Source organism: Shewanella sp. SM101 (assembly GCF_025654465.1).
Classification (GTDB): domain Bacteria; phylum Pseudomonadota; class Gammaproteobacteria; order Enterobacterales; family Shewanellaceae; genus Shewanella; species Shewanella oncorhynchi.
The window spans coordinates 1-57671 of sequence record NZ_JAKKRH010000018.1 but is presented as its reverse complement, the minus strand read 5'-3'; the positions used below and the strand labels follow the sequence as shown (position 1 = coordinate 57671).

The following is a 57671-nucleotide window of genomic DNA, read 5'->3' as shown; positions in this document are numbered from 1 at the left end:
ACCAATAATTTGCGTCAAGATGCAGCTTATTGGGCTAAAGATACTGAAGGTAAATACCAATACCATTGGATCCCTATGGTCGATTCGATTTCTAGCTCTATTGCCTATGACATCAACGATAGTGGTATTCTTGTCGGTAGTTATCGCAGCTATATTCAAGGTTATTTGCGCGACAAGTTTTTCTATTTTGATACGAATCAAGCTGATGCAACAATAGTAACCCCGAATGATTTCGCCGCTTCTACAACGGATCTTTCGAGTAAACCAAAGGATATTAATAATAAAGGTCAAGTCGTAGGCTATATAGAAACCACCTATGATAAGGAAAAACCACGTCCTAAGGCGGGCTTCCTGTATGAGAAATCTACCGGTGAATTTAGTAATCTTAACAACTTGTTGACCTGTGAATCTAAGGGCTATGAAAAGGGCTCTGATGGCAATTGGACCCGTCATAAGGTTGAATTTACGGATGGTACTGGAAAAGTACTGACTTATAACAGTGATATTCTCGTTGTTGAAGCGACCAGCATTAATGAAGATGGCACCATTGTGGGAACTGCCTTTATTCGTAAGCCTTCTTTCCAGTTAGACTCTAATGGTAATATTATTGTTGGTGAGAATGGTGAACCACTATTTGAACTGAATGGTAATGGTGATCCAGTGACTGCTTATGTTCTACGTATGGTTGTGCTTAAACCTACAAGCAGTGGCGCAGCCTGTACTATGGATGATAGTCAAGATACCGGTAATTTTGAGCGTTCTGGTGCGGCAACGTTAGCTTGGTTATTTGCCTTGCCATTGGTGTGGTTCCGTCGTCGAATTCGTTAAGTTTTAAGCTTCAATTCAGATTAAAAAAATCGAGGCGAAATGCCTCGATTTTTTTTCGCTAGGATCTCAATAGTTTAATAAATAGTCAGTATAATAGCCGATTTTTTGATTGATCTTGGCGTCAAAAAGCACTATTTCTATGGGTGAAGCTTTTGCTTCTATTTTATGTAGAACAGAGGACGCTTGCATGAAAAGACAAAAACGAGATCGTTTAGACAGAGCTTTTTCAAAAGGATTCCAAGCTGGGGTTGGTGGACGCTCTAAGGAGCTCTGTCCATATGCAAATCTTGATTCGCGATCGCAGTGGTTAGGCGGTTGGCGTGAAGGTGTGGATGGCCGAGTTAATGGGCTATTTAATAAATAATTGAGTTTTACTCATTAATTAAATAGCCCAGAACAAGCAAAGTAATGCAGCATATTGCCCTCAGATGAGGGCATTTTTATATCAGTACTACAGATATCTTCAGTGTATTGGAGTAAGACTGATCAGAATGTAGACGTATCGCTAAAGACACCGACTTTAAGATCGGTTGCACTGTAGATTTGACGGCCATCAACTTCAAGGATTGCATCGGCAATACCCATCACCAGTTTACGGTGAATAGTACGTTTGATATTGAGCTTATAAGTGACTTTCTTAGCGCCTGGTAATACTTGACCCGTAAACTTCACTTCACCTACACCCAGAGCACGTCCTTTGCCTTCTGCGCCTTCCCAGCCTAAATAGAAGCCAACGAGTTGCCACATGGCATCTAGCCCTAAACAACCAGGCATTACCGGGTCGGTAATAAAGTGGCAGTCAAAAAACCATAAGTCTGGATTAATATCGAGTTCAGCGACAATTTCACCTTTGCCAAACTCACCGCCATTATCATTGATAGTAACGATTCTATCTATCATCAGCATGTTATCGACAGGCAGACGAGGTGAGTTTGGACCAAATAATTTCCCATGGCCACAGGCGATGAGTTCTTCTTTATTGAAACTGTTTGCTTTGTTCATTGTTTTACTACTCCAGCAATAAGAGCCGCCAAGATTAGCGAACACGTGTAAGCTAAACAACTCCGATCAGCTAATTAGCGGCGAAAAAATCCCAATTTTGCGAGTAATCTCGTGATTATGCCGATTTCCTCCTCGCCATTTCCTGCGAGCTTGTCTAATCGTTCCTGTACAAGGCCGTATAACGAATCATGTGGAAAATCATTATCTTCATCGGCTACACCCGCAGGCATTTGCATTAATAGCTCAACAGCTTGGTCCATATGCTCGATTGCATAGAGGTGAAATAAGCCTTTGCCTACAGCTGTAATCACTTTGGGATTGAGGTTAAGTTGTAACACGTTCGACTTGGGCATGATGACGCCTTGTTCTCCCGTGAGACCACGACGTTCACACAGATTAAAAAAGCCTTCAATTTTCTCGTTGATGCCACCAATCGCTTGCACATTACCAAATTGATCCAATGCACCAGTTATTGCCAGTGACTGAATAATGGGTTGTTCAGCAATCGCTGACATCAAACAGCAGTATTCGGCGAGTGATGCGCTATCACCATCAATTTCTTGATAGGATTGCTCGAAAACGATATTGGCATTTAGGTGTAATGGTGCATCTCGCCCAAAGATACGGTACAAGCAGGCAGAAAGGATCATCATTCCTTTGGCATGTATATTGCCACCAAGTTCAGATTTTCTTTCGATATCGGCGACTTCACCATCACCATAGTGAACAGATGCCGTGATCCGCGCAGGCTCACCATAACTGTAATCGATGGCATCAATGACAGTTAAACCATTGATCTGACCAACCATAGCACCCGAAGTTGGCAGATTTATGAAGTTGTCATCGAAGCTTTGACCTGAATACTCTTCCGAGCTGTTATGACGATAGTTGGCTTGGGCTAACGCGAGCTCAATACTGCTCGCATTGATACTCGGTTTACCACAATAGGCTTTAGCTTGTACCATCAGTTGGGCAAACTCGAGCATAGACAAACTGAGGCGGCGCTGATGTTCGGTTAACCGTGCACTATAACGAAAAAGTGGCGCTAGGCTTGATTGTTCTAGAGTGACCTCGACACTTTGTGCAACCGCTTGCAACCATGCGACGTATTGTGATTCTGTATAACGGACCAAGTCGATTTCGCTAGCGAGTTCTGCTAGTAGGGTAAAGTGACGTTGAAATTGCCAATCCTCAGTTCTGACTTGGCTATAAATCATTCCTGCACCTATAAGGACAATTTTACAATTGAGCGGGATAGGACTTAAGTTATTGCTAATCTGATACGCTTTATGGGTTAGGATTTGCATCACTAATTCCCATAAACCTTCACGTTTCCAAAGTGACTCGGCGCAAATAAATACATAATGACATTCGGCCAGAGCACCAGCTTGATACTGGCTTGTTGTTCCTGTTTGTGCCATACGGCCAATGAGGTCTACACGGCGAATATTACCACTGAGGTAGCGATAGCGAGTCGTTTTTTCGGCAATACTGACCTGATTTTCCTGTGGTTTCTCTGATTGCCACTGAAATGTTGCCGCTTTGTCAGTCGGGCGTGTTGCCACTAAATAAGCTGGAGATAACGGCGCTAGGCTATCAATACAGGCTTGGATCATTAATTGGCGGTCAATGCTCGGGAAATCAGCTAGATACAAGTGCTGATCGACAATAGCTTGGTGGAGTTTAAACGCATCCACAGCACGCTCTTGTCCTAAGAGTAATGCGCTTAGATTGTCAGCCGTTTCGGGAAGGGTTGGCAGGCTAAATTCAGGTGCGAGTGAAGACGTGGGTATCAAGAGTGAATTCATATAAGCATTTACCGTGAAAAGTTGCAGTGATTTTACCATACCAAGACGACAAGTCTCTCACTGTATAGGTGTTTTTACCTCTGTTTACTCGATTATTCGTTGAAACTGGGCATGTATTTGTTGTAAAAAACATCGGGGTGAACATAAGTTGAGCATTTGACTCGATATTTAAAAATTGAGGTTTACAAGTTAGCGGTATACTTATATTATTTTCGGCGTTCGGAGGGGTGGCAGAGTGGTTTAATGCACCGGTCTTGAAAACCGGCGTGGGTTTATAGCCCACCCAGGGTTCAAATCCCTGCTCCTCCGCCATATTTAGTCAAAAAGCCGCTAAGCAATTAGCGGCTTTTTGCATTCATATCGTTTGAACCCTTGGGTTCCTGATTTGAAGCGCAGCTACTGCGCTTATTCAAGAGAAAGGCCATCAGTAATGATGGCCTTTTTTGTTTGTGCTATTTCCGCTCTTGGGTTTTGACCTTAAACGTGGCGTCAGTGCCATGCTTTAGGGAAAGGCTATCTGTCATGATTGTTCATTGTGTTAACCCTAGATTCTTCATTCTGATATCAGTAACTGCTACTGATTAATGGGCTTTTTTATCCGCGCTTCTCATTTATGGTCTACACTAAGTTTGTGGCCAAGTTAATGGTTTTTATGGCCTTTAAAATTTGCACTAGGATGGTGCGACGTATGATTCTCGACAGTCTTGGACCATACGGCCGAACAATTCTCCCATCTGGGTGACTTATTTTAAGTAGAGAAAGCTATGTTGTTACCTACACGTATTTCGCAGCGGCTCACAATGGGCAGTGTAGTGCTGCTTCTACTGACCGGGCTCGCGGTTTTTGGTGTGATGTCACTTCGAGGGCAGCCTCGAGTGGTGGCGGCGAGTCAAGAGTTAATTGAGCAAACCGGTAGCAGTATCGTAAGGCAACTCGCCCTTAAGTTGGCAAGCATTGAGGGGATTACTTTAAGCCTTGCACACCTCGCCGAAGTGTTGCCCCACGAGCAAGCTCTTTATCTTAACTCCTTACCTAATTTGATTGATAACAATGGCGATCTCACTATTGCTGGCGGTGGGATCTGGCCTGAGCCAGATAAATTTGTCGCAGGGAGTATTCGCCACAGTTTTTTCTGGGCGCGTGGTAGCGATAATCTACTGGCTTATTCGGATGACTATAATGCGCCATCTGGCCCTGGGTATCATAATGATCCTTGGTATACGGGCGCGCGGACTAGCTCAGTATCTCAATGTTTATGGTCAGAGGCTTATCAAGATCCAGTCACAAAGGTGGCTATGGTGACATGTAGTGTGCCATATCGTCTCACGGGGACATTTGCAGGGGTCGCAACGATAGATTTAAAACTTGATGATTTAGCCAAATTTTTAACAGAACATGGCAATGTAACTGACTGTTATGCTTTCGCTTTAGACCAAGCGGGTAATATCTTACATTTTCCTGAAACGCATAAGTCCGACACTATGTTGCGTTTTACGGATCTCGTCGGGCAGTTACCTTGGCTTGCCCCCGTTGAAACTGCACTTAAGCAAACCTCAATCAACAAAGTGGTGTCTGTAAGCTTAAATAAGGATGGAAGACTTAATCAGGCGAGTGAGGTGAGCCTTTTTGTAATGCCTGATACTGGATGGGTGATTGGCCTTGTGACGCCTAAAACGCGAGTCACAGGGCTTGCCCGTGAGCTAACATTTGATATTTTATTGTTTTTATTACCATTACTCGCCATTTTACTTTCTCTGGCTTGGTTATCGGGTAAAAAACTGTTGGCGCAACTTGAGGAAACCACAGATCAAATTGCTTCCCTTGGGAGCGGTAGTTTGGGGGCGAATGTTGAGCTGCAAATTCAGCAAGATGATGAGATTGGCGCTTTGCGCCGAGCCGTAAACACCTATGCAGGGACGTTAAGGGCAATGTTAGATCTGATCACTCAAGAAGCGAAGAAAATTCAATTTGAGGCAACGCAATTAAGCGGACTTAGCCGTAAGTTAGCTCAGCGCGCAGAGCAACAGCGGCTGGAGAGTGCACAATTAGCCGCTGCGATAACGCAAATGTCTTCAAGCGCCATGGAAGTTGCGAATAATACCAATGATTGTGCTGCAACTGCGCAATCGTCTTTGATTGTAGTGCGAGAAGGGCAAACTCGTGTTGCAGCCAGCAATACTTCCATCGAGGCATTATCAGGAGAAATTGCCAACGCAACTAAGGTGATATCCCAATTGGCCCAAGACAGTCAAAAGGTGGGCGCTGTATTAGATGTGATTAAGGCGATTTCTGAGCAGACTAATTTGCTCGCTCTCAATGCGGCAATTGAGGCGGCTAGAGCGGGCGATCAGGGTCGTGGTTTTGCAGTCGTTGCTGATGAAGTTCGAACCCTTGCGGGGCGAACTCAAGATTCGGCCAATGAAATTAGTACCATGATTAACGCTTTGCAATCGGCTTCGCGGCTCGCTGTGCAAGCAATGCAAGCTGGGGAGTCCCGCACTGTCCATGCGGTTGCGGAGGCTGAGGGCGCTGCCGATTCTCTATCGAGTACCGTACAAAGTTTCGATGATATTTCACAGCGTGCCCAACAAATCGCGTTAGCTGCTCAGCAGCAAAGCCAAGTCACTCAAGAAATTAATGAGTTGGCGGTGCGAATAAATAGCATCAGTGAAGATAACTCTCTCGATGCAACGGCGCTTGATGTGTTAAGCCTTGAGATGCAGAAACTATCTGACCGTTTAATCAATATCAATCGAGCTTAGTCTTAATATAGTGTGAAGTGTGCCACCTTAAAATGGCGCTTCAACTGACAAGGGTGTCAAAGATAAGTTGAATAACGCGATATTTTTAAGCGGATTGGATGTAGATTGACCATGTAGATTGCTTCTTTAAATTAAGGGTTTACAGCAGAGTAGTAGATAGCTATTATCTCGCTCGTTCGGAGGGGTGGCAGAGTGGTTTAATGCACCGGTCTTGAAAACCGGCGTGGGTTTATAGCCCACCCAGGGTTCAAATCCCTGCTCCTCCGCCATATTTACGAGAAAGGCCATCATTACTGATGGCCTTTTTTGTTTGTGCAATTTGAACCAAGGTTCCTCATTCTAAGTTCAGCTCCTCCGCCATATTTAGTCAAAATGCCGCTAAGCAATTAGCGGCTTTTTGCATTTATACAGTTTGAACCCTTGGGTTCCTGATTTGAAGCGCAGCTCCTGCGCCATATTCACAAGAAAGGCCATCAGCATTGATGGCCTTTCTTGTTTGTGCAATTTTCATTTCAGTTTTCTCATCCTAAGCCCTTTGTTGTTCACGGCTTTCGATTTAAGTGAATATGAAATAGTCAATCAACGCTATTAACCATAAATTTAAGTTTACAGTGGCGACAGAGATAGCTATTATCTCGCTCGTTCGGAGGGGTGGCAGAGTGGTTTAATGCACCGGTCTTGAAAACCGGCGTGGGTTTATAGCCCACCCAGGGTTCAAATCCCTGCTCCTCCGCCATATTTTACAAAAAAGGCCATGTTTATTCATGGCCTTTTTTGTGTGTGAAATTTGAACTAGGGTTCTTCATTCTAAGCGTAGCTCCTACGCTTTTTTGCATTTAAGCTATTTAAAAACCTTAGGTTCCTGATTCTAAGCGTAGCTCTTCTGCTATTTTCACGTGAAAGGCTATCAGTAATGATGGCCTTTTGTTTTTCTTGAACTGAAAAATTGCCTATATTTGCTGGATATTTTGATATCGATTTAACAGGGATTTTAGGCTGGTCATTCTGGGGTTATTGCTTCGTTTTTAAACGCTTTTTATTGGTATGCTATTCTGGAATCGTTCCTTTAAATATCATCTAGTTAACAATGTTGAATTTATGCTTTGCGAAATGGGGTTGTTGGGCTAAATTAGCCCTATGAACTCGTTATCCGTTTGCCATGTTGCTTTTTCTAACACACGGATCGAGCTGTAAATTGTAAAAGGTGGGTTAAGTTGATTTCGATATATTTGGTTGACGATCATGAGCTTGTGAGAACTGGGATCCGCCGCATCTTGGAAGATGAACGTGGGATCAAAGTCGTGGGCGAAGCCCCTGATGGTGAGACTGCGGTGCAGTGGGCTCGCCAGAATGAAGCGGATGTGATCTTAATGGATATGAATATGCCTGGGATGGGCGGATTGGAAGCCACTCGAAAAATTTTACGATATCAACCCCATGCAAAAATTATTGTATTAACTGTACACACGGAAGATCCGTTCCCAAGTAAGGTGATGCAGGCTGGCGCTTCGGGCTATTTAACAAAAGGAGCGACGCCGCCGGAAGTACTGCAAGCGATTCGTCAGGTCTCTCGCGGACAACGTTATTTGTCCCCAGAAATTGCCCAACAGATGGCGCTGAGTCAGTTTAATCCCGCCGATGAAAACCCGTTTAAGTCTTTGTCTGAACGTGAGTTACAGATCATGTTGATGATCACTAATGGCGAGAAGGTTAACGATATTTCTGAGCAACTGAACTTAAGTCCTAAAACCGTTAACAGTTACCGTTATCGTTTATTTGCTAAGCTGGGGATCAGTGGTGATGTCGAACTAACGCGGTTAGCTATTCGCTATAAGATGTTGGATGCTGGCCATTTTTAATGGAAAGTGGATTGCGTTGGTCGATGACTTTAATCTAGCGAGTTCTTGGGTTACATGTTCCTATGTTGTTTGTGTTAAGTCTTCAAAACTGTGGGTGTGAATGATGTCTAATGAATTTAACGCCCAAAGTTTCTTACGTACTGTTTCATCCTCTGCTGGGGTTTATCGCATGTATGACGTCAAGAATGACGTCATTTATGTGGGTAAAGCAAAAGATCTTAAAAAACGGCTCAGCTCGTATTTTCGTAAAAACCTCGGTAATGTTAAGACCCAAGCCTTAGTCTCACATATTCACCATATTGATGTGACGCTGACCCACAGTGAAACAGATGCTCTGTTGCTTGAGAATGATTACATCAAGCAATACATGCCAAAATACAATGTGTTGTTGCGTGATGACAAATCTTACCCTTACATCTTATTAAGCCAGCATGAGCACCCAAGGCTTGCCTATCATCGCGGTCCGCAGCGGGAAAAAGGCCACTATTTTGGTCCTTATCCCAATGGCGGTGCTGTGCGTGAAAGCCTGCATTTGATGCAGAAGCTGTTTCCAATTCGTCAATGTGACGACCTTTACTACAAATCGCGCTCACGGCCCTGTTTACAATATCAACTTTCCCGTTGTAGCGCGCCCTGTGTGGGTAAAGTCAGTAACGCTGATTATGATGAGCAAGTGAAATTAGCCAGCCTGTTTTTAAAGGGGAAAGATCAGCAAGTGATCAGCGCCTTGGTTGATAAAATGGAACTTGCGGCTGAGCAGCAAGCCTATGAACAGGCAGCACGATTTCGCGATCAGATCATGGCGCTGCGTAAAGTTGCCGAGCAACAGGAAGTCTCTAATAATAAAGGCGATATGGATGTTATTGGGGGGCATTATGCGTCAGGCATCGCCTGTTTCCACCTGCTATTTATCCGCGAAGGTAAAATTTTTGGCAGTCGTAGTTATTATCCTTCAGTGCCAGCCCAAACTGATATGGATGAAGTGCTGCGCTCCTTTATCCTACAGTTTTATTTAAATGCAGATATTCAACGCACTATTCCAAAAGAAGTGGTGATTAGCCATAATTTTGAAGAATTACATGAACTTGAAGCGGCAATTTCAGAGGCGCTAGATAAAAAGTTTTCGATTAAGACCAATGTTCGCGCCGACAGGGCGAGCTTCTTACGTTTAGCCGTGACCAATGCGACGAATGCAGTGGTTACGCGCTTGTCCCATAAAAATACGGTCGAGCAGCGTTTTGTGTTACTCGAAGAAATCTTAGAGTTGAGTGGGCCTATCCAGCGGATGGAATGTTTCGATATCAGTCATACCATGGGAGAGAGCACCGTTGCCTCCTGTGTGGTATTTAATCGAGAAGGGCCGCATAAAGGCGAGTATCGTCGTTATAACATCGAGGGTATTACGCCGGGCGATGATTACGCGGCAATGAAGCAAGCGGTAAGCCGCCGTTTCGATAAGATTGAGGCAGGCGGTAAAATCCCTGACATTCTGTTTATCGATGGCGGACTAGGGCAGTTGCGTATTGCCCAAAAGATAGTGGATGAAAAGTTTGTTCATTTGGATAAAGCACCGCAGCTTATTGGGGTGGCGAAAGGTGAGGGCCGTAAACCTGGGCTTGAAACCTTGATCTTAGGGGATACCGAAACCAGCTTTTCCCTCGAAGGGGATTCGCCAGCACTGCACCTTATCCAACATATTCGTGATGAATCCCATCGATTTGCAATCACTGGCCACCGTAACCGTCGCCAGAAAACCCGTAATACTTCAACATTGGAATCGATTCCTGGTATTGGCCCTAAACGTCGTAAAGCTTTGTTACAGCATTTAGGAGGATTGCAGGAAGTGAAAGGGGCAAGTGTGGCGGAATTAGTCAAAGTACCAGGGATCAGCATAGAAATGGCACAAACCATTCATGATGCATTGCGAGGGTGATAAAATTAAGGCAAGATTGGCGCTGCTTTTGACTAACTGGTTTGATCATGCCGTTTAACTTACCTATAGCATTAACTCTTTTCAGGCTTTTTTTACTGCCCATTTTTGTGGTGCTGTTTTATTTACCCTATGACTGGACCCCTTTTGTTGCCGCATTTACCTTTTGGCTCGCGGCGTTAACGGATGCATTAGATGGTTATGCTGCCCGTAAATTGAAACAATTAACTCGTTTTGGCGCTTTTCTTGACCCAGTCGCTGATAAGTTGATGGTGATTACAGCTTTAGTTTTGTTGGTCGATCAATACGCGAATATCTGGCTGACATTGCCCGCCCTGTTTATGATTGGTCGCGAGATTGTCATTTCAGCGTTGAGGGAATGGATGGCTGAAATTGGTAAACGTGGTACTGTCGCCGTGTCTTGGATTGGTAAATATAAGACGGCTGCGCAAATGGTGGCAATTATTGGGCTGATTTGGCAATACAATCCTTTAATGACTAATGCCGCATTTGTACTGTTATATATCGCCGCTGTATTAACGTTTTGGTCAATGATGAGTTACATTTTAGCCGCTTGGAAAGATCTTACCGCTGAATAGTGCAATAAAAAATCAAAGAGATTATTTAGTGTGCAAGCAGTAAGTTATCGATAAAACAGCGGTTGACACTGGGTGGTAAATCGGTAGAATGCCACCCCGTAGACAAGAGGCAATGTGCAAACAAAGTCTTAACGTTACCAAATATTGATGTTTGATATTAGCTAGGTAATAAAGTGAAATGCTTTGTTTATCTGAGTGACTAGTAAAACAAGATGCGACATTAGCTCAGTTGGTAGAGCGATACCTTGCCAAGGTATAGGTCATCGGTTCGAACCCGATATGTCGCTCCAATATTTTTAAAGTCTAATTCTACTCAACATGAGTTAGCAACTATGGCGCGATGGCAGAATGGCTATGCTGCGGATTGCAAATCCGTCGATCTCGGTTCGACTCCGGGTCGCGCCTCCATAGATTAAAATATTAATGACACGATTCCCGTCGTTAATATCAAGAGTTTGCCCGAGTGGTGGAATCGGTAGACACAAGGGATTTAAAATCCCTCGCTGGTAACAGCGTGCCAGTTCAAGTCTGGCCTCGGGTACCATTATTTTGATAGTGATGGTAAAAATAAAGTCCGAATCTTCAATAGGCTTTATTAAATAGATTTATTAGTGTTAAGCGTTAATGATTTAGAGTTAATAATATTTTTGACATGATTCCCGTCATTAATATTCAGCGTTTGCCCGAGTGGTGGAATCGGTAGACACAAGGGATTTAAAATCCCTCGCTGGTAACAGCGTGCCAGTTCAAGTCTGGCCTCGGGTACCAAAAAAGAAAAAGCCTCGATATTCATATCGAGGCTTTTTTGCATTCAGATTTCTACTTTTAGTCGGCATTCTTCGTGAGGGGTTTAAGGTCAAACTTGACTGACACACTTAACGTACTGCTTACTTTAGTTCGCAGAGGTCCTTGCTGCGACGCACATCAGGAAAGGCTAATAACCCTAAAATCACACAATAGTGCTATGTTTTAAGCTGATAGTGTCATTTTGAAGTAAGCCTGTAGTTATGCTGGCAGAGAAGTCGAGTGATAAGGTATGGGATTATGTTTGCTGAAAAGCAGGTCGTGAGTTTTTAGCCTTGGCTTGTTCTATTTATGTTAGAGATAAAACCTATAAATAGTAAGCCTATAAATAAAACCCTAGGCATAAAAAAGCGCCAGTAAATACTAGCGCTTTTTATTCACTTACTCGGTCAGTTTATGCTTGTTAGACAGTGATACTAGTGAATATCAGCTTATTGCCAATCATCGCTATTCCAGCGGTACAGCCAAGTCGCTGCAAGTGGTTTATCGTCTTTCTTAAGCTGTATTCTCAGTTCGGCTACATTGGTACTTTCTGGTTCGAAGCTGATAAATACTCGAGCGCCATTGATGTCTGGGTGGGCGACAATCCGAGACGACAGGATTTTACCTTTGCTGATGCTGGCATCGATGATAATTTTATCAATATCTTGCGGCTTGATGTTACTGAAATCGATAAGTAATTCTTTGCCTTTTGCTAAGACTTGCCCCTTAGTACTGCGGACAACACGTGCTTTTGACGCCGTAGAAGGGCTGTCGTTTGAGGCTGTTATGCGATAGGAGTATTTATAGGGCTGATCCTTTTTCAGTCCGCCTTGCGGCTCCCAATAGGCAACTATGTTGTCGTTGGTTTCAGCATTAGAGGGAATTTCAAGCAACACCAGTTGGCCTTTGCCCCAATCATTGAGGGGTTCAATCCATGCAGAAGGTCGAAGTTGATAGTTTGCACTCAGATCTTGATAGTCTTCAAATTTACGATGGCGCTGGATAAGACCAAACCCCTTTATATCTTCATCGCCAAAAGCACTGATCTGCAGTTTGTTAGGATTATTTAATGGGCGCCATAGGCGTTCGCCATTACCACGATCGATTTGTAGGCCGTCGGAGTTATGTACTTGTGGGCGGTAATCGGGTTTATCTGAGTTATCGAGTCCGCCAAAGAGGAACATAGAGGTCAGCGGTGCAAGACCCACATGCTGGATATCTTTGCGTGGGAATAAGGTTACATCCACTTCGACACGTGATGGTGAACCGGGATAAATACCAAAACGATAGGCGCCAGTGACACTTTGGCTATCTAGCAGAGCATGAACCACAATTGCTGTCTGATATTTAGATGGACGCTCGACCCAGAAACGCTTAAACAGGGGATATTCTTCACCTTTTGGCTGAGCGACATCAATCGCTAAACCACGATTAGACAAGCCATAGGTTTGCCCTTTAGAGAGCACGCGAAAATAGCTCGCACCTTGAAACATGATGAATTCATCTTTTATTTCATCATCATTGATAGGGTAATGTAAACGCACACCCGCGTATTGGCCCACTTGAGTGATGAGTTTTTCAATGGTGTCGTTAGGGACATCGAACGAAGCTTCTGTTAGCTCAATTGGAATAGCTTTGCTGTTTTCGACCACGTCGATATCGACAAGGTTTTTATAGAGAAAGCCTGGAGCAAAAAGTTGTACCGAAAATTTGGTCGGTGTTCCGCCCCAAATCGCGGCATTTTCTTGGTAATTGATTTTGCCATAGGTCGCGAAATCGAGATCAACCAGTTCTTTAGGTGCTTTTTTCGCTTCTTTAAATGGCTTTTGCGACAGTTGTTGAGCGAGTTCAATGACTGTGTCTTGGGAGAATTTTTTGGATTTCTTCTCTGGTGCAGGCGTTGGTGTTGTCTCTGCCGCTGCGGCATTGACGTTGTTTATGCCGACGACATAGACGATGGCGGTCAAGATGACAAAAGATAGTTTTTTGAGTAATGCCGGATAACCGGTAGGGTAATTCATCATAAGATTCATTCGCAAAATGGAAACTCCTTACTAAAATGACGCTGATTCATAGGCACAATGTATGCTTCAGTCTATCTAATCCCTAAATATTAATAACTTGTCTGCTATAAAATCCTCAGTCGTGGGATTCGAGTAGCTGAGGTGAGGGATAATTTTACCTGCGTAGCTAGATATTTGTAACATAAATTATGCTTGGCGCTATTTTAGGTGCCGTTCTCAATACTTTGCGGTGTGATTTTACGATAAGTAATCGCAATTGGTACTGCAGTAAAAACTGTCTTGGCTGAGCTAACACTGTTCTCATTGAATTTAGTGGCGTTTTTACACAAAATTGGCGCAGTTGAATCGAGAGTGTTAATTAAAAACTTACAATATCAAATGGTTAATCTTAATTGTTGCTAATGAGTGATTCAGGCTCACGGTGTTAACTGTGAGCCCATTTAGATATGCTAACGTGGATATTAGGACTTGAGTAAGTGCGATAGGTCACTGCCCACAGGAATTAGGATCTCTTGCTGCTCACCACTGAATAAATACGCAGGTTTGTTACCTAAGAGTGATAGTGTGTCTCCTTGTCGCCACAAAGCTGAGCCTTCAACTATACCGATCACTGGGGTTAATGGGTCGACTTTAGTGAATTCTAATAATCGCTGGGCACGGGTTTCACCATTGTGGCCCGGTGCTTGGTAATTGGAATAGTGTGGATTGAGCTGGAACGGCACTAAGTTTAATGCGTTGAACGAAGGCGGTTCGATGATCGGCATATCATTAGTGGTGCGAATACTCAGTCCCGATACGTTTGAACCCGCACTCCAGCCGATATAAGGTTTACCAAGGGCGACTTGCTCACGAATAAGCGTGACCAGATCATAATGATATAGTTGGTGTAACAGGTGAAAGGTGTTACCCCCACCGATTAAAATTCCATCGGCATCTTTTATTGCTTGTTTAGGGTCTGGATGCTGATGAATACCACTGATATCGAGTTCAAGCTCAGCTAGCCCAGTCACGACAGACGCTAAATAAGTGTCATAACTCATGCTAACCCCTGCATAGGGGATAAAAATCCATTTTTGTGCGTTGGCGGTGAGCGGTTTAATAAAAGGGAGCGCGTGGGCAAGATAAGGCGTATCACCGACACGAGAGCTGCTCAGTAGTAGGGCGTTGATTGTCATTTTGTATCCTGAAATCTCGGAGTGTATTGGCATGTTAACAAAGATTAATTCCGATAAACATAGAGAGTTAAAGCAGAATTGCGCTCTAGCACGGCTAGCGGCGGTGTTTTTCAAGATAGTGATCCCCACCAAGATGGAGCGTTCGGGGCATTCTACTTCTGTGTGGCATCAATGCAAAAGTCAGTGATTGATGCGCCTTGAATTAAAGCTCTCAGAACGCGATGAAACTCGTCTCTTGAGGTTGCTTGGGCATAAGTTTAAGTTTCGATTAATATACTGTCCCTAGACTCTCGGCCATGAAAGGCAGTGTCTATATACGAGAAAGATACCTATTTTAAAAACTCTTTTCTTTTACCACTTGAATTTCGATGATTTGGACATATTATGTCTTTGAACAAAGTTAAATGGCCTATTCTTGCCCTAAAGGAGCTGAAATGAAGCGTATATTTCTATTGATTGCGACTAACCTAGCTGTGTTGCTAGTAGCCTCAATTGTGATGTCTATTCTAGGCGTGAACACGTCTACTATGGGTGGACTGCTGGTGTTCGCTGCCATTTTTGGATTCGGTGGGGCCTTTATCAGCTTAGCCATTTCAAAATGGATGGCGAAAAAGACCATGGGTTGTGAAGTCATCACCACCCCACGTGACAGTACCGAACGTTGGTTAGTGGAGACGGTTGCCCGTCAAGCTAAGCAAGCAGGGATTAAAATGCCAGAAGTGGCGATTTATCAATCGCCTGACATGAATGCGTTCGCTACTGGTCCAAGTAAAGACAATTCATTAGTGGCTGTCAGTACGGGTCTGTTATATGGCATGAGCCAAGATGAAATTGAAGGCGTATTAGCCCACGAAGTGAGCCACGTTGCTAACGGTGACATGGTGACCTTGACACTGATCCAAGGTGTGGTTAACACGTTCGTGATCTTCGCGGCCCGTGTGGTTGCTGGTATTATCAACAACTTCGTGTCGAGTAATGATGAAGAAGGCGAAGGTTTAGGTATGTTCGCTTACATGGCCGTTGTTTTCGTACTGGATATGCTATTCGGTATCTTGGCTTCAATTATCGTCGCTTACTTCTCACGTATTCGTGAGTATAAAGCCGATGAAGGTGCAGCACGTTTAGCGGGTAAAGGTAAGATGATTGCTGCGCTTGAGCGTTTACGCCAAGGCCCTGAAAGTACGGCTATGCCTGCACAAATGTCAGCCTTCGGTATTAACGGCAAACGTTCAATGGCAGAAATGATGATGAGTCATCCTCCATTAGAGAAACGTATTGCTGCGTTAAGAGCGAGCTAATATAGAGTGAGTTAACTCTTAAATGTTAAATGTGAGTGCTTAAGATTCACTTGATATTAGATTGAAGGCTTTTAACATCGGGCTCAAACTTTGGTTTGAGCCCGATTTTTTATGCCTGCAGCAAATTATGCTGCGCGGTTGCCGCAAGGGCACGGTAAACCAGTGTCGTTTGTTTTGCTTTGATATTCCAATGCTGCCAAAACAGCGGCACGCGCATGCGCCGTTCAGGGGTGATCTCAATCAGTATCCCTTTATCGATTAATGGTTTAGCTTGTAAATGCCCAACGAGCCCATAACCTAAACTCAAGTTAATCGCTTCTAAAAAGCTCTCGGAAGAGGGGATAGTATGTTGCCACCATTGCCCTGGCGTCATATTGAAATACTGGGCGAGAAACTTCTCGTGCAACTTATCTTTGGTGGAGAACACTACCGCTGGCGCCTTTGCTAACTGAGCTTGGTTGATGGTGTTGAATGACGAGGTGTCACTAAATGATGGAGTGTCGCTCAGATCGCTAAAATAGCGCGCGGCAAATTCGGGCGTGGCCACACAAAGGTATTCCATGGTGCCTAAAAACTCACTGCTGCAACCCGCCATCGGCACTTCGGTTGTGGTGACACATCCGACCGCTTCACCATTTTTCAATAGATGATGGGTGTAAGACTCATCATCGACAATTAATTCCAATAACCAAGCGTGGCGACTGAACATGCCTGCTAGCGCAGGTAAAAACCACGTGGCCAAACTGTCGGCATTCACAGCGATGCGCACTGTGGTTGGATGGTTGGGATCGTCGGCGTCCATCTCGGCTCTTAATTCACTCTCGAGCAATTGTACCTGTGAATAGTGACGCAGCAGGCGCTTACCTGTGGGCGTTGCGACCACAGGATTGGAGCGAATAAGCAGTGACTGACCGACTTTTTCTTCAAGTTGTCGAATACGCTGTGATACAGCCGACTGAGTAATGTGCAGCACTTTAGCGGCGCGGTCGAAGCCGCCTTCCGAGACTACAACGGCGAGCGCTTTGAGATTGGCGTATTCCAGCATAGTCATCCTTAATCGATCTGTGTTTGATGGTTATTAATCTTACTTATGATACATAAAAAACATTAGTTATATTAATTTTGTTGTTTTGACTATGCTAGCGCCTTCTTTGAACATGAGAGGTGGTTATGCAAGCGGCATTTATACAGGGTATGGGGATTGGTGGGAGTTTGATTATTGCTGTGGGCGCACAAAATGCCTTTGTGCTCAAGCAAGGCATCAAGCGCTCATACCCGTTACCGATTGCCTTGCTCTGCTCTATCATTGATGCGCTGATGATCACTGCGGGTGTCGCGGGGCTAGGACATATTATTGAGTCGTTTCCCACTATTAAGCATGTGGCGAGTTTCGGTGGCGCCGCGTTTCTACTTTGGTATGGTGCGAATGCGCTAAAGGCGTCGTTTGTGGCTAAGGGCATTGAGATGGATCAGGCCAATAATGCGGACACATTTAAGAAAGCCGTACTGACGACGCTTGGGATCAGTTTACTTAATCCGCATTTGTATCTTGATACTGTGGTGTTGCTCGGCAGCATTAGCACTCAATTTGATGATTTCGATCGGCCTTGGTTTGGCGCGGGTGCCGTACTGGCATCATTTATTTGGTTTTTTGGCTTAAGTTTTGGTGCGCGTTTGTTAGCGCCCATTTTTACTCGCCCAGCGGCATGGCGTTACCTTGACCGTTTTATTTGGTTAACCATGTGGAGCATTGCCGCTGTGATTATTTGGCCCTATGTGGCAGGATAAACCGACGTTGTGATGCTATAGAATACGGGCATAGCTGAATGCTTTTGCGGTTTTTTGCTTGGTTAGACCGTATCTTGTGGTATGAAAGTGAAAATTTTTCATGAAAAAGGTCCTGATTTCAGGACCTTTTCGTTATCGATTGCCGATTATTTATTCAGGCTACCAAGTTCAACTGACAACGTTTACACTTTTGTGCCGATTAAAGCAGCAGCTTGAAGCCTTGTATTCATCGTCATATCTGTTATTAACCCGCGATTTGCGCGAGTACGACTTCATGGTGATCTTTGGTTTTAAACTTATCGAATACGTGGGCGATGGTGCCGTCGGTATTGATAAGGAAGCTTAATCTGTGGATGCCATCATAGGTTTTTCCCATGAATTTCTTTTCACCCCAGACCCCAAAAGCGTCGGCGACACTGTGGTCTTCATCGCTCAGCAAAGTGAAGTTGAGTGCTTGTTTCTCTGCAAATTTAGCCAGTTTAGCCACAGGATCTGGGCTAATGCCAAATACAGTGACATTATGACTATCAAGCTCGGCTTTACTGTCACGTAGACCGCAGGCTTGAACTGTGCAACCCGGCGTTGATGCTTTCGGGTAAAAATACACTAAAACAGGGCCTTGCTTAAGGCTGTCTGCCAGCGATACTGAGTTACCATGTTGATCTTGCAGTGTAAAGTGAGGCGCTTTTGCCCCAGCCGTTAAGGTATTCATCTATTATCCTCTGTCCTCTAAGATGGCAGTGCCTTCCATACGACGAATAGTACAATCTAAGGTCATATCTTGGGCGAGCTGATAGATACTCTGTTCGAGCTTTTCTAGTTCAACTTTTTCAGGAATATTAATGGTTAGCGACACATTTTGCGTTTGTTCACCACCGGGGAGTTCCTCAGAAAATGAACGTACTGCGGCAAGATCTAATGACCTGTCAGCAAGGAACTGGGTAATGCGTTTAATGGTGCCGCGTTGGTCCTTACCCGTGAAGCGTACTTCGAGGCGAGAAAGGTAGTTTTGTGGTGTGTGTTTAGAGGTGCGTTTCATCACCGTCAGCAGTTCTAACTCAACGCTGAGACTGGGGAACATACTTTCAATTTTCGTTATTGATGCCCACGAGCCAGACAACATCATGATCAGGGTAAATTCGTTACCAAATAATGCCATACGGCTATCGACGATATCGCAGTCACAGTCACTGGCAAGTCGAGCTAGTTTACTTACAAGTCCAGGACGGTCGAGACCCATCGCTGTTACGACCAGGAAATTGATCATGAATTTTCCTCACTTTTTCGATATCATAGAGCGAAAACTCAGGGTTAAAGCTGAGTTTTTGTGCGGGATGTAATGCTACCATAACTAATTCAATTTGAGAGCCCCGTTAATGCTTGTCATTAGTGGTTGGCATCAGTACCATAGCGAATCCTGAAATCTTGGGGAAAGTCAGATGATAAACGGAAGCATCGTAGCCTTAATCACGCCAATGAACAGTGATGGCTCAGTAGATTTTGCAAGTCTTGAAAGGTTAGTCGAATTCCATATTGACCAAGGCACAGATGCCATTGTTGCCGTTGGTACTACTGGCGAGTCAGCGACTCTGCCTATGCCTGAGCATGTAGCGGTCGTTTCACAAACCGTTAAATTTGCTGCGGGACGTGTTCCTGTCATTGGTGGCAATGGCGCCAATGCCACATCTGAAGCCGTTGAGCTCACCAAGTCCTTATCTAAGGTGGGTGTTGCCGCTATGCTTGGTGTAACGCCATATTATAATAAGCCAACGCCTAAGGGATTGATTGCGCATTATAAAGCCGTGGCCGCTAGCACAGATATTCCACAAATTCTTTATAATGTTCCAGGTCGTACTGCCGTTGATATGCTGCCAGAAACTGTTGCCGAGCTTGTTAGCGTAAGCAACATTATTGGTGTAAAAGAGGCGACCGGTGACATATCCCGTGTAAAACGTCTGCGCGAACTGTGCGGCGATGATTTCCTCTTGTATAGCGGTGATGATGCCACTGCCAGAGAGTTTTTACTCTTAGGTGGAAATGGCGTAATTTCTGTGGCTAACAACATAGTACCAAAGGCTTTTAAAGCTATGTGTGATGCGGCGCTCGCTGGCAATGCCGAGCTTGCTCAGAGCATAGATACCCCGCTGCGCGGTTTGTATAGCACACTGTTTTGTGAAGCCAACCCTATCCCAGTAAAATGGGCTGCCCATCGTATGGGTTTGATTAAATGTGGCCATATTCGTTTACCTTTGACTGAACTTTCTGAGCAATGTCATGGTCTGTTGATAGAAGCAATGACTCGTGCCCAGATAGAGGTTAAATAATTAATGTTAAAGAAAGTCACTCCACTGATCTTAGTTGCTGCTGTTGCAGCCTGTAGTTCGCCACTTGATCGCCGCCAAGCGAACGGTAACGACGACTATGTTCAGGCCGAGCAAGCGCCTTTGCTTAAGATCCCCGCGGGATTAAAAACGCCACCCTACAATAAAGAATTCGATGTACCAGCACTGGGTTCTAAAGTGAATGCTTCGCTGTATGGCAAAAACTTAGATATCCGTCCGCCACTGCAAGTACTGCCAATGGCGGAGGGTACTCATGTAGAAGAGGGCAGTGACAACATTAAAATCGTGGTTGAATCCATCGACAATGCTGTGGATTTGAAACAAGAAATCTTCACAAACTTAGATGGTTTCTTTGCTCAAAAAGGTATTGCTGTTCGTAGCCGTGATTTTGACAAAGGCAACGTAGAAACCGATTGGATTGAAAGCCGTGAAGTGATTGAATCGAGCATGTGGGGTGCGGATAAAGTTTATCTGTTGCGCCAACGCTATCGTTTTGATGTGGAAACACGTCCACATGGTCGCACTGCTAATATCGTTATTCACTTAGTTGAACACGAAGAGTTCTACGACGATAAAGCGCAACAAGTTTTATTAAGCGGTGAAGATAAGCAAAGATACACTATTGATATGCTGAACAGCGCCATTGCGTATATCAGCGTTAAGCGCGACCAAGCGATCCAATCGAATCGTTTGAAGCAAACCTTAGGTATTAATGTTGATCTCGTAACGCCTGAAGAAGGTAAAGCTTACTGGTCTGCTAAAGCCTCTTACAAGCAAGTGTGGGATCGTCTACGCATAGTGCTACCAGAAATGGGCTTTGAAATTGCCGATATGGATAGTGCTAAAGGATTGTACTTTATCAAGTTTGACGATAACTCTGGTTTCTGGAGTTCATTGTGGGGCGAAGATAAGTTAGCACTGAAAGAAGGTAGCTACCGTTTACTGCTTGAAGATGGTGATACTCCAGAAGAAACGAAAATCTTCCTTCGCGATAACGAAGATCAGCCATTAAGCGATGAAGTAGTTAGCAATGTGTACCAGTCACTGTCAAACCTGATGAAAGAAGAACGTCAAATACGTTAATTTCAGCAGTTGACTAGAAAAGGGCGAATTATCGCCCTTTTTTATTGGCTGCGATTTGAGTTTTAAGTAGGGGATTGTCGATTATCTAGGCGATCTGTGTTTCAGAATTAAATTTTCTATATACCAATCTTTTTCAAATGGTTTTAGTGATAAATGTTGAGTTACTGGTGATAAGTAAAATTAATCACTTAACAACCTTGTTATCGTACTGCATTCTGGCAACTCAACCATTGATATCGCCAAAGACACTTAATCATACATATTTTGCGCTATCAGCGTAATTTGTAAGAAAAAGTAAAACGTATTGATGCGATGATGTGAGTGAGTAAACTAGCCGTCATTAATGCGAGTCATTCCTTGGAAGCCCGATGAAAAAAATTATTCTAATAATCGCCATATTGGCCGCGGCATGGTTTGGATACCAAGCCATGCAACCGCAAGAGATTGCTGCAGCCCAGATTAAACTCATACCTAATGTGGTGATTGCCACTGCCGCTATGGCGCCCATTCGCGATGAAGTTGAAGCTATTGGTAGCAATAAAGCCGCAGAATCTGTAACGATAACGCCTAAAGTCACCGACATGGTGATAGCGCTTAAATTTGACGACGGCGATATCGTTAAAAAGGGCGAGTTATTAGTCCAACTGCAAAATGCTGAGCAGATCGCTAAGGTTAAAGCCGCGCAAGTCAAAGTCAGTGATAATCAACGTGAATTAGCTCGGATCAGTTCGTTGGTGACTAGCCGCACTGTGGCCGAGTTAGAACGCGACAGATTACAAACTCTTATTGATACCACCCGTGCCGAGCTCGAACAGGCGCAATCATCACTCAATGATCGCAGTATTCTGGCGCCTTTTAATGGCCGTTTAGGCTTACGTCAAATCAGTGTGGGCAGCTTAGTGTCACCCGGCACTGTGATTACGACATTGGATGATATTTCTACCATTAAGCTCGATTTTTCAGTGCCAGAGCGCTTTATTCAAGATTTAGAGCCAGGTAAAAAGGTTGAAGCCAAAGCGGTCGCTTTCCCTGATGTGACTTTCAAAGGTGTGGTGACATCGATTGATAGCCGTGTGAATCCAATCACACGCACAGTGATTATTCGCGCCGAAATCCCCAATCCTGAGCTGCGTTTATTACCGGGCATGTTGATGAAGGTCAAACTCATCAAGCGTAGCCGCGAGGCCTTGATGTTGCCTGAATCTGCCATTATCCCGATCCAAAACAGCCATTATGTTTATAGCGTCAATGCCGACAAGGTGATTGAACGTAAACAAGTCACTATTGGTATTCGCACCCGTGGCTGGGTGGAGATCTTAGACGGTTTAGCCTTGGGCGAAAACGTGGTGATCCGCGGCTTACTGAAAGTTCATCCTGGGGATAAAGTGCAAACTGAGTTCGCGGAAAAGTTTAGTTATCTTGCCGATACGAACGCGGAGCCAAGTGTATGATCCTTACTGATCTCTCGGTCAAACGTCCCGTATTTGCCTCAGTGATCAGCTTGCTGCTGGTCGCTTTCGGGCTTGTCTCCTTTGATAAATTGCCCCTGCGCGAATACCCAAACATAGATCCGCCAGTGGTATCTATCGACACGAATTACCGCGGTGCCAGTGCTGCCGTGGTGGAAAGCCGCATTACCCAGTTGATTGAAGACAGGATCAGTGGCGTCGAAGGCATTCGTCACGTGAGTTCATCGAGCAGTGATGGCCGCTCATCGGTTACCTTAGAGTTTGATATTAGTCGTAATATTGAAGATGCAGCTAACGATGTGCGCGACAGGATCTCAGGTTTACTCGACAATTTACCCGATGAAGCTGATCCCCCTGAAGTACAAAAGGCCAATGGCAGTGATGAAGTGATCATGTGGCTCAATCTCGTGTCGGATCAAATGACGACCCTAGAATTGACCGATTACACCAACCGTTATTTGTCGGACCGCTTTTCGGTGGTCGATGGTGTGGCGCGGATGCGTATTGGTGGTGGTAAGGTTTACGCCATGCGCGTTTGGCTTGACAGACAAGCCTTGGCTTCTCGCAGTTTAACGGTTGCCGATGTTGAGGCCGCGCTCAGAGCTGAGAACGTCGAGTTACCTGCAGGTTCGATAGAGTCGAAGGAGCGGCACTTTACAGTGAGACTGGAGCGGGGTTATCGCACTGCCGAAGATTTCGCAAACTTAGTGATCACCCAAGGGGAAGACGGTTATTTAGTCAAACTGAGCGATGTCGCACGGGTGGAAATTGGCTCTGATGAAGAGCGGATTATGTTCCGTGGCAACAAAGAGGCAATGATAGGTTTAGGCGTGTCTAAACAGTCAACCGCCAATACGTTAGAAGTGGCGCGCGCAGTGAATGCGCTGGTTGACAAAATCAACCCGACCTTGCCAGCGGGGATGTCGATTAAACGCAGCTACGATAGCTCAGTGTTTATCGAAGCCTCGATTAAAGAAGTGTATCAAACCCTGTTCACAGCGATGATTTTAGTGATTATCGTGATTTATTTGTTCCTTGGCAGTGTGCGCGCTATGTTAATCCCCGCGATCACTGTGCCAGTATCTTTGCTCGGCACCTTTATTGTGCTGTATGCGCTAGGTTATACCATTAACCTCTTGACCTTATTGGCGATGATCCTCGCCATCGGTATGGTGGTGGATGATGCGATTGTGATGCTGGAAAACATCCATAGACGTATCGAAGAAGGAGATTCCCCACTCAAAGCTGCTTTCCTCGGTGCGCGTGAAGTGGCTTTTGCTGTTATCGCGACCACACTCGTGTTGGTCGCGGTCTTTATGCCAATCACTTTCCTTGAGGGTGATTTAGGTAAATTATTTAAAGAGTTTGCCGTGACCATGAGTGCGGCGGTCCTGTTCTCTAGCCTAGTGGCGCTCACACTCACGCCTATGATGTGCTCTAAGTTGCTTAAGCCGAGCTCGCAGGATTCTTGGTTGGTGCGTAAGGTCGACGGCATCATGACAAAAGTGTCAAACCGGTATCAATTGTCCTTAAAATCCGCCATGGCTCACCCGATATTGGTGTCGATTCTGGTGTTAGTCGCATTAGGCTCTAGTGTCTATTTAGTCCAAAAAGTACCGCAAGAATTTGCGCCACAGGAAGACCGTGGTTCGTTATTCTTGATGGTCAACGGGCCACAGGGCGCGAGTTACGAATACATAGAATCCTATATGAATGAAGTGGAAAACCGCTTGATGCCATTGGTCGAAACGGGTGATATCAAACGTCTGCTCATTCGTGCCCCCCGTGGCTTTGGCCGCGCGGCGGATTTCTCTAACGGTATGGCAATCATAGTACTGGAAGACTGGGGCAAACGTCGTCCAGTAAAGGAAGTTATCGTCGACATTAATAAACGTCTTGCCAATCTCGCCGGAGTGCAAGCGTTTCCTGTAATGCGCCAAGCCTTTGGTCGCGGTGTAGGTAAACCTGTGCAATTTGTGATTGGTGGACCTAGCTACGAAGAGCTTGCCCGCTGGCGCGATATCATGATGCAAAAGGCGGCACAGAATCCCAAATTATTGGGATTAGATCATGATTATAAAGAGACTAAGCCTCAACTTCGTGTCGTCATCGACAGAGACAGAGCGGCGAGCCTTGGAGTGTCGATTTCAAATATAGGCCGTACGTTGGAATCCATGCTGGGCTCACGCTTAGTGACGACGTTTATGCGTGACGGTGAAGAATACGATGTGATCGTTGAAGGCGAGCGCGATAATCAAAATACTGCGGCGGATCTGCAAAATATCTATGTTCGTTCCGAGCGCAGTCAGGAGCTTATTCCGCTGTCTAACTTAGTGACTGTGGAGGAGTTTGCCGACGCTAGTTCGCTGAACCGTTACAACCGTATGCGCGCGATCACCATAGAAGCCAGTTTAGAAGATGGCTATAGTCTGGGTGAAGCCCTTGATTATATGAATCAATTGGCGCGTACCTATTTGCCAGCGGAAGCGGTGATTAGCTACAAGGGCCAATCCCTCGATTATCAAGAGTCGGGTAGCTCTATGTACTTCGTATTCATCCTCGCACTGGGGATTGTATTCCTCGTGCTCGCGGCGCAGTTTGAGAGTTATATCCACCCTGTGGTGATCATGCTTACTGTGCCGCTGGCTACCGTCGGCGCCTTAATTGGTTTGTGGCTTACGGGGCAGAGTCTTAATATTTACAGTCAGATAGGCATTATTATGCTGGTCGGGTTAGCCGCGAAAAATGGCATCTTGATTGTCGAGTTTGCTAACCAATTACGGGATAAAGGCGTTGATTTTGATAAGGCCATTATCCAAGCGTCAGCGCAGCGGTTACGACCTATCTTAATGACAGGGATCACCACTGCCGCTGGTGCCGTGCCATTGGTGTTGGCGGTAGGCGCAGGTGCTGAAACTCGTTTTGTGATTGGTGTAGTGGTGTTGTCTGGGATTTTACTGGCAACCTTATTCACTATCTTCGTGATCCCCGCCGCTTATGGACTCTTTGCCCGCAACAGCGGATCGCCCGAAGCTATCGCCCAACAGTTAGAAAAAGAATTAGCCCAAGACTAACGCCTCGTGCAGGTTGATGTTGGAAGCATACATATAGGCGCTTGGTATTCATCAAGCGCCTTATTTTTCGCCATTCGAACCTCGTTTTAGCCCTTGCCCTTGAAAAGCAAATTTGGAGCCCCATTTAGTAAACACTAAGCGTTACTTTTACCAAATTGCGTAACAAATAAAGGAAAATTTCATGTCACAACAAGAAACTCATGGTTTTCAAACAGAAGTCAAACAGCTGTTGCATTTGATGATCCATTCTTTGTATTCCAACAAAGAAATTTTCTTGCGTGAACTGGTCTCCAACGCTGCGGATGCGGCGGACAAGCTGCGTTATCTGGCGTTGACCAATGACGCACTCTATGAAGGCGACGGTGAACTGCGAGTCCGTATCAGTGCCGATAAAGAAAAAGGCACTGTGACCATCGAAGATAACGGCGTGGGTATGACTCGCGACGGCGTGATTGAGCATTTAGGCACAATCGCAAAATCAGGCACCGCTGATTTCTTTAAGAATCTATCGGGCGAATCCTCAAAGGATTCACAGCTAATCGGTCAGTTTGGTGTTGGTTTCTATTCGGCTTTTATCGTGGCGAAGAAAGTCACTGTTCGCACTCGCGCTGCCGGTCATAAGGCCGATGAAGCCGTATTGTGGGAATCAGAAGGCGAGGGTAACTTCACCGTTGATACCATCACCAAGGCGAGCCGTGGTACTGAAATTACGCTGCACCTGCGTGACGAAGAAAAAGAATTTGCCGATGATTGGCGCCTGCGTTCGATCATCACTAAATACTCAGATCATATCTCTGTGCCAGTCGAAATGTGGCAAGAAGGCTCGCCAGAGCGTGATGGTCCTGATGGCGAAAAAATTCCTGCGACCGAAGGTCAATGGAAACTCATGAACAAAGCCACGGCTTTGTGGATGCGCAATAAAGCTGACATCAGTGACGAAGAGTATCAAGAGTTTTACAAACACATTTCCCACGATTATACCGATGCACTACTGTGGAGTCATAATCGGGTAGAAGGTAAGCAAGAATACACTAACCTATTGTATATTCCTGCAAAAGCGCCTTGGGATATGTGGAATCGCGACCGTAAACACGGCCTAAAACTGTTTGTGCAACGTGTGTTCATCATGGATGACGCTGAGCAATTTATGCCATCTTATCTGCGCTTCGTGCAGGGCTTAATTGACTCAAACGATCTGCCGCTGAACGTATCCCGCGAAATTCTGCAGGATAACCACGTGACCAAAGCGATGCGTACTGGTATCACCAAACGTGTGCTTGGCATGCTGGAAAAACTGGCGAAAGACGATGCGGAAAAATATCAACAGTTCTGGGCTGAATTTGGTCAAGTGCTGAAAGAAGGGCCTGCGGAAGATTTCGCCAACCGTGAGCGTATCGCGGGCTTATTACGTTTTGCCTCGACCCACACGGGCAGTGCTGCGCCGACTGTGTCACTTGATGACTACATCAGCCGCATGAAAGAAGGCCAAACTAAGATTTATTACATTGTTGCCGACAGCCATGAAGCCGCCGCTAACAGCCCACATTTAGAGTTGCTACGTAAGAAAGGCATTGAAGTCTTACTGATGTCAGAGCGTATCGACGAGTGGCTAATCAACCACTTAACTGAGTACAAAGAGAAACAACTGCACTCAGTGACCCGTGGTGACTTAGAACTTGGCGAGCTGGAAGATGCAGCTGAAAAAGAAGCGCAAGAAAAGCTTGAGCAAGAATCAGTAGCCTTGGTTGAACGCATTAAAGCGGCATTAGGCTCAACCGTTGCAGATGTGAAAGTCACGTCTCGCTTAACCGATACCCCAGCCTGTGTGGTGGCGGGTGAAGGCGAAATGTCGACTCAGATGATCAAGCTGATGCAAGCTGCGGGTCAACCTGTGCCAGAAGTGAAGCCGACATTTGAGATCAACCCAGCGCACCCATTAGTATCGCGCTTAAATGATCTTCAAGATGAAGCCGCCTTCGCGGATTGGTCAAATCTGCTGCTGCAACAGGCGCAATTATCTGAAAAAGGTAGCCTTGCGGACCCATCGGCCTTTATCAAGCTGATGAACCAAATGTTACTGGCTAACATGAAGTAAATGACTATCGGGGCCCTTCTTTGAACGGCCCCGATATTGTTTCTAGTGCAGGAAGAGTGGTTTGCGCCTAGCCTGTCACTCAATCCGTTAGCGGTAAGACTCGATTTTAAGACTTGGTTCTAACGCTTAGTTTTAAAAGAATAAGGCCTCCCATGATAGAGGCCTTAAATGTTAAGGGAATACTATGGATAATATCCTCAGTCTGACTAAAGACAACATTCAACAAGTGGTTGATGCCTCGATGCAACAGATCGTGGTGTTAGCCTTTTGGGCACAGCCGCAGGAACAGAGTGTGGCCATGCTGCGCACCTTAGAGCAAGTCGCCATGCAAAATGCGGGTCGATTCGTGCTCGCAAAAGTTGACTGTGAAGCCGAATTAGAAATTGCCAATTACTTTCACATTCAAAGTCTACCGACCACGTTAGTATTGGATAAAGGTCAGCCTGTAGATGGTTTTGCTGGCCTGCAAGATGCGGCGCAAGTCACGGCTATGCTGGATAAATATTTACCGCCTATGTGGCAGTTACAGTTTGCACAGGCAAAAGCATTACTCGCCCTGAGTCAAGTTAGCGCAGAGGATCTTGCTACTGCGGCTGTGTTGCTTAAAGAAGCACATACAGGGTCAAATCAAGCGGGTGAGGTGAGTCTAGTGCTTGCCGATGTGTATCTGATGCAGGGCGAATTAGTGTTAGCACAAGCCATGCTTGAGAAGGTAGGGCTTGCTGACCAAGATGGTTACTACCAGAGTTTAAAAGCTAAGCTCGCACTTGCCCTAGATGCAGCGGATACCCCTGAAATTCGCGATTTGCAGCAAAAGTTTGAGCAAAATCCAACAGATTTAGTGTTATTACTCGAGCTGAGTAAGGCATTGCATGCCGCCCACCGCGATGATGAAGCATTAGAACTGTTATTCGGTGTGCTCAGTAAAGATTTAGGTGCTGAAAATGGCACAGTAAAACAAGTGTTTATGGAAGTATTAACGGCACTTGGCCAAGGTAATCCCATAGCCAATCAATACCGCCGTAAGCTCTATACTTTGCTCTATTAATGAAAAAAATCGCTTAGTAACCGCAGTTTATTTGCGGTTTCTGAGGCTAAAGTCGAAGCTAAAACCCTTCTCAATGGCGGCCAGATGTGCGAAGATCGCCGCCCTAAGAAGAATATCAATGCGAAAAGAGGACTCTTGAGATGCGCATTATCCTATTGGGCGCCCCAGGTGCCGGTAAAGGTACCCAGGCCCAGTTCATTATGGAACAGTATGGTATCCCACAAATTTCCACTGGTGATATGTTACGTGCCGCGGTAAAAGCCGGTACTCCACTGGGTTTGGAAGCGAAGAAAGTGATGGATGCTGGTCAACTGGTTTCTGATGATCTGATCATCGGTCTGGTTAAAGAGCGTATCGCACAGGAAGACTGTGTTAAAGGTTTCTTGTTAGACGGTTTCCCACGTACCATCCCACAGGCGGATGCGATGGCAGCAAACGGTATTAGCATTGATCACGTGATTGAAATCGACGTGCCAGACGAAGAAATCGTTAAGCGCATGAGCGGTCGCCGTGTTCACCCAGGTTCTGGCCGTGTTTACCATGTGGTTTTCAATCCACCTAAAGTGGAAGGTAAAGACGACGTGACTGGCGAAGATTTAGCTATTCGTCCAGATGACGAAGAAAGCACCGTGCGTAAACGTCTTGCGATTTACCACGAGCAAACTAAGCCGCTGGTTGAATACTACGGTAAAGTGGCTGCCGCTGGCCAAACTCAATACAACAAGTTTGACGGTACTCAATCGGTTGCGGCCGTGAGTGAGCAGTTAGCTAGAGTGTTGAAATAACCGAATAAAGGTTAATTTACGAGAACAAGTTCTCATATTAAGAAAAAGCCTGCCGATGCAGGCTTTTTTTATGGGTATCGCAATGTTAGCCTCCAAGTGAACTTCATTAACCATGAGCCTAACGTTGAATCCTTCCCCTGCTTTTGGTGTGTTATTGGTTAACCTCGGCACGCCTGAACAACCTAGTCCTAAGGCCGTTAAACGCTTTTTAAGGCAGTTTTTAAGTGATCCCCGTGTCGTTGATTTATCGCCGTGGATTTGGCAACCGCTGCTGAACGGCATTATCCTCAACACCCGTCCGGCGAAAGTCGCCAAACTCTACCAAAGCGTGTGGACGCAGGAAGGCTCGCCCTTGATAGTGATAAGTGCACGCCAAGCACAAAAGTTGGCGGTGGACTTAAGTGCAACCTTTAACCAGACCATTCCGGTTGAACTGGGTATGAGTTACGGCAATCCCTCCATCGATGCGGGATTTGAACGCCTGAAAGATCAAGGAGCAGAGCGTATTATTGTGCTGCCTTTGTATCCCCAATATTCCTGCTCGACGGTGGCAAGTGTGTTCGATGCCGTTGCCCGTTATCTTAAAACCGTGCGTGACATGCCGCAGGTTCGCTTTAATAAAGACTATTTTGACCATAGCGCTTATATTGCTGCGCTGGCACACAGTGTGACGCGCCACTGGAAAACCCATGGGCAGGCCGACAAGTTGCTCTTGTCATTTCATGGTATTCCACTGCGTTATGTGAAAGAGGGAGATCCTTACCGCGAGCAGTGTTTTGTCACGGCTAAACTGTTGGCGCAAAAACTTGAGCTGAGCGAGTCGCAATGGCAAGTGTGTTTCCAATCGCGCTTTGGCCGCGAAGAATGGCTCACGCCCTACGCCGATAAACTATTGACCGAGTTACCTGCGCAAGGGATCAAAAGTGTCGATGTGATTTGCCCTGCGTTTGCGACCGATTGCCTCGAAACCTTAGAAGAAATCTCCATTGGCGCTAAGGAAACCTTTTTGCATGCGGGTGGCAGCGACTATCGGTTTATCCCTTGTTTGAACGACGATGAGTTACACATTGAATTATTACGGCAATTAATCCAAGAACAAGCGGTATCTTGGGTATAGGAGCACTGGCTTCGAACTGATTTTGTGATAGAATCTGCGCCCTTCCGGCTAAGGGGTGGGTTTTTTGTCTCGCTAGCCTAGACTCAATATTTTTAGGATGCTGCTTGGCTTGACCGCCTCGGCAGACGCCAATTAGCATGGATGCCAGGAAAAGAGAGCCACTATGAAGTTTCCCGGTCAGCGTAAATCTAAACATTATTTTCCGGTTAAAACCCGAGATCCGCTGCTTGAACAGCTGACTCAACAGCCTCAGCCGTTTGCGACTTATATCAGCGGTATTGATCAAACCTTAGTGGATATCGAAGCGAAAGTGGAAGACGAATTGCTGAGCCGTTATGGCTTGCCCAAAGGCAATTCTACCTTGATCAATGATGAACAGGCCCACAGACTCTACACTGAGTTAAAAATTCATGGTTTGATTAGCGATGAATTTGCTGGTGGCACTATTGGTAACACAGTGCACAACTATTCTATTCTGGCCGATGACCGTTCAGTGCTGTTTGGGGTTATGAGTCAGAATATTGAAGTGGGCAGTTACGCCTACCGCTATTTATGTAATACCTCTTCTAAAGTCGACCTTAACTTTCTACAACCTGTAGATGGTCCTATCGGTCGCTGTTTTACCCTGATTTCTGAGTGCGGCGAGCGAACATTTGCTATCAGCAAAGGCGCTATGGATAAACTCACACCTGAATTTATCGATAAAGACGTGGTGCAGGGCAGTTCAGCCTTAGTGTTGACCGCGTATTTGATGCGCGCCAGTGATGGCGACCGTATTACCGATGCGGCCATGTGCGCTATCGAATATGCAAAAGCCGCCGAAGTTCCCGTGGTATTAACCTTAGGCACGCGTTTCTTGATTGAAGAAGATCCACAATGGTGGCAAAACTTCATCAAAGAACATGTCACCATTTTGGCGATGAATGAAGACGAAGGTGAAGCCTTAACGGGTTCACGGGATCCTCTGCTTGCCAGTGAAAAAGCTTTAGAATGGTGCGACATGGTATTAACCACAGCGGGTCCAATCGGGCTTTATACTGCGGGTTATACCGAGGACTCAGAAAAACGCGAAACGACTCACACGCTGTTGCCGGGTGCTATCCCTGAATTTAACCGTTATGAATTTTCCCGTCCAAAGCTTAAAAGTGACTGTGAAACACCAATCAAAGTGTTTGCCCACATTTCACCTTACATGGGCGGCCCAGAAAAAATCGGTAACACTAATGGCGCTGGCGATGGCGCATTATCGGCGTTATTGCACGATCTGGCGGCCAATACTTTCCACAAGACTAACGTGCCAGGCTCAAGTAAACATAAGCGTGATGGCCTATGTTATTCCTCGTTTTCTCAAGTGTGTAAGTACGCTAACCGCGTCGCCTATGAAGTCTTAGCTCAGCATAGCCCGCGTTTATCCCGTGGTTTACCTGAGCGCGAAGATAGCTTAGAAGAATCCTACTGGGAAAGATAAGTCGATAGCTGTATTGGTATTAAGCTAACTGATTTACGCTAGGGCAATAACGGCAAACCGTTGTTGCCCTTATTTTTATGACGTTTATCAGCAATCAATCAGCCAAGCGCTAATTTTAACTACAGGCAGTTGCGAATAAATGTTAACGTTAGTCGGGTTCAGGTAGTCCAAATACAGCGATAATTTAAGGTGGAATTTTCGGTGAAAGCGCAAATCTTAAGAGAAATGAAGGTACTCACGGCCATAGAGCCTGAGTTCGAAGTGCAACGTCGTGTCGCGTTTATTAAAACCAAACTAAAAGAAGCGCGCAGCAAGGCATTGGTATTAGGGATCAGCGGTGGGGTGGATTCTTCTACTGCTGGGCGTTTGTGTCAGTTAGCGGTGGACAGTTTAAACCAAGAAAATAGCCAAGGCGGTTACCAGTTTATCGCTGTGCGATTACCCTATCAGATCCAAAAAGATGAGCATGAGGCGCAATTAGCCTGTCAGTTTATTCAGCCCTCTAAGTTGGTGACAGTGAATGTGCATCAAGGCGTTGATGGTGTGCACAGCGCTACAGTTGCCGCGTTAGCCGAAGCCGGATTGCCTTTGCCCGATGTGGCGAAGGTTGATTTTGTGAAGGGTAACGTTAAAGCCCGTATGCGGATGATAGCGCAATACGAACTCGCCGGACTCGTGGGCGGGCTTGTGGTGGGGACAGATCACAGTGCCGAAAATATCACAGGTTTTTATACCAAGTGGGGTGATGGTGCCTGCGATTTAGCGCCATTATTTGGTCTTAACAAACGCCAAGTTCGCCAACTCGCCGCGTATCTTGGCGCGCCAGAATCGTTAGTCTATAAAGCGCCGACCGCGGATTTAGAAGACAATAAACCCTTACTCGAAGATGAAGTTGCGCTTGGCTTAACCTATGCGCAAATCGATGATTTCCTTGAGGGTAAAGACGTTGGCAAGGCGGTTGAGGACAAGTTGATTGGTATTTATAAGGCGACACAGCATAAACGTCAGCCTATTCCAACCATTTACGACTAACCCTGAATCGTCCTTGAATATGCACTCGTTTGAACTTTGTTCACGAGTGCTTTTTTATGCCTTTGTTATTTGGTGACTAATGCTGTGGTGACAGCCGTTACCACAATCATAATGGAATTATTCACTGTGTTGGGGCTCTGGCGTTGCTAAGTGTTGGCGTGTCAGGGCGAACAGTTGGTTTGGGTATTGGCGATAATCCAAATAGGGCGTGAGTAAAAAATGCTGTCCTAGCGAAGATGGCAGCTTAAGTGCGGTTATGGATTTATTTTGGGCAGTTAAATGCTGCGCATCGGAATCGTTTACGGACATGGTGAGCCCTAAAGCATTTGCGGCCACTTGCCCCGCAATGAGATGAATCTTAGCGTTTGCCATCAATTCAGTGCCGCCTATGCAGAGCAGTTCATTTTGCTTAAGTAACACTTGGTCACGATAGCTGCGCCAATCTTCTCCAACCGCGCTGACTTTTGCCATAATAGTGAAGATCTTACGCCAATGATTGCCATTGAGAGCTATAAGAGTCGCGACAGCATCTGGCTGAGTGTAATGCCAGCTGTCAGGTACCAGCGGCGCTGTAGGAAGATAGTAAGCGAACCTAGCGTGTGGATTACCGATTATCATCGAGAGCGTATAAGTTTCGTTGGAATAAGACTATTTTCGATCCTAACCCGATTAAGGCCTATGCGGCTAATAAAATTGCGAGATGAGTAAATTGGGTGACTAAATTGAAGTGATTAAATTGGAGTGATTAAATTGGAGTGATTAAATTGTACTGCTTACACTAGTGGTTTTTATCGCGGTAAAACGTTTGAAGGATGTTTTTATCTACCCGTATAATCTAGTTGCATATTTTATCTCCATGTAGGAACAGCGATGAAGGCCATCATCATAGGTTCGACAAAACACCTATTTTTAGCTGCAGTGTATGCGAGTACTGGCATAGTGGTGGCGTTACTCGCGACAGGGATCTATTTTCTTAATGCGCGCCCTGAGCTGTCACTTTGGCATACGGTCGAGCTAGAAAATGAGTTCCATTATAATACTAAACTCGCTAATTTTAATGAGTACTTAGCGCTAGAAGACCGCTTATTCGGCGAAGTTGAGCGCAAAGTTGTACAGAAGATTCCTACCTCTGAATTATCTCCAGTGAATCGCTATGTTAAAAATAGCTTGTCTGATCCTGCCCATTGGCCACAAAACTGGAATCGCAGTTATGAATGGTCTGTGGCTAATGCCGAATTTGGAGTATTACTGCTCCACGGTATGTCGGATTCGCCCTATGCTCTATCCAATGTGGCAGTGCACTTTAAAGGTAAAGCCCATGTGCTCGGTTTAAGACTGCCAGGACATGGCACGATTCCAAGTGGATTGACTGAGCTTTATTGGCAAGATCTGGCCGCAGCGGTGAATTTAGCCACAGCGCATATGCGGCAAACTCTGAAAGATAAACCATTATTTGTGGTGGCTTTTTCGACGGGTGCCGCCGTCGCGCTGAACCATGAGTTAGAACGTATAAGCCATGATAAAGCCCCTGATTATGATGGAATGATTTTTATCTCTCCCGCGATAGGGCTAGCGCCATCTGCGGCGGCTGCACGCTGGCAGAGTTGGATAGGACGATTGTTGGAGCTGGATAAACTGCAATGGAACAGTATTCAAGTAGAGTACGATCCCTTTAAATACACCTCTTTTGCGGTTAATGCGGGCGATGTAGTTTATCAATTAGCCCTGCGTAACCAAGGTTTATTGGCAGGATTAACGCCGCAGCAACGGGCGCAAGTTCCGTCGATACTCACCTTTCAGTCGGTAGTGGATGCAACCGTTTCAACCGCGGCGGTGGTGAATAATCTGTATCAAACGTTGCCAGAAAAAGGCCATGAGCTAGTGCTGTTTGATATGAACCGACTCGATGTAAATGCCAAGATGGTGTCCAATGATCCGCTTGCGGGCTTGTTGGCGAACATTAATAACCCTGAGTTACATTATCGCGGCACTGTGGTGGAAAATATCAGTAATGAAACCACGCAGGTTCAGGCACGATACTTTGGTTTAGATGAACTGGGTTTAGATGAGCAGAATTTAGATACACAGGATATAGGCACACAGGGTAAAGTGCTCACTCAGGTCAGTGAAAACGTGCGGATATTAGATTTATATTGGCCTGCAGGCGTGTATTCCTTATCCCATGTTGCGCTACCTTTTGGCATAGATGATGGGCTTTATGGCGCAGTGATCCAGCCTGATTTACATAGGATCCAAATCGGAGCCTCAGCTTCGCGCGGAGAGCGCGGCTTGTATAGCGTGTCAGCGTCTGAAATGTTACGACAGAAATGGAATCCATTTTTCCCGTATCTACTCGAGCGCATGGATGAGTACCGACTCGCGCATATGCACTCGCATTGAATGATGATTTAGTAAACGGGTGTCATTATGTCTGTTCTGCAGCTAAATCCTGTTTGAGTATGGACGTAATCAGTATCGAGCAATCATTATCGACGAAAATTGTGTCATTCAGAACATAAACTAAGCAGTTGATCAAAGAGATGTAATGAAGCCCTTGCGCAGTTGCGAGGCAATTGCTACAGTTCTGGCTCGCTTAAGATAAACCCCATAAACAGTATCTTAAGTGATAAGTAATTGAGCAAAAGCCGTAAAGATTATCGCTAAACTGTATTTAGCTAAGTCAGAACAGGTATGCAATATACTTAAAAATTCGGTATGTAGCGCAGCCCGGTAGCGCACTGTCATGGGGTGTCAGGGGTCGGAGGTTCGAATCCTCTCATACCGACCAAATTCATAAACAAAAAAGCCTGCAATCTTAATCAGTTGCGGGCTTTTTTGTGTCTGTAATTTGGATTTTTACTGCTTAGAGGTGGTGAAACAATGGTGAAATGGGGGTGAAACGGGTTTCAGAATTACAGTGTTCAAGTGCGCTGGTTGCCTTAGTTTTATTAATGGCTGAATTTAATCTCAGCGTGAGGTACTTCGGTCCATTGCAGATGATCCCGCACATAGATTTTGGTGGACTTAGCATCGGTGTGAGCCATTCGGCCTTGAGGATCAACACCCATATCAGAAAACAATCTGGCGGAAAGCGCACGGATCTCGTGGAAGGTTGGGCGCTGGCTCATTTCTAAATGATTGAACAGCGCTAACTCATCCCTTAATGCTGAAAACGCTCTGCTGAGATAATTAGGATCGAGCTGATAGCGGTGATCAGTCGCTTCACTTTGCTTATTGTGTTTGTCTGGTCGGCGATGAACCACATAAGGACAAAGCACTCCATCACGACTTTTATCAATAACGGCCTTTAATACCTCACCGATAGGGATTGCCACATGGCTGGCTTCTTGCTCTTCCACTTTTTGGCGATGAATAAATAATGTGCCGTAAATGCCATCGACAGGTTCATCAAACCATAGGCAACCACATTGGCCTTCCTTAGGTTTTTTAATGCTGTATTTTATCCGCGATACTTCAAGGCGTGCTTGGGTTGATTGCAAAGCAAGGTCCATCGCCGTTTGTAACCACAGTGGCGCAGCAGCATGGATTCGTTGATACACTTCAAAGCTTAGGCGTTGGCGTTCTTTACCTTTAGTTTTGCGCTTTTTCATCTTTCGAGAGGCCGGATTATCTAACATGATGGACTGGTCGATTGCGTAGTTAATCAGTTTCTCCAAAAATCCAAGTTTGCGGTTATGCACATTGGGGCTGGCATCAGGATGGTATTGGTTTAGATAGCCGTTGATGTGCTCAAGGCTAATATCTTGGCTGCTAACCTCAGCAAAATAGGTTTTAACCCGTTCGGCATCGTTGCGCATAGTGCTGCCCAGTTGCTTACTTGGTGCTTCCTCTTTAAATATCAACTCTAAAAGGCGGTCCACATGGCTGGCAAAGGACAGTCCATCAGCTTGAGGTGAGGCGCATGAGGCTTCAATCAATTGATCCACCGTTAACCCAACGGTAGGTCGCATAATGCGGTTGTACTCAACCGCAATTTGAATCGCCTGCACTTTATCTTTACCTAATGTTTTGCGAACACCATTTACCAGCGTAAAGCGGTAAGTGCCCTTGGAGCTATCAAACATTAGATGCTGAGGCAGATTTTTATTATGCGACTTTTTTGGGCGTACCATGTTAATTACCTTGAGGCTGCAATTAAATCAGACACCGCGCTGCTAACGGCGGGCGCGACACCAAAGTGCTGGTCTTCGTAAACATAGACCTTGTTATCTACAATGAGCCCGCGAATCACTCCACGTAAAATCCAACCTTTAATGGTACGATTTTGAGGCGCGGAATTGGCTGCAAACTCACGTTCAGACCACTCACTGGCCCTCATTAGTTTGGAAGGTTTTCTATAGGACATTTTAGACTCCTAGTATTTCAAATCGAGCGATAACGGCTTGTTCTCGGCTTTCAGTTGACGATAAATCGAACTTTGGGCGCTGGTTGAAAATTGCTGCTTCCTGCAGATTGCTTCATTCTGCTTCCTTATCTTTCGGAGCGAAGAACAGTGCGACGGGGCCATCTTCGGTGTCGTGAATGCTCAGCAAGAATGAGCCGGCCTTGTCGCAAACGGGTTGCCAATCGCTGATGTCGTTGTCGCCCTCGTCAAAGTAGCGCTCGATGAGGTTTTCAGGGGCATCGAGTTCAAACCAAATCGCCACAAACTCGCCGCCTTGGCGTGCCGCCCATGCTTCACACTCCACACGGGTTACGCCTTCGTCCCACTCGGGCAAATCTGGATGGGTCCAATAACCTTCTTCACGTTCTACTGTTGCTGCTTGTATCGACTTCATGCTGCTTCTCCTTGGCGCAGGGCTTGATATGTTTGCCATGCGGGCAAATCAGTGTTTGATACTCGCCAATCAAGCTCGCCAGCCTTGTCATAGGCCACTGAGCCGCCATATTGAGCACCTTCAAAAGTAAATGTCGCAGTGCAATACAGTTGTGGATATGCACCGTTAAACGCCGTGAAGGTCAGATCAGGGCGCAGTGATAACAGCTGTTGCTTAAAGGCGTCGGCATTAGCATTGTGTTCCGTGATGTCAGCTTGCTTTTGTGAATGGCACGCCGCGTTGCAATAAAACGCCTCGCCGATGCAGATCACCGCTTCAGTGTCCGTCGCATTGCCTTCATCGTCTTCGGCTTTAATTGGGTTGCCGCAGTGGTAACAGGTAAAGCACCAACCATCCGTCAGTAACACTTGATAAGGCACGTTACCTTGCTCAGCGTATTGGTCATATTCAGGGCAGCGAGTCACTGACATATCATCTTCAAAGGTCAGATTGAGTTCGCCTGCACCGATGCGACGAGCGGCAGCTGCATGTTGATGAAACACAATGCATGCGGCGCCCTCGCAATGTTCTTGTACTTGAAACGCTTTAATCTTGGGTGTGCTCATGCTGCTTCTCCTTTTATCCTGAGTTTTGATTCTGCGTTGAGTGCGAATACTTCGGCGTCGGCTTGGCCGAAGTCGCTGCACTCGATGGCGTTAAAAGACTTACAAATGCCCCAACCGTGGTAATTGTTTGGGGTGTACTTCACTTCGATTTGTTGCTGATCGCACATCAAGGTGAAGTAGGGCTTAGATAACGTCACCACGCCCGCTTTAGTGCTGAACGTATTCATGCCGCCTCCTTGTTTTGGTTGTCGCTTGCTTGGCTTACAGGCGAATGGCAGGGCAGGCGCATTGGGTGGTATTGGTACGAATACACTATGGTGCGGCTAATGCCCTTGGCGAGGTTGGTTAAGCCGTTGCCCAATGCTTGCCAGTAGAGGCAATCTAGTGCGCCGAGTGCCAGCGCGATTTTGATGCTGTCGCCCGTTGTGGCCTTGAGTAACAGGCTCAACTTATGGCTGCGGTAATGATTTAGCAGATGGCGAAACGCCGCTGATTGAGTCATTTAGGCCACCTGCTTCGGTTGCAAAGGGCTTGATTGCAAATGAGTTAATTGCAGTTTGGCCCAGTCGATGGCCTTAATGGCCTCGACCGTGGCGGCGATTTGCTCTAACTTCTTTTGCCCGCGCAGAAAGTTTGAAAGCTCAATACCGTGGCGAGCCGCCGCGCGTTCGGCGGGTAGGGCGCTGGTGTAATGCAGCGTTAACGCGGCAATCACCTCGGGCGAACTAATGCGGGTGAGTGACAGCAATAACGCAACGCGCTCTTGTGATTCAAAGCCTGGGAGTAAGTGGTTCATGCTGCACCGCCTGTGGTACTGATCACCCTGAACTCGACCACCCATAACCACGGGTTAGCATCAACGTTGTGATAGATTTGCTCCCAAGTGCGCAGGAATGCCGCCCGCGGCTTCTCATACCAGCCCGTCGATTTCGCCGCGGCAGAGCATGAATGATCAAAGCCCTCTTTTATGGCATCGTCTTCTGAGATCTCATTTAATCGCTCAACCCGAACGGCGGTGACTTCCAGCAGAATGCGCGCCGCCCAGCGTGGCATGTGGATAGAGGGAATAAACCCGCGATACTCAGCGCCACGATAATCAAAGTCTTCATCACCCGTACCTGCCGTTAATCCGCCACTGACATAATGCAAATCAGGCCAGTGTGCTTTGGTCATTGCCTCACGTACCCACAGCTGATCACCAAGCGTGCCGAACGGTGAAACAAACGCGCAATCTTCATCGCTAACCCCAAAAGCATTATCTTTTGCAGGTTGATAGAATCCCTGCTTATCAATCACTGTCGGCGTATACCATTCGGCATTTTTAGAAAATGGCGCCCAATCATCATGCGGCTGAGCTTTAAACATTCTCCGCGTCTGTGTTTTACGGCCATCAAGAATGACGCGCACCATTTCGGTGTTGAAGATAATAGGGCGTTGTTTCATGCTTCACCTCTGTTCCATTCGTGCTCAGGGCTTACGTCCCAGTAGCAAAACTCGATAAAGTTTTTAAAGCCGTCACCGTACTCTAAATAACGCTTATAGCGCTGCTGTGACTTAGTTGTTTTTCGGATACAGCCAATGCCACCGTATTCAACCTCCCAAGTTGGGTGGCAATGACGAATAACGCCTGGCTTGTCATCATCAAAGTTAACGCCAAGGTGATGACCGCAATCTTTGATGATCACGCCAGCGCGGCCATTCACTTTAACTAAGCGGCCTATTTCGGCTGGAACAGCGTAATGCTGTTTGATGTAGTCAAATTGGCTCATGTTGATTTCCTAATCTTCTAACCAAGAAACGGTGCAGACCTTTGGCGGCACGAATGGCGACAGTGCGGTCGGTGGTAAACTTGCCACCGGGCAACATCCAACCTTCCTTAAACGCGACGATATGGCCAACGCCGATTTTGATATCGCTGTGTAGCGGTTTGTCATCAGTTATCATGCTGCTTTCCTTCTCTCGTCACTGCACTCAGCCGAGCTAAGCTGCGGCTTCGCCGTTAAACACCACCAGATTGATGATGGGTTTCTTGGTTTTGGGGTTCACCTTGTCCGAAAGCTTGTGATAGCGAATATGCACATCGCGGTGGGCTTCTTGGGTCATGGCTAACACGATATATTGCTGGCACAGCGCGGGCGTCGATAACGAATGCGACAGGCGTTGTGGCTTCATGGTTTCAAACAAGTGCTGCGCCATATCATCCAACTTGGCTTGGTACTCCACAGGGCTCAGTTGACGGCGGTTAGGGTGCGCGCCTACTGAGGTGCTGCACTTCTTGGCCGCTTGTTTTTTCGCTAAGGTCATGGACACGCCGTAAACAAAAAACATAAATGCCTCCAACAAGGTGAAACTGTCGCCGTAATCGTTATCGGGATATGGACCATCACCCCTTGGTTGCTGTGCCTTGGCTGCTTTGCCTAGATAGCCTAAATCGTGAATGTGCGCGGCGGCTCTGCGGCTCTACTGCGTTAGTGGCCGACGGGCGCGGCTGGCGTCATCGTGTGCAGCGGATGCACATTAGTGACGGCTTGCGAGTCGTTACGCCACACCATCACCCTGCCGTACAAACCTTGTTGGGGCTCAGTGAAGCGCAGGCAGAAGTTGAGCCCGAGTTCACCCGTGTGGCGGATGAACTGGCGGTAAAACGCAGGGCTAGGGTGGTGATAGGCAAAATGCTTGACCAGCTCATTGCAACGGGCTTGCACTCGTGGGCAATCCATCGGGTCGATGTGGCCCTTGGCCAGCGCCATTAAGCTGGCGAAACGTATTGCAACCAGTAGACGAAACTCATCGCGTTGCTTAGGTGTGGTGTGAACTTTCGCTAGAATCATTTCCTTGTCCTCGGTAGTGGGTACAAGCAAAATATAACCTTGGTTAATTATTTGGTCAATAACTATAGTTAATTAATTGGATTAATTTTAGTTATATGGTTTCATGGGCGACCTGCAATACCGAATAAGAGATTGATATAAGGTGGGTTATGGTGGCGCTAGGTTAGGTCATGTTGCAGGGGGAGGCTGATTGCTCTGTTATTCCCTAAAGCTTACTGGCACTCGGTTAGTGAATAGTAATGATATGAAGTAGTTGTCCTTCAAATGATCATTTATTAATCCTGCTTTTAGATCTTCATCATGAGTGACCGAAACAGAATAGGTATACAGTTGTATATAAAATGCGTGGTTTTGAGGGATTTTTATTCAATATACGTGCGCATTATCCCAGTTATAAATATATAAAATCTTTTAAAATTAATTGTTTGTGTGAATATGAGCTTAGGTAGTAGGTTTAGTAAACGCGCTTGCGCACTTTTCCGCATGGCGTATTTGAATAAAAGCTGATAAGTTCTTTGCAATACAATTAATTAACAGTGTGCGTTTTTATTGGTCTAATGAGGTAAATGCGCATTAATAAAATATTATGAAATAGGTGGAACCTCGTATGGATATGAGTGAAATTGCAGCATGGTGGGGTGCTACGGTTGCTACTCTAGTCTTGATGTGGGATGTGTTTAAGTGGCGAAATGACGGTCCAAAACTGGGTATCCGACTTTCTCCAAATATGAAGGTGTTCGGCGATCCTCTCCGAGAAGATAAGACGTGGATCACTGTCACTGTCTCAAATAACGGAAGTAGAGCAACGACCATAAAATCGATTGGAATGGAATACTACACTGGTGCCATCGCAAAGCTACGAAATAAGGTAGACCAAGCTGCGATATTCCCTCGTACAAATGATGAACACCCACTTCCTGTCGTGCTTTATCCTGGCCAAGAGTGGATAGGGCTTGTTCCACAGTACAGAGACGACGAAGATTTAAACATTGAGAAGTTGGCGAAGAAGGGTTGGTTTATTATCTGGTTATCAGTATCTCACAAAGTAAAGCCTATCCAAACGAGGTTGCAGTTCAGATGAAAATTCATAACAAAAAACACTAGTATGTGCATACGGCGCCGGACGGCCTAGCGGCCGCCTCAATGTTTGGTCGTTTAGCGCTACAACTGACCAGTCTTTCGGAGCAAATCAATTGGTAAAAAGAAATGCAGTTTAGAGTTATATCAGCCTTCATAATTTTTATAGGCTCATATTTGCCATTAGCGCTTATTCTTGCAGTGCAAGATATTCCTATGTCTTGGTGGAAAAATGATTTTTGTGATTTCTCTGAAATAAATAAGTGTATTTTCAATCCTTTTGAAAATCCATATCTGTCAATACTGTTTATTACCGTTACTTGCATATCAGTTGTAATTTCAAATGTATCCTTAAGAAAAATTTCATTTCCGTTTGATGCCAAAGTTGAAAGTGCAAAAACGATCCCTAATGACATTATTAATTATGTATTTCCATATGTAGTGTCTTTCATGGGAATTAGTTATGAATCACCAGAAAAACTCTTAGGTTTTGCTGTTTTCCTGCTTTGGATGTTTGCAATTACCTACAAATCAGGGCAGATAATTATGAACCCACTTTTGCTAATGTTTGGCTGGAATTTGTATGAAGCAAACGTTAGCATCAACGGTCAATTGAGAACTGTAAGAATATTGAAAAAAGGTATTTTAGTTCCAAATAACTATAAGGTTCAAACTATACAAGATTTTTATATTGCGAGAGAAAAATAATGACAGCTGATTTTCAATCTTTAAAAACATTCGATTTTGCTAATTCAACTACACATTTATGGATCTTTAAAGATAGCGGTACAGCCGCACGTTTTAGATCTTTTTATGTACAAACAGAAGACGATCTTAATACCCAACTAAAGGGTTTTATTAACACAGAAATAACGAGGATCACTGAACATGCTCCTTATACACATATCTCTCAAACAAACGAAAATAGCTGTTTATCAATTGAACATGCAAGCACCAATTTTCCAAATTTAAAGATATTGGTTGATAGACTTGAGGGTGAGCACAGAATTACAGATTCTAAAGATCTAAAAGGGGCAAAGGGTTACGTAGTAAAGTTCACATCAAATGGCACAACTGTCTATGCAGTAAAGCGTTCAACTTCAACATGGAAAACTTCATATAATAAAAAATTTATCAACATGATTTTTGCTAATGGTGAATTATCTGGAGTTGAAGACAATAGCTTTTCTATAGAGAAAAATTTTGATTTTTATGTCATAAATAATACCGCATTCATTGCAAATAAACGTGGTTTTGAATCTTCAATACAGCATAAAGCAGCATATGCAGAAGTATTCACTCGTCTTCAACAGGCTCCCGTTTTTAGTAGTTTATTTTCTGATATAACCCCAATTATTGAATATGTTGGAACAAATCCAATACAGCTTCGGCGTATGGCGGTCATTGAGGAAAAGGGAATCTACAGTAGGCCTAATTTTATTCCAACCTTGCAAAGGGTAAATATCTCAAGAAATTGGGGTATTAATTTTGACTCAGCCAACAATACAATTATTCCTTGTGAAAATACGGCTAGAGTTATCATCAGTGTTCTTCTTGATCATCGACTCATGAGTGAAATAACTGACAACACCTATGATGTACCTGATGCAACCCAAATCTAAGCGTTTAACAAGGTGCTGCTGTCGGGCAAATTTTCCCCTGAGCTCGTTGTTGAACTAAGCCGCCGTAGAGCTTAACTGCGATACAGTTGAATGTTTAAGTATGCCAGAACCAGCTAGACTTAAAAATATGATGGAATATTAGAATGAAAAGGAAATCTCAATGCAACCCTTACAAATCAAGCAACGCTATCAATTCGAAACTGCTCTATACGATAGAGCCTGCATCAAAAAATGCAAATTCCTCTAGCACTATTTAGACTTATTTACATGGATATGGCGCGGCCATATTTGAGATTTAGCAAATAAGCGATTTATGTCCTGCGAACAGCGCATAAATACTAAGACGTTAGGTAACAAAGCAGAATAGATGAAACGAAAAAATTACCCAGCCTTTCACCGTCGTCTCGCAATTCAGAGAAATGAACGCAAAAAGGACGTTGATCAAAAAAGTACTGAATCAATACTAGCTAAAGCAGCACACATATCACAGGTTGCACTTGTTATCCTTGCTGCTTTTGGGTATTTCTACACGGTAAAACCGGTTTATCAGAAGGAGCGGCTTGCCGAAGAAGTTGCTAGGTCTCAAGCAATTTTAGAAAATCAAAGATTGGAACTTGAGAAAAATAAAAATATTCTTATAGAAATACAGGAAGAGAGGAAGACTCTGGCAACGAATCTACAAAAACTTCGGAAAGATTTGGCTCGTTCCGAGAATGAAAGACGTGAGATTGAAGAAGCCACTGTGTTCATGACCTATGAATATTATCTTCCTGACGGCAAGCCAGCTAAAACTGCAACTGAAGTAAAGAAGGCTGTATTTCACAAAAACCTTCATAGTTTTACTTCAAATTTGAGATTAGCGTGTGGGATGATAAATTTATTTTCCAAGCAAAAAAATATCTTTCCTGCAGTAAGATACTACAACATTGGGAAATTAGATGAAGCTTGGTCAGAGTACTTTCCATTCACGCGTGAAGAAGTTGAAATTTGGAAAGAGCATGGTAGAGAGCTCCCAAACTACTTGGTATCTTCTTGTGCAAAACAATACGCAGAAGAGTTTTTGTCTAATGACAGGCTTTCTGATTATCCTCAACGAGAAAAGTTAAAGTCATCAATAGAGGAAGTAGTGTCTCAAGTCCTGAAATATCCTAGCAGTCAATGGAAAGAGGTTGAAGAACCAAATAGCGTAATAACCTCCTGTAAAAAAATAAGAAATGAAATCGATTCGGCATACAAGGAAGAACTGAAAACTGTTGAGGATGAATATGCGGATAGGGAGAATGCTTGGGGGGCATCAACACGAGAAATTTTACGTCACAATTACAATGTGAGCAAAGAAAATGCAAGCAATTCTGCTCTATCCAAGCTTTGGGCTACTGAAGCTGACTGTAGATCAAAGGCTGAGGCGCTTGGCAATGAAGTATCTCGTTTAGTAAAACTACATTTTGAAATTGCATCGAAATGAAAATTATATGTAAAGCTTCAACTTAACAAGCATATCAAATTCGCTCACTGGGACGCGCCGCTGTCGTGGCGTCCATTATGTGAAACGTAACACGCACAAGTTGGAACTAGAATAGTTAATCCTAATTAGGCTAATGTCTAACAAGGTTTTGCGCCAAAATACGTTAGAAGAGCCATTTTGGGGATTAAATTTTTTATAACAGTACTGAATACCAAAATACTTTGCCGATCACTTTTATCTGTTTGACTTGCTCGGCATCGAGGCGTTCGTCTGGATATTCGTCAGTGTTGTAGCTGCGCAGGCGTAAACCACCACCGGGTAAGTTATACAGCACTTTGATACGCAGCATGCCATCGTGGTTAACTGCGTACATTTTGCCGTCGATCACATTGGTGGCCGAGGTATCGACGCCCACTGTTGAGCCGTGGGGTAATATGGGCTCCATACTGTTGCCGTTCACTTTGACACAGGCTGCATAGTCACTATTTACACCTTGACGCTTGAGGGTGCTCTTAGTGAAACGCAGTTTTGGCCCTTTAAATTCGCGGCAATCGAGAATGCCATCTCCTGCGGCTAGCTCTACTTCCATGTAAAACGGTATTTCAACTTCATCTTCCCCTAATGGGGTATCACTGTCCCATATCTCAAATCCGCCAGCCCATTCAGCATTGGATTCAATTCTGTTGGCTGCCTTTGCTTTGGCACCTTCTTCGCCATATTGAAGCTCTTCGGCGGTGCAACGCAAAGCGGCCGCTATGTTCAGCAGCTTTCCAGTCGTTTTAACTTTACCGGAGACTAGTTTATGTACCATGACTTGAGAAATGTCCGCTCGTTCGGCTAACTCTTTTTGAGTCATGCCTATAGCTTCCATTCTGTCACGTATGTTTTGGGCAAGTGTTTTCATTGGTTAAGTATATTACCTAGGTTATATATGACAACTAACCAAAGTTATTGACTTGAATTAACCATAGTTATATTGTTGCTGTGTTTCATTCACTTTGGAGTCATTATGAAAAAAGCCGCAGCCATAGATCACTTTGGTTCACAAGCAAAGCTCGCGGCCGCTATTGGCGTGTCTCAAGCCGCCATATCGAAGTGGCCTGTAGACGTTCCCGAACTCCGCGCTTATCAAATCGAACGGTTAACTGGTGGTGAACTCAGGGCGACAGAGTTGCCGTTAATGAGCCCTGAGCACGCCGCTTAACACTGAACCGTACTAACACGTTAACAGAGAGAGGCTTATTAGCATGAAAACCAATTCACGTAAAAAAGATAGCCGTTTGAATTTGTTGATGAAAACGATTCATCGGGTGTTGGAGTTACCCAAGATGACGCGCTTTGCACTGGCGATAGATTTTGTTGCGGCAGTTGAACGTCTCGGGCTAAGCGAGGTGTTGGCGGCGGAGGGCATTAGCTTTGCGATCACGCAAGACGTGCACAACGATGCGCGGATTAATGCCCAAAAGCTGTTCCGCTGGCTTGGCCAGTACGAGGGCCAACATCCACAGGCGGATCGCTTGTTTCATGTTGAGCAAGCACTGGTGGCGGCATTGCCCGAGCATTTGCGGGTGCAGTATCTCAACGATGTGTTTGGTTGCACTGGGGTGACGGTTATTGCTGATCGTATGAATGATGGCCATGTGTTGCATGTGGCCGATATGGCGGCATCGCTCACCAAAGAGAACGCCGAGGCGCAAGTGGCGGTGATCCATTTGGGTTGTGAGCCCAAGCGCGAGCAGTTAGTGGCGGCGCACCGTGAGTTAAAAGAGTCGGCGGCGACCACGCAAGCGAGCATGGCAGCGTTAGAGCTGGCGTATCCGTATTTAGCGAGTCATGGCGGCAAGGCGGCGCAATTTGTGGCCGAGAAGTGACCGCGATGCCGCAATCGAACCTGAACATCAATGTTATCGCCAGTGCTAAGACCGAGCTGCACCAGCAGTTGATCCGCTTGGGCGACATGATCGGCGACGGTTTGCACTTAGAACCCGATGGCAAATGGATTGCGAAAGAGTATGTGAAAGTGGCGCGGGCGTTAGGTTATCGGCCTAAACGCGCGAATCACAGCGCACAGATTAATGCGGTGATGCTTAAGCGGGTGGCTGATGTGCCGTGTGGCCAGTGCGGTTTGGCTTTAAAGCAAACTAAGTCGGGCTCAAAACGCGCCGTGTGTGCCAATGGGCATAAGTGGCAGTTGTTGAAATGACTTGGTGAGACGACTTGTTGGAATGAGCTGTTGAAATGAAAGAAGGAGTGAATGGCATGTTCACAAATCAGTTAAGTGATAACTGGGCGCGTAAAAAACGCCGTTATCCCGATGCCCGCAACAGTTTGGCGACGAACGCGGGCTTGATACCTAAGTGGCAGTGAGGAGGATAAACGATGTTTGATCCTGAATGTTTAATTTGTTGTTTGGAGGGCGGCGCCGCGTGTTCGGTGCATGGGCAAGTTAGCCGTGATGATGGACCCGCCGTGGCCGCGCTAACCGAGATGGAAACCGCGCAAGTGACGTTACTCGTGATGCAAGCAAGGCAGTTAATGCTTAAGGCGATGGCGCTTAAATCTAAGTCGAACATGCCTAATAGTACTGAGCCTAATGTGCCTGAGCTTAGCGCGGCAACCTCTGAGCGGGCTGCGTTAAGCGGCGTGAACATGGGCAAAGACATTGCCTGTTTTCATGGGCATACCACGGCGGAGTTGTTTAAGCGAACGCAGGTGGGCCGAATGGTTGAGGTGTTAAGGGGCTGCGATGAATTGCAGCATAGTCGCCCCGAGCGTTGGGCGATTATCGCGACCGACATCGTGGATAAGGCGTTGCTGGGCAGTGGTAAGCAGTTGTTGCTGCCAACGGTGAGCATTGATTGGATTATGAATTATCTGCTGATGGAAGAACAACGCGCGGAACGTTCTATTGCGCTATTGGCGGAGGATGTAGGCGTGGGTGATGCGAGTGCGGTTGATATGAGTGCAGCTAATGTGAATGCCATCGTGACTAGCCGCAACGTGCACATTAAACGGCGCGATTTTTTTAGCCAGTTGCGCAGTAACTTGGCGCACGAGGTTTACTTGCTTGGCAGTGAAGGCGAGCGGAGGGCAACGGGGCGCATTGCAGTTGACCCGTTGTAGTAGACATAAGAAAGCCCGCTAAAGTTTGGCGACGAATGCGGGCTTAATACCTAAGAGAGGCAATATCATGTTACTGAAGCATGGGGTTTGCGTCAATTCGAGTTTGTGGGTTGCTCCGTTTGGGGGTGACTTATGAGTATGGAATTGATGGTAAAAGCGATGAAGGCCAAGGTGGGTAATCCACTGCGCAAGCTGGTGTTGATCAAGCTGGCTGATAACGCCAATGACCAAGGCGAATGCTGGCCGAGTTACGAGTATATTTCGCAGGCTTGCGAGATAAGCGAGCGGTCGGCGATTAACCACATTAATGCGCTGGTTGACGTCGGACTGGTGCGCAAAATTACCCGCAAGAGTGAGCATAAACGCAATACATCCAACCTGTATATTTTGGACTTTTCATCGTGTGTTCTGAGTGATAAACCTGCTCAACCCCTAGCTTTTACTGAGGGTGCAGCAAATTCACCCCTAGAAAATACTGAGGGTGCAGCAGATTCACCCCTAGCCAATTTTGAGGGTGCAGCAAATGCACCCATGGGTGCAGGAGATTCACCCTCTGAGGGTGCAGGAGCTGCACCCAGAATCTGTCATTCTTTTGAACCTATCAATGAATCTTTAAAAGACTCTTGTCCAGCAACGAGTGCTAAGTCGGTTTTCAATGCGTTTTTTAAAGCGTATCCCGCCCATCGCAAAGGCGGCTCGGATTCGGCTGCGTGGAAAGCGTGGAAGGCAGAAAAGCTGACCGATGCCGATTGTGTGCTGGCGGTGAGCTGGTTGAAGGACGCTGCGGCGCAGGATGCGAGTTGGGGCTTTAGCGCTAACGGCCAGTTTGTGCTCGGTATTACCAAGTTTATCCGCGAACGCCATTGGCTAACGCCGTTGCCAAGACCAATGGCAACCGCGGTTGGGCAAGTGGATTGGAGTTACGCGGTGTATGACCCAGAGGACCCCTTGATATGACTGCCAATCAAAATGCGAGCATGAAATCACTGCAGACCTTAATCCGCCAGCCGCTGGTTGGGCAGGGGCGTGTGAGCCAACCTGAGCCCACGGCAATGGATATGGCGATTGTGGACAGCGTGTTTAGCAAGTTGCGGGTGTTGTTTCCGGTGAGTGCGCCGCGGCCTGAGGACGAAGCGACCCACAAAGCTGAGTGGCTTAAAACCTTGGCGGCGCAGGGGATTACAAGCCGCGAGCAAGTGCAAGCGGGGCTGAATCGCGCCAGACGCGAGCAGGGCGATAGGCAGTTTTGGCCGACACCGCGCCAGTTTGCGCTGTGGTGCCAACCTACGGCCTGTGATTTGGGATTGCCCAAGTTGGAAGCCGCGTTTAAGGAGGCAACGCGCCATTACCATCACCCTGACAAGCATACGTGGAGCCATGATGTGGTGCGTTTAGCGGTGCGCGAGACAGGCAGTTGGATGTTTGCGACTGGGATTGAAAAGGATGTGTTGATGACGTTTGAGCGCAATTACACAGTGTTGTGTCGCCGCTTTAGCCGTGGCGAGTTGACCGATGTTGAATTGCCAAAGGCACTGCCTGAAACGGTGACGCGGCCCACTGAGGCAGCCAAGGCGAAATCAATTATTGCCAATTTACGAACCAACCTTGGGCTTAAGGGGGCAAACGATGGCGAATAAACCACTGACCCAGCGCGAACGCTTGATGCGCATCATCACAGGTAAACGGTTTTGGACCCTGTTTGAAATCCAGCAAGAGAGCTTTAACCGCTTTGGGGTTCACGACAGTGAGACAGCCTTAAGTGCGCGGTTTCGGGATATGCCCATGAATCAGCGGGTAAAGCGGATACGCTCGGGTACCCATCACACCTTTGAATATCGGTTGGAGGGCTAGATGGCGCAGATTGTGATAGCAACAGGCGTAGAGCAGGGCAAGTTAAACGATGCAGTATTGCGCCGTTGGTTGCGGGCAGGGATAACGCGGGACTTTCGGGACACGCAGTTTCCGGCGGTGCGGTTACGGGCCTCGACCGATAGACGCCAAGCCTCGGTATATTTAGTGATGAACGAAGCGGGCAAAACCGTGTGGCAAAAGCAGGGCGTGTGGCCAGTGATGTGCTTGAAGACCTTTCTAGCAGAGTTACCCAGTTTGCTCGCCAAACGCAGCATGGGCCAAACGGTCATCAGCAACGAGTTTGCCACGGTAGCACAATTACTGGCGTGGTTTGTAACCCATGTGGAATGCAACCGCACCTTAAGCAACAGCTGGCGCAGTAACTGTAAATCGTTAGTGAGTAAACATCTCAGCGGCTGCTTTAGTGAGTTACCACTTAATGAGCTGAACTTTATTGCGGTGGACAGCTATTTAATCAAACCCATGTTGGCGCAGGGCTACTCGGCCAATTACATCAAAGCGGCGGTGAAGGTGTTAAAGCGGGCGTTATCGGTTGCGGCCGATTTACGAGTGTTAGACAGCAATAGCTTGGCGGGGTATCGGGTGCAAATGAGTTTGAAGATGCCCCCTTTGGTGGGCACGCAGTTAAGCGAGTCGGACGTGGGGCCGTTATTCAGCGCCCTACGGAATGCAGCAAGACCGGTGGCCATGTTGTTTGTGTTGATGCTGATGTTCGGTACCCGCATTGGGGAAACCCGCTTAGCACGTTGGGACCACTTTGCCGGTGATTACTGGTTTATTCCCGCCGAGAATGCCAAGAACCGCCAAGAGCATCGCTTACCCATGACGCCCACTGCCAAGAAGCTCATTACCCATTACGCCCAGTGGCAATACACGCATGTGGGCAAGCGAGCGTTTTTGTTCCCAGGCGAAGTGGGGCCGGTGAGCATTCGTACCGCGCAGTATTGGAGTGAAACGATTCGGTTTAAGGCGTTTACCTCCCATGCACTAAGAAAACTGTGCCGCACCATTATTGCCGACATGGGCGTAGATACCATGGTGGGTGAGCGGATTTTGAATCACACCTTGCCATTGCTGCTGCGCACTTACGTTAACAGCACTTTAGATAAGGGCATGTTGATGGCGTTGGATGCCTACCACGCACACTTAATCACACTGGGGTTTGATGATGTGGCGCCCGAGATTATGCGCCAATCGACCACTGAACCGAGTGAGCCGGACGAGCCAATGTTAGTGGGGTGGTTATGACGATGACAATAACAATCACAAATAAAACGAGTGGGTTATGGACTTCACGCAGGAGGATTTATGGCTAATCGCGCCGCGGATGTATTGAAAGTAGGGCGCCGTTTACGGGGCATGACCCAAGACGAAGTGGCTGAGATTTACGGCATTAGCCGCAACACTTACCAACGTTGGGAAAATGGCCGTACTACTGCGCCCTATGACGATGTGACATCGATATGCCTTGATGTGTTTAAGCTTTCGATTGAGAAGATAAATGAGGTGGCTAATGGGCTTTAGCGATGAACCCGAGCAGAGGATGAACATTAAGGCGTTGCGGTTAGGGCTGTATCGCTGGGGCCGTTATTGGGTGTACCAAGAGTTAGGCAAGGGGTTTTCAAACCGCAGTGCCTGCGACCGCTTAGGCGAAGCGCTGGGCGGCGGCAACTTAAAGCACGAACTCAACGTGCCTGCCCACGTCGCCCATTTTGACCACCTCGTTGAGCAGTTATCCATTAACTGCAAACGCGCCATTCGCGCCCATTACCTGTGCAAAGAGCAATGGGCTTTAATGGGATTTGACAGCAAAAAGTCCTACATCTTCTGGTTAAGAAAAGCCGAAATGGCACTGCTAGATAGGATGAATTAGAAGGAACGCCCTCTTACGAGGGCTGGCGGGTTAGCCGGTTGTCCACCAAGACTGCTAACCCGTTGACTGGATTTTATCAAAGGTTCAGACAGATACCTATGCAAAATAATTCGCCATTCAAATACAAACACATTTGCCCCAAAGCGATTCTGTATTGTGATTTTAAGCTAAATCTGACGTACAAAGATTGACCAAATTTAAGTAATGATACAAAGTGGCTGCATAAATAATTGATTTATTGCGTATGACTTTTTAGACATGCTTGAAGCGATAGCTTTGCGGGTGAATTGAGCTTGTACGCAGCCAACGCCAGCCAAATTCAAGTGGTGAACAAACATTCTCTATGTTGGCGGAATATGGAGAGTTCAGATACAAGGAAGTTAAATAGCCCATCATTATGCGCACTTCTTACGTAATCTGTCACTTACAAAACAAGCCACAGCAACGGACACGGAAAATGCGTGCCGTTGCGTTATGATCGTTAGGCCCCAAGGAGCATTTTCAGAGCCATGCCATACGTTCTCGCGGATGAATTATTCAGAACCAAGGAAAACGTCACGACCCGTTGTCGCGAGATTCTCTCCGCAACACCTGATGGCAGCCTTGTCAGTGACAGCGCATTGCCGTTTTTGCTGGATCTCTTCAGGCACCATGACGAATGGACACAGAAGACAGCAGGTGGGGTAGTTGGGATTTCAACTCAAACCACCATTCAGGGCACTCGCTGCTTCGTTCTTGTGCGCATTGGCGGAGGCACAATTGATATATCGTTCCCCCATGCAATTCGCCTAATTCCTAGCACTCGTACAGCACACCTGATTCCGCAGGGGCTGCGAGATTTTCGTAGTGCAGCTAGGAACGGTGTCGAAGATCAGATCAGAGGCTTTCGTGACAGTCAGCTCGTGAGTTCTTCAGTGTGTCCCATCACAGGAGAGGCACTGTATCGGGGTAACTGTGCTGTAGACCATACACCGCCAACCACCTTTGACTCACTTTTGTTCAATTTCTGCCAGAGCAAAGGCATTAATCCGATCACAGTCGCTGTTGGCTCCAAAAGTGGCACCGTTGCCGTGTTCAACGATCCTTTGCTCCTAGTTGCTTGGCAAGAACACCATCGGGCAAATGCAGTCCTTCGTCTTGTCTCGCGAATTGGAAATCTCCAGCTGCCTAAGATGGCAGTCCAGTGGAGCCTTCTGTATCAAGGAGTCTCGAGTGGGGCCTAAAGTCGTTCGCTCACTGGGACGCTGCGCGCCTTAACTCAAATGTTATGTGCCTTCACCGCATCGGCAGTTAAAAACTAATATTCGAACTATTAAGGAAGTATTATGGCCAGCGTTACCGCTGAATATCAAAGATTTTTGGAGTCGCTATCTGTAAGACCTGTAGATGACGATATTCGTCGAATGGCAAATCTAATATATTCAAATCTGCCACACTTAGCACAGGTGGGTGGTGCTCGCAGAGCTCGGTCGTCAAGATTAGCTCCGATTGCAATAAACCAACTTACAGAAACCTCGCCTGAGTTACCTGAATTTAACAATATTAATGCAGATGGCAATAATATTGGTCGTCTGCATCAATTGATCGTGGGGCCATTTAGAGGTTTTACGAATCAGGAGATATTTGACTTAAGTAAACCAATTACACTTGTCTATGGTGCCAATGGGACAGGGAAAAGTAGTTTTTGTGAGGCTCTAGAAACGGCGCTATTAGGTTCTATAAGTGAAGCCCAAGTAAAGCGGATTGACCATAACACTTACTGTAGCAATGTAAGGCTAAGGCGATATAGTCAACCTGTTATATCAATAGTAAATGTAAATAATCCTCCGATAAACCTTGAGCCAAATGAAGAAAAGTATAGGTTTTGTTTTATAGAAAAAAACAGACTTGATGATTTTGCTCGAATTGCTTCAAGAACTCCAAGTGATCAAAGACAATTAATAGCTACGCTTTTTGGTATAGACCAATTCTCCGACTTTGTTAGAGGATTTAATCCTTCTCTTGATGAGAACCTAAATCTTACTGGTCAACGAACACAAGAGCTTGCAATAAGACGATATGCATTGGCAAGTGCAGAAAAAGTTATCCAGGAATTTCCGCAGCGTCTTATACAAATTAATATAAATGAAGGCCAAATTGCAGAAAGAATTCAGCCAGGAAGCAACTATGAAGTTGTTAAACTGTGGTTGGTTGGAAGTCAGGATCAGCAAGGTCGCTTACCATATGTTCAATCTCTGCTTGATGCTCCGTCACCAACTGTTTACGGCCTAACTTCAGATCAGCTTACATTAGCGTTTAATCAAGTGTTCGCTATAAATAGTAAATTGCAGGGTATTAATACTGAATTGGCTCGTCGTGCAGGCGAAGTGTCATATAAACAACTATATGAATCAGTACTCCAGTTATCTGCTTCAAGTCCACATCACTGCCCAGCATGTGGCACTAATCTCCAGTCCGTAGTTAAAAATCCATATGAGGCCGCAGTCAATGGTCTTGAACAACTTAGTGAATTAGCTGATTTGCAAGAACAAGCAAAAGAACATAGTGACGCATTGAGTGAGTCGTTGCGAAACTTACATCAATTGATGGTTAATGCAATTAATGCGGCAGCTCAAGTTTGCCCTCAAATGCTAAGAGAGAATGCGCTTCCAGTTTTGCCGCCAACATCAACTGGCCACTGGCTTCAGACATGGGTTAATGACAATAATAAATGTTGGAATGCATTGCTAAATCTATGTTCTGAAATCGAAAGATTAGATGTTGTGGCTCGCGAAGCACTAGCTCAGCGCCAACAGCTAGTTGAAGAGAGAACTAGACTTGATGAATATCGAATCGAGATAGAGAGGGCAAAATTAATACGACAAACTGCAGAAAGTGAACTTGCAGAAGCAAGAACTACTGTTGCTAATTTTGACGAGGCTAATAGGGAGCTGATTGAACTTGTAGCTTCTGAGGCGCAAGTAGTCGCATTTCATAACAGAGTTAAAAGGTCATATGATGGTTTTTTACAAGAGGTCCAATCATATCTAAGCAATCTACCATCACAATTGCTTCAAGGTTTGGGGCAGAGAGCTCGCGACCTATACAATTCATTTAATCGTGACGACTTACCAGTAGACTTATTGCAAAACCTTTGGTTGCCAGTTGCTGAAAACGGGAAGATTGAACTTGAGTTTCAGGGGCAATTAGGGGTTCGTTATGATGCATTAACACTGCTTAGCGAAGGACACATTAAGTGTTTGGGGTTGGCTATCCTACTCGCAAAGAATATTGAAGAAGGCTGCTCTCTAGTTATTTTTGATGACGTAGTAAATGCTATTGATGATGACCATAGAAATGGAATCTGGAGAACATTCTTCGAAGATGGTTTGTTGGATGGAAAGCAGGTCATCTTAACTTCTCACGCTGAGGAATTCCTTCATAGAATCCAACAAGAGCTGGGTGTGGCACGTGCAGGTGAAATAGCACTGTATAAATTCTTGCCGCATCAAGGGGATCATCACTTACGTGTTGATACTAACCCTCCCTCAAAGAACTACGTTCTTAAAGCCCAGCAGGCATTTGCTAATGATGATAAACGAGATACTCTTTATTACTCTCGGGCAGCTATAGAAAGTCTAACGGATCGGTTATGGACTTGGATGGCAAGAAGTGGAGATGGGCGTATTGAACTTAAACTTAGTGGGCCAAGATCACCTTGGGAATTGAATAATAAGTGTAATAAAATTCGTTCTTCCTTGAGAAGGAATCAGAATCAGTCTAATTCAATTATTTCCTCTCTGGGAGCTCTAGATGCATTATTAGGGGTGGCTGGCGGCTCAATAGAATGGGGATACCTAAATAGTGGAACTCATGATTCTCAGCGAGATGGCGAGTTTGATCGCTCGGCTGTTGAAACTATTGTCCAAGCTGTAGGGGCATTAGATCAAGCGTTAACGGATCTTCAAAATGGGCGATAAAAAGTAGCACATAACAAGTCAAAGCACTCGGACGCAGCAAAGCTGCGCTGGTCTTTTAGGCGTTATACGAATTGGAGATATTGGTGAATTTTTTCAGTAATAATTTTAAAGTCTTTTGGTGGGCGATCATCGTATTGGTGTTAGGAGCCTATTTTTGGCAAAGGTTTCCTGACCTAGTGTTAGGTAAAGCTGTAACAGCTGATATGCTTGTGTTTATAGTTTGGATCGCTGTTTGTCTCGTTCCATTTTTCAACCAATTTGAATTTTTGGGGTTAAAACTCAAGGCGCAAATCGAAGAGGCGAAGCAAGAGTTACAAGGGCAAATCAATACACTTCGAAATGAAGTCTCAAATTCCAATATTGTTGATGTAAAGCCTAGTTTTTGGGTAGGTACAGGAAGTACTCCATCTAGTGATGAAAAGTTAGCTGAAATGGGGCAAAAAATAGATAAGATAGTTAATGCTACAGAAGCAGGTTTTGGCTATGACGCAAAATCGACTAAATCAACAGCTATCGATCCTGACATAATGTACCTGTTTAAAACTCGTTATCAAATAGAGTCTGGTCTAAGAAATTTAGCACGGCTGTCTGATTTGAACACTGAACGTAGACCCTTCCCACTTACAAAAATTATATATCACCTTGTCGAAAATGAGCTTCTACCTTCTGAACTTGGTGATGTTGCTCGGGAAGTTTATTCTATCTGTTCTCCAGCAGTGCATGGGGACATACATAGGGTGTCTGAAAATCAAATTGAGTTTGTCAAAAAGGTTTCACCAGAACTCATAGCTGTAATTAATAGTGCTGTACAAAAATTCGTTCAACTGTAGTGGTCAACTAAATTTGGCCACGGCTTTAGAATCTTCCCAAAATCTTCGCTCTGATTCATTTGGGCTTAATCCTGCATTATAATGATGTGGCCTGACTTGGTTGTAATAGCCAATAATATAATCAGTCACATCTTGTTTAGCTTCAACAAAACTCTTATAGCCTTGCGTTGGCACCCATTCCGTTTTTAAACTCCTGAAAAATCGCTCCATTGGCGCATTATCCCAGCAGTTACCTCGGCGACT

General features: G+C 45.7%; 57 protein-coding genes, 8 tRNA genes and 1 pseudogene (1 of these 66 running past the window's edge). 44 read left to right on the top strand and 22 right to left on the bottom strand.

From position 1 onward, the window contains the following. Positions 1-828 carry the 3' end of a DUF3466 family protein gene (locus L5M38_RS11785; protein ID WP_263168197.1) on the top strand. 1005 nt of this gene lie to the left of the window's left edge, so only the last 828 of its 1833 coding nucleotides appear in the window; its start codon lies beyond the left edge, outside the window; its stop codon occupies positions 826-828. Between the two features lie 187 nt (positions 829-1015). Then, positions 1016-1192: a ribosome modulation factor gene (gene rmf, locus L5M38_RS11780; protein ID WP_006082074.1), complete on the top strand. Its 177-nt coding sequence runs from the start codon at positions 1016-1018 to the stop codon at positions 1190-1192. Between the two features lie 122 nt (positions 1193-1314). Here the strand turns inward: rmf and fabA are convergent, their stop codons facing one another. Further along, entirely contained in the window at positions 1315-1830 is a 516-nt protein-coding gene (fabA, locus tag L5M38_RS11775; RefSeq protein WP_028759638.1) for a bifunctional 3-hydroxydecanoyl-ACP dehydratase/trans-2-decenoyl-ACP isomerase, read from the bottom strand. Positions 1831-1904: 74 nt separating this feature from the next. After that, the gene (locus tag L5M38_RS11770) at positions 1905-3638 is read right to left on the bottom strand and encodes an AAA family ATPase (protein WP_113940941.1); all 1734 of its coding nucleotides are present in this window, start codon (positions 3636-3638) and stop codon (positions 1905-1907) included. Positions 3639-3859: 221 nt separating this feature from the next. Between L5M38_RS11770 and L5M38_RS11765 the strand changes: the two genes are divergently transcribed. From L5M38_RS11765 to L5M38_RS11715, 11 genes are all read left to right on the top strand, one after another. Then, positions 3860-3950, top strand: a tRNA-Ser gene (locus tag L5M38_RS11765). A 452-nt stretch (positions 3951-4402) separates the two neighbouring features. After that, positions 4403-6400, top strand: coding sequence for a methyl-accepting chemotaxis protein (locus L5M38_RS11760; RefSeq protein ID WP_263179210.1), 1998 nt, complete (start codon positions 4403-4405; stop codon positions 6398-6400). A 178-nt stretch (positions 6401-6578) separates the two neighbouring features. After that, positions 6579-6669 (top strand) — tRNA-Ser (locus L5M38_RS11755). A gap of 376 nt (positions 6670-7045) precedes the next feature. Then, positions 7046-7136 (top strand) — tRNA-Ser (locus L5M38_RS11750). Between the two features lie 478 nt (positions 7137-7614). Next, on the top strand, positions 7615-8259 hold the full coding sequence (gene uvrY, locus L5M38_RS11745) for a UvrY/SirA/GacA family response regulator transcription factor (RefSeq protein WP_006082070.1): 645 nt from the start codon (positions 7615-7617) through the stop codon (positions 8257-8259). A gap of 103 nt (positions 8260-8362) precedes the next feature. Continuing rightward, positions 8363-10192 carry an excinuclease ABC subunit UvrC gene (uvrC, locus tag L5M38_RS11740; RefSeq protein WP_173497734.1) on the top strand — a complete coding sequence of 610 codons (1830 nt, stop codon included), beginning with the start codon at positions 8363-8365 and terminating at the stop codon, positions 10190-10192. 47 nt (positions 10193-10239) lie between these two features. Continuing rightward, a complete protein-coding gene (gene pgsA / locus L5M38_RS11735) occupies positions 10240-10788 on the top strand; it encodes a CDP-diacylglycerol--glycerol-3-phosphate 3-phosphatidyltransferase (protein ID WP_028759642.1) in 549 nt (182 codons plus the stop codon). 214 nt (positions 10789-11002) lie between these two features. Next, positions 11003-11078 (top strand) — tRNA-Gly (locus L5M38_RS11730). Between the two features lie 44 nt (positions 11079-11122). After that, positions 11123-11196: transfer RNA gene (locus L5M38_RS11725), tRNA-Cys, on the top strand. 49 nt (positions 11197-11245) lie between these two features. Further along, positions 11246-11332, top strand: a tRNA-Leu gene (locus L5M38_RS11720). A gap of 137 nt (positions 11333-11469) precedes the next feature. Next, a tRNA-Leu gene (locus L5M38_RS11715) sits at positions 11470-11556 on the top strand. Positions 11557-12023: 467 nt separating this feature from the next. Here the strand turns inward: L5M38_RS11715 and L5M38_RS11710 are convergent. Together L5M38_RS11710 and pepE are read right to left on the bottom strand one after the other, a co-directional pair. Next, positions 12024-13607 (bottom strand): glucan biosynthesis protein G, encoded by a 1584-nt coding sequence (locus L5M38_RS11710; protein WP_411569307.1) that lies wholly within the window; start codon positions 13605-13607, stop codon positions 12024-12026. A gap of 452 nt (positions 13608-14059) precedes the next feature. Further along, positions 14060-14773 (bottom strand): dipeptidase PepE, encoded by a 714-nt coding sequence (pepE, locus tag L5M38_RS11705; protein WP_263179206.1) that lies wholly within the window; start codon positions 14771-14773, stop codon positions 14060-14062. 434 nt (positions 14774-15207) lie between these two features. On the opposite strand from pepE, the gene htpX reads away from it, so the two are divergent. Further along, positions 15208-16071, top strand: a complete 864-nt coding sequence (gene htpX, locus L5M38_RS11700; RefSeq protein ID WP_006082065.1) for a protease HtpX — start codon at positions 15208-15210, stop codon at positions 16069-16071. Between the two features lie 109 nt (positions 16072-16180). On the opposite strand, the gene L5M38_RS11695 is transcribed toward htpX, so the two are convergent. Further along, on the bottom strand, positions 16181-17116 hold the full coding sequence (locus L5M38_RS11695) for a LysR family transcriptional regulator ArgP (protein WP_107947972.1): 936 nt from the start codon (positions 17114-17116) through the stop codon (positions 16181-16183). A 125-nt stretch (positions 17117-17241) separates the two neighbouring features. Between L5M38_RS11695 and L5M38_RS11690 the strand changes: the two genes are divergently transcribed. After that, positions 17242-17859 carry a LysE/ArgO family amino acid transporter gene (locus L5M38_RS11690; RefSeq protein WP_263179204.1) on the top strand — a complete coding sequence of 206 codons (618 nt, stop codon included), beginning with the start codon at positions 17242-17244 and terminating at the stop codon, positions 17857-17859. A 244-nt stretch (positions 17860-18103) separates the two neighbouring features. On the opposite strand, the gene bcp is transcribed toward L5M38_RS11690, so the two are convergent. Continuing rightward, on the bottom strand, positions 18104-18571 hold the full coding sequence (gene bcp / locus L5M38_RS11685) for a thioredoxin-dependent thiol peroxidase (RefSeq protein WP_113940881.1): 468 nt from the start codon (positions 18569-18571) through the stop codon (positions 18104-18106). A 3-nt stretch (positions 18572-18574) separates the two neighbouring features. Beyond that, positions 18575-19126, bottom strand: a complete 552-nt coding sequence (locus L5M38_RS11680; RefSeq protein WP_263179203.1) for a glycine cleavage system protein R — start codon at positions 19124-19126, stop codon at positions 18575-18577. 172 nt (positions 19127-19298) lie between these two features. Between L5M38_RS11680 and dapA the strand changes: the two genes are divergently transcribed. The 10 genes from dapA to nadE all read left to right on the top strand — a co-directional run bounded on the left by dapA (position 19299) and on the right by nadE (position 33372). Continuing rightward, entirely contained in the window at positions 19299-20183 is an 885-nt protein-coding gene (dapA, locus tag L5M38_RS11675) for a 4-hydroxy-tetrahydrodipicolinate synthase (protein WP_263168204.1), read from the top strand. A gap of 3 nt (positions 20184-20186) precedes the next feature. After that, positions 20187-21284 (top strand): outer membrane protein assembly factor BamC, encoded by a 1098-nt coding sequence (gene bamC / locus L5M38_RS11670; RefSeq protein ID WP_198572357.1) that lies wholly within the window; start codon positions 20187-20189, stop codon positions 21282-21284. Positions 21285-21652: 368 nt separating this feature from the next. Continuing rightward, the gene (locus L5M38_RS11665; RefSeq protein WP_263179202.1) at positions 21653-22735 is read left to right on the top strand and encodes an efflux RND transporter periplasmic adaptor subunit; all 1083 of its coding nucleotides are present in this window, start codon (positions 21653-21655) and stop codon (positions 22733-22735) included. Continuing rightward, positions 22732-25827 carry an efflux RND transporter permease subunit gene (locus tag L5M38_RS11660; protein ID WP_131523289.1) on the top strand — a complete coding sequence of 1032 codons (3096 nt, stop codon included), beginning with the start codon at positions 22732-22734 and terminating at the stop codon, positions 25825-25827. The genes L5M38_RS11665 and L5M38_RS11660 overlap by 4 nt, the downstream gene beginning before the upstream one ends. Before the next feature lie 181 nt (positions 25828-26008). After that, positions 26009-27922, top strand: a complete 1914-nt coding sequence (htpG, locus tag L5M38_RS11655) for a molecular chaperone HtpG (protein WP_263179200.1) — start codon at positions 26009-26011, stop codon at positions 27920-27922. Between the two features lie 184 nt (positions 27923-28106). Beyond that, positions 28107-28970 carry a tetratricopeptide repeat protein gene (locus L5M38_RS11650; protein ID WP_263179199.1) on the top strand — a complete coding sequence of 288 codons (864 nt, stop codon included), beginning with the start codon at positions 28107-28109 and terminating at the stop codon, positions 28968-28970. Positions 28971-29110: 140 nt separating this feature from the next. Then, positions 29111-29755 carry an adenylate kinase gene (gene adk / locus L5M38_RS11645; protein ID WP_028759655.1) on the top strand — a complete coding sequence of 215 codons (645 nt, stop codon included), beginning with the start codon at positions 29111-29113 and terminating at the stop codon, positions 29753-29755. Between the two features lie 112 nt (positions 29756-29867). Next, positions 29868-30872: a ferrochelatase gene (hemH, locus tag L5M38_RS11640; RefSeq protein WP_263179196.1), complete on the top strand. Its 1005-nt coding sequence runs from the start codon at positions 29868-29870 to the stop codon at positions 30870-30872. A gap of 163 nt (positions 30873-31035) precedes the next feature. Further along, positions 31036-32340 (top strand): inosine/guanosine kinase, encoded by a 1305-nt coding sequence (locus tag L5M38_RS11635; RefSeq protein WP_028759658.1) that lies wholly within the window; start codon positions 31036-31038, stop codon positions 32338-32340. 201 nt (positions 32341-32541) lie between these two features. After that, positions 32542-33372 carry an ammonia-dependent NAD(+) synthetase gene (nadE, locus tag L5M38_RS11630; RefSeq protein WP_263171948.1) on the top strand — a complete coding sequence of 277 codons (831 nt, stop codon included), beginning with the start codon at positions 32542-32544 and terminating at the stop codon, positions 33370-33372. A gap of 117 nt (positions 33373-33489) precedes the next feature. Here nadE and L5M38_RS11625 read toward each other — a convergent pair whose 3' ends face one another. Further along, positions 33490-33990, bottom strand: coding sequence for a DUF6942 family protein (locus tag L5M38_RS11625; RefSeq protein ID WP_263179195.1), 501 nt, complete (start codon positions 33988-33990; stop codon positions 33490-33492). Between the two features lie 252 nt (positions 33991-34242). Between L5M38_RS11625 and L5M38_RS11620 the strand changes: the two genes are divergently transcribed. Together L5M38_RS11620 and L5M38_RS11615 are read left to right on the top strand one after the other, a co-directional pair. Then, positions 34243-35772, top strand: coding sequence for an alpha/beta hydrolase (locus L5M38_RS11620; RefSeq protein WP_263179193.1), 1530 nt, complete (start codon positions 34243-34245; stop codon positions 35770-35772). A 311-nt stretch (positions 35773-36083) separates the two neighbouring features. Further along, positions 36084-36160 (top strand) — tRNA-Pro (locus L5M38_RS11615). Between the two features lie 160 nt (positions 36161-36320). Here L5M38_RS11615 and L5M38_RS11610 read toward each other — a convergent pair. The 12 genes from L5M38_RS11610 to L5M38_RS11555 form a co-directional block, all read right to left on the bottom strand. Then, positions 36321-37505: a recombinase gene (locus tag L5M38_RS11610; RefSeq protein ID WP_263179191.1), complete on the bottom strand. Its 1185-nt coding sequence runs from the start codon at positions 37503-37505 to the stop codon at positions 36321-36323. Positions 37506-37510: 5 nt separating this feature from the next. Further along, positions 37511-37738 carry a hypothetical protein gene (locus tag L5M38_RS11605; protein WP_006082046.1) on the bottom strand — a complete coding sequence of 76 codons (228 nt, stop codon included), beginning with the start codon at positions 37736-37738 and terminating at the stop codon, positions 37511-37513. Positions 37739-37850: 112 nt separating this feature from the next. Further along, positions 37851-38171: a hypothetical protein gene (locus tag L5M38_RS11600; RefSeq protein ID WP_263179188.1), complete on the bottom strand. Its 321-nt coding sequence runs from the start codon at positions 38169-38171 to the stop codon at positions 37851-37853. Further along, positions 38168-38776 (bottom strand): hypothetical protein, encoded by a 609-nt coding sequence (locus L5M38_RS11595; RefSeq protein ID WP_263179187.1) that lies wholly within the window; start codon positions 38774-38776, stop codon positions 38168-38170. Before L5M38_RS11595 ends, L5M38_RS11600 begins: the two co-directional genes overlap by 4 nt. Then, positions 38773-39003, bottom strand: coding sequence for a hypothetical protein (locus L5M38_RS11590; protein WP_011847800.1), 231 nt, complete (start codon positions 39001-39003; stop codon positions 38773-38775). The genes L5M38_RS11595 and L5M38_RS11590 overlap by 4 nt, the downstream gene beginning before the upstream one ends. Further along, the gene (locus L5M38_RS11585) at positions 39000-39278 is read right to left on the bottom strand and encodes a hypothetical protein (protein ID WP_263179183.1); all 279 of its coding nucleotides are present in this window, start codon (positions 39276-39278) and stop codon (positions 39000-39002) included. The genes L5M38_RS11590 and L5M38_RS11585 overlap by 4 nt, the downstream gene beginning before the upstream one ends. Beyond that, positions 39279-39572, bottom strand: a complete 294-nt coding sequence (locus L5M38_RS11580; RefSeq protein ID WP_263179180.1) for a hypothetical protein — start codon at positions 39570-39572, stop codon at positions 39279-39281. Beyond that, complete coding sequence (locus tag L5M38_RS11575) at positions 39569-40219, bottom strand: hypothetical protein (protein ID WP_263179179.1); 651 nt, start codon at positions 40217-40219, stop codon at positions 39569-39571. The genes L5M38_RS11580 and L5M38_RS11575 overlap by 4 nt, the downstream gene beginning before the upstream one ends. Beyond that, positions 40216-40545, bottom strand: a complete 330-nt coding sequence (locus tag L5M38_RS11570) for a hypothetical protein (RefSeq protein WP_263179177.1) — start codon at positions 40543-40545, stop codon at positions 40216-40218. The genes L5M38_RS11575 and L5M38_RS11570 overlap by 4 nt, the downstream gene beginning before the upstream one ends. Then, positions 40532-40720, bottom strand: coding sequence for a DUF1317 domain-containing protein (locus tag L5M38_RS11565; RefSeq protein WP_263179175.1), 189 nt, complete (start codon positions 40718-40720; stop codon positions 40532-40534). Before L5M38_RS11565 ends, L5M38_RS11570 begins: the two co-directional genes overlap by 14 nt. A 36-nt stretch (positions 40721-40756) precedes the next feature. Further along, positions 40757-41104, bottom strand: a complete 348-nt coding sequence (locus tag L5M38_RS11560) for a hypothetical protein (RefSeq protein WP_263179173.1) — start codon at positions 41102-41104, stop codon at positions 40757-40759. Positions 41105-41244: 140 nt separating this feature from the next. Then, positions 41245-41607, bottom strand: coding sequence for a hypothetical protein (locus L5M38_RS11555; RefSeq protein WP_263179171.1), 363 nt, complete (start codon positions 41605-41607; stop codon positions 41245-41247). Between the two features lie 607 nt (positions 41608-42214). Here L5M38_RS11555 and L5M38_RS11550 point away from each other — a divergent pair. The 4 genes from L5M38_RS11550 (at position 42215) to L5M38_RS11535 (ending at position 45771) form a co-directional block, all read left to right on the top strand. Beyond that, the gene (locus L5M38_RS11550; protein ID WP_263179169.1) at positions 42215-42688 is read left to right on the top strand and encodes a hypothetical protein; all 474 of its coding nucleotides are present in this window, start codon (positions 42215-42217) and stop codon (positions 42686-42688) included. 125 nt (positions 42689-42813) lie between these two features. After that, entirely contained in the window at positions 42814-43392 is a 579-nt protein-coding gene (locus L5M38_RS11545; RefSeq protein WP_263179167.1) for a hypothetical protein, read from the top strand. Next, a complete protein-coding gene (locus L5M38_RS11540) occupies positions 43392-44306 on the top strand; it encodes a DUF4868 domain-containing protein (RefSeq protein ID WP_263179165.1) in 915 nt (304 codons plus the stop codon). Before L5M38_RS11545 ends, L5M38_RS11540 begins: the two co-directional genes overlap by 1 nt. Positions 44307-44673: 367 nt before the next feature. Beyond that, entirely contained in the window at positions 44674-45771 is a 1098-nt protein-coding gene (locus tag L5M38_RS11535) for a hypothetical protein (protein WP_263179162.1), read from the top strand. A gap of 193 nt (positions 45772-45964) precedes the next feature. On the opposite strand, the gene L5M38_RS11530 is transcribed toward L5M38_RS11535, so the two are convergent. Next, a complete protein-coding gene (locus L5M38_RS11530; RefSeq protein ID WP_263179161.1) occupies positions 45965-46675 on the bottom strand; it encodes an XRE family transcriptional regulator in 711 nt (236 codons plus the stop codon). Positions 46676-46780: 105 nt separating this feature from the next. Here L5M38_RS11530 and L5M38_RS11525 point away from each other — a divergent pair, with 105 nt between their 5' ends. The 13 genes and pseudogenes from L5M38_RS11525 to L5M38_RS11465 all read left to right on the top strand — a co-directional run bounded on the left by L5M38_RS11525 (position 46781) and on the right by L5M38_RS11465 (position 57428). Next, the gene (locus L5M38_RS11525) at positions 46781-46975 is read left to right on the top strand and encodes a Cro/CI family transcriptional regulator (RefSeq protein WP_263179160.1); all 195 of its coding nucleotides are present in this window, start codon (positions 46781-46783) and stop codon (positions 46973-46975) included. Between the two features lie 43 nt (positions 46976-47018). Beyond that, on the top strand, positions 47019-47642 hold the full coding sequence (locus L5M38_RS11520) for a hypothetical protein (protein WP_263179158.1): 624 nt from the start codon (positions 47019-47021) through the stop codon (positions 47640-47642). Between the two features lie 5 nt (positions 47643-47647). Continuing rightward, on the top strand, positions 47648-47974 hold the full coding sequence (locus L5M38_RS11515; RefSeq protein WP_006083868.1) for a hypothetical protein: 327 nt from the start codon (positions 47648-47650) through the stop codon (positions 47972-47974). Between the two features lie 176 nt (positions 47975-48150). Beyond that, positions 48151-48884, top strand: a pseudogene (locus L5M38_RS11510) (hypothetical protein). A gap of 142 nt (positions 48885-49026) precedes the next feature. Beyond that, positions 49027-49851, top strand: coding sequence for a helix-turn-helix domain-containing protein (locus tag L5M38_RS11505; RefSeq protein WP_263179156.1), 825 nt, complete (start codon positions 49027-49029; stop codon positions 49849-49851). Continuing rightward, positions 49848-50531 (top strand): replication protein P, encoded by a 684-nt coding sequence (locus tag L5M38_RS11500; RefSeq protein ID WP_263179155.1) that lies wholly within the window; start codon positions 49848-49850, stop codon positions 50529-50531. Before L5M38_RS11505 ends, L5M38_RS11500 begins: the two co-directional genes overlap by 4 nt. Continuing rightward, entirely contained in the window at positions 50521-50745 is a 225-nt protein-coding gene (locus L5M38_RS11495) for a hypothetical protein (protein ID WP_012088970.1), read from the top strand. The genes L5M38_RS11500 and L5M38_RS11495 overlap by 11 nt, the downstream gene beginning before the upstream one ends. Then, positions 50746-52014 carry a tyrosine-type recombinase/integrase gene (locus tag L5M38_RS11490; RefSeq protein ID WP_263179154.1) on the top strand — a complete coding sequence of 423 codons (1269 nt, stop codon included), beginning with the start codon at positions 50746-50748 and terminating at the stop codon, positions 52012-52014. Between the two features lie 60 nt (positions 52015-52074). Continuing rightward, the gene (locus tag L5M38_RS11485; protein WP_006082023.1) at positions 52075-52290 is read left to right on the top strand and encodes a helix-turn-helix transcriptional regulator; all 216 of its coding nucleotides are present in this window, start codon (positions 52075-52077) and stop codon (positions 52288-52290) included. Beyond that, positions 52280-52639: a hypothetical protein gene (locus L5M38_RS11480; RefSeq protein ID WP_006082022.1), complete on the top strand. Its 360-nt coding sequence runs from the start codon at positions 52280-52282 to the stop codon at positions 52637-52639. The genes L5M38_RS11485 and L5M38_RS11480 overlap by 11 nt, the downstream gene beginning before the upstream one ends. Before the next feature lie 509 nt (positions 52640-53148). Then, on the top strand, positions 53149-53862 hold the full coding sequence (locus tag L5M38_RS11475; RefSeq protein ID WP_263179152.1) for a DCL family protein: 714 nt from the start codon (positions 53149-53151) through the stop codon (positions 53860-53862). A gap of 102 nt (positions 53863-53964) precedes the next feature. Then, positions 53965-56598: an AAA family ATPase gene (locus L5M38_RS11470; protein ID WP_263179150.1), complete on the top strand. Its 2634-nt coding sequence runs from the start codon at positions 53965-53967 to the stop codon at positions 56596-56598. Positions 56599-56681: 83 nt separating this feature from the next. Next, the gene (locus tag L5M38_RS11465) at positions 56682-57428 is read left to right on the top strand and encodes a hypothetical protein (RefSeq protein ID WP_263179148.1); all 747 of its coding nucleotides are present in this window, start codon (positions 56682-56684) and stop codon (positions 57426-57428) included. Positions 57429-57431: 3 nt separating this feature from the next. Here L5M38_RS11465 and L5M38_RS11460 read toward each other — a convergent pair. After that, positions 57432-57671: integrase core domain-containing protein (locus L5M38_RS11460; protein ID WP_263179147.1), on the bottom strand; the 240-nt coding region annotated here is incomplete at its 5' end.

Coding starts and splice junctions, on each gene's coding strand:
- adk (WP_028759655.1), top strand. CDS start 29,111: ATGCGCATTATCCTATTGGGCGCCCCAGGTGCCGGTAAAGGTACCCAG.
- L5M38_RS11580 (WP_263179180.1), bottom strand. CDS start 39,572: ATGAACCACTTACTCCCAGGCTTTGAATCACAAGAGCGCGTTGCGTTA.
- L5M38_RS11605 (WP_006082046.1), bottom strand. CDS start 37,738: ATGTCCTATAGAAAACCTTCCAAACTAATGAGGGCCAGTGAGTGGTCT.
- rmf (WP_006082074.1), top strand. CDS start 1,016: ATGAAAAGACAAAAACGAGATCGTTTAGACAGAGCTTTTTCAAAAGGA.
- L5M38_RS11570 (WP_263179177.1), bottom strand. CDS start 40,545: ATGAGCCAATTTGACTACATCAAACAGCATTACGCTGTTCCAGCCGAA.
- hemH (WP_263179196.1), top strand. CDS start 29,868: ATGAGCCTAACGTTGAATCCTTCCCCTGCTTTTGGTGTGTTATTGGTT.
- L5M38_RS11660 (WP_131523289.1), top strand. CDS start 22,732: ATGATCCTTACTGATCTCTCGGTCAAACGTCCCGTATTTGCCTCAGTG.
- L5M38_RS11590 (WP_011847800.1), bottom strand. CDS start 39,003: ATGAATACGTTCAGCACTAAAGCGGGCGTGGTGACGTTATCTAAGCCC.
- htpG (WP_263179200.1), top strand. CDS start 26,009: ATGTCACAACAAGAAACTCATGGTTTTCAAACAGAAGTCAAACAGCTG.
- L5M38_RS11555 (WP_263179171.1), bottom strand. CDS start 41,607: ATGATTCTAGCGAAAGTTCACACCACACCTAAGCAACGCGATGAGTTT.
- L5M38_RS11620 (WP_263179193.1), top strand. CDS start 34,243: ATGAAGGCCATCATCATAGGTTCGACAAAACACCTATTTTTAGCTGCA.
- htpX (WP_006082065.1), top strand. CDS start 15,208: ATGAAGCGTATATTTCTATTGATTGCGACTAACCTAGCTGTGTTGCTA.
- L5M38_RS11600 (WP_263179188.1), bottom strand. CDS start 38,171: ATGAAGTCGATACAAGCAGCAACAGTAGAACGTGAAGAAGGTTATTGG.
- bcp (WP_113940881.1), bottom strand. CDS start 18,571: ATGAATACCTTAACGGCTGGGGCAAAAGCGCCTCACTTTACACTGCAA.
- L5M38_RS11470 (WP_263179150.1), top strand. CDS start 53,965: ATGGCCAGCGTTACCGCTGAATATCAAAGATTTTTGGAGTCGCTATCT.
- uvrC (WP_173497734.1), top strand. CDS start 8,363: ATGTCTAATGAATTTAACGCCCAAAGTTTCTTACGTACTGTTTCATCC.
- L5M38_RS11490 (WP_263179154.1), top strand. CDS start 50,746: ATGGCGCAGATTGTGATAGCAACAGGCGTAGAGCAGGGCAAGTTAAAC.
- L5M38_RS11610 (WP_263179191.1), bottom strand. CDS start 37,505: ATGGTACGCCCAAAAAAGTCGCATAATAAAAATCTGCCTCAGCATCTA.
- L5M38_RS11485 (WP_006082023.1), top strand. CDS start 52,075: ATGGCTAATCGCGCCGCGGATGTATTGAAAGTAGGGCGCCGTTTACGG.
- L5M38_RS11635 (WP_028759658.1), top strand. CDS start 31,036: ATGAAGTTTCCCGGTCAGCGTAAATCTAAACATTATTTTCCGGTTAAA.
- L5M38_RS11530 (WP_263179161.1), bottom strand. CDS start 46,675: ATGAAAACACTTGCCCAAAACATACGTGACAGAATGGAAGCTATAGGC.
- L5M38_RS11535 (WP_263179162.1), top strand. CDS start 44,674: ATGAAACGAAAAAATTACCCAGCCTTTCACCGTCGTCTCGCAATTCAG.
- L5M38_RS11760 (WP_263179210.1), top strand. CDS start 4,403: ATGTTGTTACCTACACGTATTTCGCAGCGGCTCACAATGGGCAGTGTA.
- L5M38_RS11495 (WP_012088970.1), top strand. CDS start 50,521: ATGGCGAATAAACCACTGACCCAGCGCGAACGCTTGATGCGCATCATC.
- L5M38_RS11595 (WP_263179187.1), bottom strand. CDS start 38,776: ATGAGCACACCCAAGATTAAAGCGTTTCAAGTACAAGAACATTGCGAG.
- L5M38_RS11575 (WP_263179179.1), bottom strand. CDS start 40,219: ATGAAACAACGCCCTATTATCTTCAACACCGAAATGGTGCGCGTCATT.
- L5M38_RS11665 (WP_263179202.1), top strand. CDS start 21,653: ATGAAAAAAATTATTCTAATAATCGCCATATTGGCCGCGGCATGGTTT.
- L5M38_RS11520 (WP_263179158.1), top strand. CDS start 47,019: ATGAAAACCAATTCACGTAAAAAAGATAGCCGTTTGAATTTGTTGATG.
- L5M38_RS11625 (WP_263179195.1), bottom strand. CDS start 33,990: ATGATAATCGGTAATCCACACGCTAGGTTCGCTTACTATCTTCCTACA.
- L5M38_RS11710 (WP_411569307.1), bottom strand. CDS start 13,607: ATGAATCTTATGATGAATTACCCTACCGGTTATCCGGCATTACTCAAA.
- L5M38_RS11525 (WP_263179160.1), top strand. CDS start 46,781: ATGAAAAAAGCCGCAGCCATAGATCACTTTGGTTCACAAGCAAAGCTC.
- L5M38_RS11550 (WP_263179169.1), top strand. CDS start 42,215: ATGGATATGAGTGAAATTGCAGCATGGTGGGGTGCTACGGTTGCTACT.
- L5M38_RS11545 (WP_263179167.1), top strand. CDS start 42,814: ATGCAGTTTAGAGTTATATCAGCCTTCATAATTTTTATAGGCTCATAT.
- L5M38_RS11515 (WP_006083868.1), top strand. CDS start 47,648: ATGCCGCAATCGAACCTGAACATCAATGTTATCGCCAGTGCTAAGACC.
- L5M38_RS11690 (WP_263179204.1), top strand. CDS start 17,242: ATGCAAGCGGCATTTATACAGGGTATGGGGATTGGTGGGAGTTTGATT.
- L5M38_RS11585 (WP_263179183.1), bottom strand. CDS start 39,278: ATGACTCAATCAGCGGCGTTTCGCCATCTGCTAAATCATTACCGCAGC.
- L5M38_RS11560 (WP_263179173.1), bottom strand. CDS start 41,104: ATGTTTTTTGTTTACGGCGTGTCCATGACCTTAGCGAAAAAACAAGCG.
- pepE (WP_263179206.1), bottom strand. CDS start 14,773: ATGACAATCAACGCCCTACTACTGAGCAGCTCTCGTGTCGGTGATACG.
- pgsA (WP_028759642.1), top strand. CDS start 10,240: ATGCCGTTTAACTTACCTATAGCATTAACTCTTTTCAGGCTTTTTTTA.
- L5M38_RS11480 (WP_006082022.1), top strand. CDS start 52,280: ATGGGCTTTAGCGATGAACCCGAGCAGAGGATGAACATTAAGGCGTTG.
- bamC (WP_198572357.1), top strand. CDS start 20,187: ATGTTAAAGAAAGTCACTCCACTGATCTTAGTTGCTGCTGTTGCAGCC.
- L5M38_RS11500 (WP_263179155.1), top strand. CDS start 49,848: ATGACTGCCAATCAAAATGCGAGCATGAAATCACTGCAGACCTTAATC.
- dapA (WP_263168204.1), top strand. CDS start 19,299: ATGATAAACGGAAGCATCGTAGCCTTAATCACGCCAATGAACAGTGAT.
- L5M38_RS11565 (WP_263179175.1), bottom strand. CDS start 40,720: ATGATAACTGATGACAAACCGCTACACAGCGATATCAAAATCGGCGTT.
- L5M38_RS11770 (WP_113940941.1), bottom strand. CDS start 3,638: ATGAATTCACTCTTGATACCCACGTCTTCACTCGCACCTGAATTTAGC.
- fabA (WP_028759638.1), bottom strand. CDS start 1,830: ATGAACAAAGCAAACAGTTTCAATAAAGAAGAACTCATCGCCTGTGGC.
- L5M38_RS11695 (WP_107947972.1), bottom strand. CDS start 17,116: ATGCTGGAATACGCCAATCTCAAAGCGCTCGCCGTTGTAGTCTCGGAA.
- L5M38_RS11505 (WP_263179156.1), top strand. CDS start 49,027: ATGAGTATGGAATTGATGGTAAAAGCGATGAAGGCCAAGGTGGGTAAT.
- L5M38_RS11650 (WP_263179199.1), top strand. CDS start 28,107: ATGGATAATATCCTCAGTCTGACTAAAGACAACATTCAACAAGTGGTT.
- L5M38_RS11475 (WP_263179152.1), top strand. CDS start 53,149: ATGCCATACGTTCTCGCGGATGAATTATTCAGAACCAAGGAAAACGTC.
- L5M38_RS11680 (WP_263179203.1), bottom strand. CDS start 19,126: ATGATCAATTTCCTGGTCGTAACAGCGATGGGTCTCGACCGTCCTGGA.
- L5M38_RS11540 (WP_263179165.1), top strand. CDS start 43,392: ATGACAGCTGATTTTCAATCTTTAAAAACATTCGATTTTGCTAATTCA.